Origin of the sequence: Vogesella alkaliphila, assembly GCF_014652475.1 — a bacterium.
Lineage (GTDB): Bacteria > Pseudomonadota > Gammaproteobacteria > Burkholderiales > Chromobacteriaceae > Vogesella > Vogesella alkaliphila.
In genome coordinates this window covers 276,413-319,049 of sequence record NZ_BMYW01000002.1, presented here as the reverse complement: position 1 = coordinate 319,049, position 42,637 = coordinate 276,413, and the positions used below count along the sequence as shown (strand labels likewise).

Here is a 42,637-nt window from a genome sequence, read left to right as displayed (position 1 = left end):
GCGGGGGTTTTTGCTTTGGCGGGGGGCATTCAGTGCGAGGGCTGGGCGGCCAGCCACCAGCGCCGCTGCCGGCCGGCGCCGCGGTCGGTGCGGAACTGGCGGTGCAGCAGCAGGCAGGTCAGGTAGCCGACGAGGCCGAGCACCAGCCACGGCAGGCCGGGCTGCTGCAACTGGCGCGCGATGTCCAGCAGCCAGCCGCCGCCGACATAGCCGCTGGCGCCGCCCAGCGCGAGCCCCATGCGGCTCATGCCCATATAGCTGGCGCGGGCCTCGGCCCTGGCGAAGCCGGCGATGCGCGCCTCGCGTGGCGGCTCGGTGATGATGGTGCCAAGATAGAACAGTCCCAGGACGACGAAGGCGGGTTGCCAGGACTGGATCTGGCTCATCAAGAGCAGGCTGCTGCTCATCAGCAGGATGCCGGCCAGAATGCGCGCCTCCAGCGACAGATAGCGTTCGCCGAGCCGCGCCAGCGGGTACAGCAGGCTCAGCGACAGCAGGGTTTCCAGCGTGTACATCCAGCCGACGGCGGCGGGGGTGCCGGCCAGCTGCTTCAGCGTCACCGGCACCAGCAGCATGATCTGCACGCCCAGTGCGTAGTAGCCGCTGAGGATCAGCACGAAGCGCATGTAGGCGCGATCGCGCAGCACGGTGCGCGCCGCGGCCAACGGTGGTGCGCGCTTGCTGGCCACGCGGTAGGGCGGCAGCAGCAGCGCGTTGACCAGTGCCGCCAGCAGGAAGATGGCACAGCCGCTCATGCCGACCCACCAGAAGTCGTAGTGCAGCAGCCAGGAGCCGAGCAGGGCGCCGATCACCGCGCCGGCGCTATCCTGCATCATCAGCAGGGTGTAGAAGCGGTTGCGCTCGTGCGGGCGGGTCAGCTTCACGATCAGCGCCGAGCGCGGCGGATCGAACAGCGTGCCGCCCAGCCCGGAGAACACGCAGGAGGCGATCAGCCACCACGGCGAGCTGGCGTTGGCCATCATCGCGAAGCCGGCGGCGCGCAGCAGCATGCCGCTGACGATCAGCGGCTTGGCACCGTAGCGGTCGGCCAGCGTGCCGCCGAGCAGGCCCAGCCCCTGTTGCAGCAGCTGGCGGATGGCCAGCGCCACGCCGACCAGCGTGGCGGCCCAGCCGAGCCGGTCGACGAAGTGCAGGCTGATCAGCGGAAAGACGATGAAGAAGCCCATCACCACCAGCAGGTTGTCGCTCATGATGAACCATCGGCCGTAACGGCGGGCTTGTTCCGGGTTGGACATGATAGGCTTTCCACAGGGTTGATAACGGCATTTTCCGCGCGCGTCAGTTATTATTGAAGCCATTAACTTGCAATATTTGCTATCGGATTTGCTTATGTCTATCGCGATGGATGACCTCTCTCTGCTGCTCGACATCGTGGCCTGCGGCAGCTTCAGCCAGGCGGCGGCACGGCGCGGCTGGTCGCAGCCGCAGGTGAGCCAGCGCGTGGCGCTGCTGGAGGCCGAGGTCGGCGCGCAGCTGTTTCGCCGCCACCGGCGCGGCGCCTTGCCGACGCCGGCGTGCGAGGCCTTCCTGCCGGCGGCACAGCAGGCGCTGGATGCGCTGCAACGCGGGCGCGAGGCGCTGCAGCGCGAGCCGGCGCTGCCACGGCTGACGCTGGCCAGCCTGCCGTCGCTGTCCTCGGTGATCTTCGGCCCGCTGCTGCTGGCGCTGGCCGATGCCGCGCTGGAGATCCGCTGCAGCACCGACCATTCGCCGGCGATCATGGAGCGCCTGCTGACCGGGCAGGCGCAGGTCGGCTTCGTGCTGCGCTGCCCGCCGATGGCCGGCATCCAGATGGAGCGCATCTGGCGCTCACCGATGGTGGCGGTGGTGCACCACCGTCACCCGCTGGCCGGCGCCGGCAGCCTGCAGCTGGCCGACATCGCCAACGAGCGGCTGGCGCCGCAGTACTGGGGCGAGGGCTGCGACGAGCTGCTGGCGCTGATCCGCGCCGCGCGGCGGGTGGCCGGCCCGATCCACGCGGTGCAGCCGGCGGTGGCGGCGCGCGAGCTGGCGCTGGAGCACGGCTTTCTGACCTTCATGCCGGAGGTGGCGGTGCGGCGCGACCTGCGCGACGGTCGGCTGGTGAAGCTGCAGATCGGCGACCTGCCGCTGTGGGAGTGGGAGGTGATGATGGCGTGGCGCACCGGCAAGCGCGCGGACGCGCCCTTGCAGCAGGTGCTGGACACCGTGCGCGCGCTGGCCGGCGAGTGGCGCTAGCGTTGCGGCCAACGTTGGCCGCAACGCAAAAGGCCCGCCGTGGCGGGCCTGGCCGGACGAGCGCCGGGGTTTACATGCGCGCGATCATCGCGTCGCCGAAGGCGGAGCACGACACCTCGGTGGCGCCGTCCATCAGGCGGGCGAAGTCGTAGGTCACCTGCTTGTCGGCGATGGCGGCCTCCATCGACTTGATCACCAGGTCGGCGGCTTCCTTCCAGCCCAGGTGACGCAGCATCATCTCGGCGGACAGGATCAGCGAGCCCGGGTTCACCTTGTCGAGGCCGGCGTACTTCGGCGCGGTGCCGTGGGTGGCCTCGAAGCAGGCGTAGTGGTCGGAGATGTTGGCGCCCGGCGCGATGCCGATGCCGCCGACCTGTGCCGCCAGCGCGTCGGAGATGTAGTCGCCGTTGAGGTTGGTGGTGACGATGGTGTCGTACTCGGCCGGGCGCAGCAGGATCTGCTGCAGGAAGGCGTCGGCGATGGCGTCCTTGACGATGATGTCGCGGCCGGTGTGCGGGTTCTGGAAGCGGCACCACGGGCCGCCGTCGATAGCCTGGGCGCCGAACTCTTCCTGCGCCACCTTGTAGGCGACGTCGCGGAACAGGCCCTCGGTGAACTTCATGATGTTGCCCTTGTGCACGATGGTCAGCGACTGGCGGTCGTTGGCGATCACGTACTTCAGCGCGGCGCGTACCAGGCGGGTGGTGCCCTCGACGGAGATTGGCTTGATGCCGATGCCGGAGCTGTCCGGGAAGCGGATCTTCCTGACGCCCATTTCCTGCTGCAGGAATTCGATCACCTTCCTCGCGCCTTCGGATTCGGCCGCCCACTCGATGCCGGCGTAGATGTCCTCGGTGTTCTCGCGGAAGATCACCATGTTGACCAGTTCCGGGTGCTTCAGCGGCGAGGGGACGCCTTGGAAGTACTGCACCGGGCGCACGCACTGGTACAGGTCCAGCTCCTGGCGCAGCGCCACGTTCAGCGAGCGGATGCCGCCGCCGACCGGCGTGGTCATCGGGCCCTTGATGGAGACCGAGTACTCCTTCAGCGCGTCGAAGGTTTCCTTCGGCAGCCACTCGTCCGGGCCGTACAGGCGGGTGGACTTCTCGCCGGCGTACACCTCCATCCAGTGGATTTTCTTGCTACCGCCGTAGGCCTTGTGCACCGCGGCGTCGATGACCTTGATCATCACCGGGGTGATGTCGATGCCGATGCCGTCGCCTTCGATGAAGGGAATGATCGGGTTGTCCGGGATGGCTTGGCCCGGAATGATTTTCTGTCCGTCGGCCGGTACCCGGATATGGGATGCGCTCATCACTATCTCTCCTTTGTGGACTCCATCTGTGTTGACCTGTGTCGTGGCAATCCGCGTTGCCTGTCGCCTCCAGCGTGACTGAGGGCTGCTGCTTGTTATTGTTAGCTCAAGGTTGGCCGCAGCGGTATCGGTGTTTTGACGGGCTGCCACGCCGCTCCATTGTAGTCGAGCAGGTGCTTGCTAGAACATGACCGACCGCAAGCGCTCATCGACGGCAAGAAAAAACGCCAGGGCTGGGCCCTGGCGTTGTCGGGTGCCGGCAGGGCGCTTGCCCCGCCGTCTGTTGCGGCTTAGCCGCGCGCTGCGGCCAGCGCGGCGTTGAAGGTGGCGCTCGGGCGCATTACCGCCTGGCACTTGGCGCGATCGGCCAGGTAGTAGCCGCCGATGTCTACCGGTTTGCCCTGCACGGCCTTCAGCTCGGCCACGATCTGCTGCTCGCTCTCGCTCAGCGTCTTGGCCAGCGGCGCGAACTGGGCCGCCAGTGCGGCGTCCTCGGTCTGCGCGGCCAGTTCCTGCGCCCAGTACATGGCGAGGTAGAACTGGCTGCCGCGGTTGTCCAGCTCACCGGTCTTCGGCGACGGACCCTTGCTGTTGTCCAGCAGCTTGCCGGTGGCGGCGTCCAGCGTCTTGGCCAGGATCTTGGCCTTGTCGTTGCCGGTCTTCAGGCCCAGGTCTTCCAGCGATACCGCCAGCGCCAGGAACTCGCCCAGCGAATCCCAGCGCAGGTGGTTCTCTTCCACCAGCTGCTGCACGTGCTTAGGCGCGGAGCCGCCGGCGCCGGTTTCGTACATGCCGCCACCGGCCATCAGCGGCACGATGGACAGCATCTTGGCCGAGGTGCCCAGTTCCATGATCGGGAACAGGTCGGTCAGGTAGTCGCGCAGGATGTTGCCGGTCACCGAGATGGTGTCCAGGCCGCGGATCACGCGTTCCAGCGTGTAGCGCATTGCGCGCACCTGCGACATGCACTCGATGTGCAGGCCGGTGGTGTCGTGATCCTTCAGGTACAGCTTCACCTTCTTGATCAGCTCGTTCTCGTGCGGACGGTACGGGTCCAGCCAGAAGATCGCCGGCATGCCGGAGTTGCGGGCGCGGGTCACCGCCAGCTTCACCCAGTCGCGGATCGGGGCGTCCTTCACCTGGCACATGCGCCAGATGTCGCCTTGCTCCACGTCCTGGCTCAGCAGCACTTCGCCGGTCGCCAGGTCAACGATGTTGGCCACGCCGTCTTCGGAGATCTCGAAGGTCTTGTCGTGCGAGCCGTACTCTTCGGCCTTCTGCGCCATCAGGCCGACGTTAGGCACGGTGCCCATGGTCTTCGGATCGAATGCGCCGTGCCATTTGCAGAAGTTGATCATCTCCTGGTAGATGCGGGCGAAGGTCGATTCCGGCATCACGGCCTTCACGTCCTTCAGGCGGCCGTCGGCGCCCCACATCTTGCCGCCGTTGCGGATCATGGCCGGCATGGAGGCGTCGACGATGATGTCGTTCGGCGAGTGGAAGTTGGTGATGCCCTTGGCGGAGTCCACCATCGCCAGTTCCGGACGGTGTTCGTGGCAGGCGTGCAGGTCGCGCTTGATCTCGTCCTGCTTCGATTGCGGCAGGGTGGCGATCTTGTCGTACAGGTTGGCCATGCCGTTGTTCACGTTCACGCCCAGCTCGTCGAACAGCGCGCCGTGCTTGGCGAACGCGTCCTTGTAGAAGATCTTCACGCAGTGGCCGAACACGATCGGGTGCGACACCTTCATCATGGTGGCCTTCACGTGCAGCGAGAACATCACGCCGGTCTTGTGCGCGTCTTCGATTTCCTTCTCGTAGAACTCGCACAGCGCCTTCTTGCTCATGAACATGCTGTCGATGATCTCGCCTTCCAGCAGCGATACCTTAGGCTTCAGCACGATGGTCTGGCCGCTCTTGGTCTCCAGCTCCATCTTCACGTCACGGGCGCGGTCCAGGGTCATGGATTTTTCGCCGTGGTAGAAGTCGCCGTGGTGCATGTGCGACACGTGGGTGCGCGATGCCTGGCTCCACTCGGCCATGCTGTGCGGGTGCTTGCGCGCGTATTCTTTTACCGCCTTCGGTGCGCGGCGGTCGGAGTTGCCTTCACGCAGCACCGGGTTGACGGCCGAGCCCAGGCACTTGCTGTAGCGGGTCTTGATCGCTTTTTCTTCGTCGCTGGTCGGGTTTTCCGGGTAGTCCGGCACCGCGTAGCCCTTGGCTTGCAGTTCCTTGATGCAGGCCTGCAGCTGGCCGACGGAGGCGCTGATGTTCGGCAGCTTGATGATGTTGGCGTTCGGGTCCTGCGTCAGGCGGCCCAGTTCGGCCAGGGTGTCCGGCACCTTCTGGGCGTCGGTCAGGTAGTCGGGGAATTCAGCCAGCACGCGCGCCGCAACCGAGATGTCGGCGGTGTCGATGGTGATGCCGGCGGCGCCGGTAAAGGTCTGGATGATGGGCAGGAAGGCGTTGGTTGCCAGCGCGGGCGCTTCGTCGGTGAGGGTGTAGATGATGGTCGGTTGTTCCGAAGGCATTACTCTATCTCCATGATTATTTTGGTGACGACTAACGATGGCACGGGGGCTTGCGGTGCTGGACGACAACCCGTGTCGACGCGGGGAAAGGCTGTGAAAGGCCGGCTCTTGGTTCGTCAGGTGCCAGCGGCGCCCGGAACGGTGATGCCCGGTGGCTCTCGGGCGACTTTTCAGAAGCGAATTATACTCCGTCCGCGCCCCGCTGTTCGACGCACATTCGAACTTTGGTGTCGTTTTTCCGGTGAACGCTTGTTCGAATATGAATTGTGTTGCGCCGCGGCTACGCCGGGCGCGGGCTATTCCGAAGCGCGATAGCGGCTAGGGTGCCGCCGTTTTCTGAAACGAATGTTTGAATTGTCGCGCAGGGCACGTCGCGCAGGGCACAAGGTTGGCCGCAGCCGCCGGCGGCAACGCGCATGTGACCGCAGGCGGGCAGCCTTGCTATCATCCGGATCATTACTTCCATACCGGCCGGCGCGGACATGTCCCAACTCTTCCTGCTCAACAAGCCCTACGGCGTGATTTGCCAGTTTTCCGAACACCCCCTGCATCCCACGCTCAAGTCCTGCGTCGCCCAGCCCGGTATCTACCCGGCCGGGCGGCTGGACACCGACAGCGAGGGCCTGCTGCTGCTGACCGGCGACGGCGAGCTGCAGCACCGCATCAGCGACCCGCGCTGGAAGCTGCCCAAGACCTACTGGGTGCAGGTGGAAGGGCGGCCGGACGAGGACAAGCTGGCGGCGCTGCGCGCCGGCGTCGATCTCGGCGACTTCGTCACCCGGCCGGCCGAGGTGCGCGTGCTGCCGGAGGCGCCGGCGCTGTGGGAGCGCAAGCCGCCGGTGCGCTTTCGCAAGACGGTGCCGGACTGCTGGCTGGAGATCATCATCAGCGAGGGCAAGAACCGCCAGGTGCGGCGCATGACCGCCAAGGTCGGCCTGCCCACCCTGCGCCTGGTGCGCGTCGCCATCGGCCCGTGGCGGCTGGACGGGCTGCAGCCGGGCATGCTGCGCAGCGTCGAGGTGTCGCTGGCCGACCTGCCGCGCATGCGACCGGCCAAGCCGACCGGGCCGGCGCCGGCGCGCAGGGAGCCCGCGGGCAAGGGCTTCGCGAACCAGAACCCCGCGGACAGGCACGCCGCGAACGGGAGCAGAACGCCGCCCGCCGCGCCCGCGCCGCGTTTCCGTTTCGCCAAGAAGAAGTAGGGCCACGGCAGTCATTCCTCTGCGCCGGGCAGCCGGCGCAAGCGAGGTGTCACGATGCAGATTCCCGAGTACTACAACCCGGTGGCGCGCGAGATCGCGCAGGCGCTGGTGGACGGCTTCGACCGCCACTACCGGCTGTTCCGCGCGGTCAGCCAGCAGGCCAAGCCGCTGTTCGAGGCGGCCGACTGGCAGGGGGTGCAGAACCTGGTGCGCGACCGCATCCAGTTCTACGACGAGCGCGTGCACGAGACGGTGCAGCGGCTGAAGCACCAGTTCCACGCCGACCTGCTGGACGACGAGATCTGGCAGCAGGCCAAGCTGTACTTCATCGGCCTGTTGACCAACCACAAGCAGCCGGAGCTGGCCGAAACCTTCTTCAACTCGGTGTTCACCCGCATCCTGCACCGCGACTACTTCAACAACGATTTCATCTTCATCCGCCCGGCGATCTCCACCGAGTACATCGAGTCCGACCCGCCGAGCTACCGCAGCTACTACCCGGCACAGCACGGCCTGCGCCGTACGCTGCGCCGGATCGTCGCGGACTTCGGCTGGCGGCGGCCGTTTGCCCGGCTGTCGCGCGACCTGGCGCGGGTGATCCGGGCGGTGGACGAATTCTGCGGCCAACGTTGGCCGCAGGCCGAGGCCAACCTGCAGATCCAGCTGCTGTCCAGCGCCTTCTACCGCAACAAGAGCGCCTACCTCTTCGGCAAGGTGATCAACGGCGGGCAGGTCTACCCGTTCGCGGTGCCGGTGCTGCACGACGCCGACGGCCGGCTGTACCTGGACACCATCCTGCTGGAGCCGTGGCGCATCGGCGTGCTGTTCTCCTTCAGCCGCGCCTACTTCATGGCCGACATGGAGGTGCCGTCCGGCTACGTGCAGTTCCTGCGCTCCATGCTGCCGACCAAGACCAAGGCCGAGCTGTACACCATGCTGGGGTTGCAGAAGCAGGGCAAGAACACCTTCTACCGCGACTTCATGCAGCACCTGCAGCACTCCGGCGACCAGTTCACCGTGGCGCCGGGCATCCGCGGCCTGGTGATGCTGGTGTTCACCCTGCCGTCCTACCCCTACGTGTTCAAGCTGATCAAGGACGTGTTTGGCGGGCCGAAGGAGGTGGACCGCGCCACGGTGAAGGCCAAGTACCAGCTGGTGAAGCGCCACGACCGGGTTGGCCGCATGGCCGACACGCTGGAGTTCTCCAACGTGGCGTTTCCCAAGGCGCGCTTCAGCGACGAGCTGCTGGACGAGTTGCGCCGCCTGGCCACCAGCAGCATCGAGGAGGGCGAGGACACGCTGGTGATCCGCCACCTGTACATCGAGCGGCGCATGAAGCCCCTTAACCTGTACCTGATGAACTGCGACGAACAGGAGAAGGAGCGGGTGGTGCGCGAATACGGCGACGCGATCCGCGATCTGGCGGCGGCCAACATCTTCCCCGGCGACATGCTGTTCAAGAATTTCGGCGTCACCCGCTACGGCCGGGTGATCTTCTACGACTACGACGAAATCGAGTACATGAGCGACTGCCACTTCCGCCGCATCCCGCCGGCGCCGAACCCGGAAATGGAGATGTCGGGCGAGGTGTGGTACCCGGTGGCGCGCGGCGACGTGTTCCCGGAGGAGTTCGGCACCTTCCTGCTGGGCGATCCGCTGGTGCGGCGGGTGTTCCTCAAGTACCACCGCGAGCTGCTGGACGCCGGCTTCTGGCAGCACAAGCAGCAGCGCATCCGCGACGGCTTCATCGAGGACTTCTATCCCTACCCGGTGGAGCTGCGCTTCTGCAACCGCTACGCCGCCCGGCCGCGGGCATAAAAAAACCGGGAGTTCAGCGCTCCCGGTGTGGTGGTGACCGCGTGCCTGGTGCCTATTGAGGCGTGCACTGCTGATCCTGGAAGTAGGCGATCGGGCCTGCGCTGGTCAGGCCGATGTGAAAACAGCTGTCCTCCGCAAAAGTGACACCCAGGTTTTCGGTGGCGCGTACCACCTCGAACAACACTTCGACTTCCTTGAAATACTTGGCAACACGGTCATTGCCGTCCAGCCACGCCAGAATGCGGTCCCGCTGCGGGTGTTCGCTTTCCAGGGTGAGCTGGCAATCGGAACAGCTGACCAGGCTGATTGCCGGTGGGATGGAAATATTCAGGCTGGCAAGCTCTTCACGCACAATGGCGGAGAATTGCGACAACTCCCGCATCGCGCGCTCGCGGATGCCTGAAAGAGGGAGGGCTTCGCCACCGTTGGCCGTACCGAACAGGCGGGCCAGAGCGGATGTCACGGCGTAACCTTCTGCATGCATGATATGGGGTTCCTCCAGTGGGACAGCGTTGATCGGTTGCTCACTTATCTGCACTGTGTTTGCGGCAGATTCGTGTTTGTATTGTAGGCAACCGTATGCAGAACGCCTGTCTTTATTTTGTCATTTTTTGCAATTCGTACAGCAGCTCCAGCGCCTGCCGTGGCGTCAAGCTGTCGCTGTCGATATCGCGCAGCCGCTCCAACGCCGGGTGCGGCTCGGCCTCCACCTCCACCACGCGCGGCGTGCTGAACAGGTCCGGCTGCTGGCTGGCGGCGGACTGGTTTTCCAGCTCGGCGAGATAGCGTTTCGCCTCGCGGATCACCTTGGGCGGCACGCCGGCCAGCTGCGCCACCGCGAGGCCGTAGCTCTGGCTGGCCGGGCCGTCCTCGACGTGGTGCAGGAACACGATGCGGTCCTTGTGCTCCACCGCCGACAGGTGCACGTTGGCCACCGTGTTGTAGCTGGCGGCGAGGCTGGTCAGCTCGAAGTAGTGGGTGGCGAACAGCGTGTAGGCGCGGTTCTTCTCGATCAGCGCCTTGGCAATCGCCCACGCCAGCGCCAGGCCGTCGAAGGTGGACGTGCCGCGGCCAACCTCGTCCATCAGCACCAGCGACTTGTCGGTCGCGTTGTTGAGGATGTTGGCGGTCTCGGTCATCTCCACCATGAAGGTGGAGCGCCCGCCGGCCAGGTCGTCGCTGGCGCCGATGCGGGTGAAGATGCGGTCGATCTGGCCGATGGTGGCGGCGTCGGCCGGCACGAAGCTGCCGATGTGCGCCATCAGCGTGATCAGCGCGTTCTGGCGCATATAGGTGGACTTACCGCCCATGTTCGGGCCGGTGATCAGCAGCAGCTTGCGCTCTGCGGCCAAGCTGGTGTCGTTGGCGATGAAGCGCTCGACCTCGGCCTCCACCACCGGGTGGCGGCCGGCGACGATGTCCAGCCGCGTCTCCGGCACGAACCGCGGCTCCACGTAGTTGTGGGTCTCGGCGCGCTCGGCAAACGCCGCCAGCACGTCCAGCCCGGCCACCGCCTGCGCGATCAGCTTCAGCTCGCTGATGTGCGGCGCCAGCTGGTCCAGCACCAGCTCGTACAGCTGCTTTTCCAGCGCCAGCGACTTGTCCTGCGCCGACAGCGCCTTGTCCTCGAAGGTTTTCAGCTCCGGCGTGATGTAGCGCTCGGCGTTCTTCAGCGTCTGGCGGCGGCGGTAGTCTTCCGGCACGTTCACCGACTGCGCCTTCGACACCTCGATGTAGAAGCCGTGCACGCGGTTGAATTCCACCTTCAGCGTGCTGATGCCGGTGCGCTCCCGCTCACGCGCCTCCAGCGCCAAGAGGAAGTCGCCGCAGTCGTTCTGGATCGCGCGCAGCTCGTCGAGGTCGGCATTGAGGCCGTGGTTGATCACGCCGCCGTCGCGCAGGAAGGTGGCCGGCTCCGGCAGGATGGCGGCGCGCAGCAGGCTTTCCACCGGCGAATTGTCCGGCAGCAGCGTCGCCAGCTCGGCCAAGAGCGGCGCGTCCAGGCTTGCGGCCAGGGTCTTGGCGCCGCTGAGCGCCGCCAGCGAGTCGCGCAGCGCGGCCAGGTCGCGCGGGCGCGCCGAGCGCAGCGCCACGCGCGCGGTGATGCGCTCGATGTCGGCCACCTCGCGCAGTTGCGCGTGGATGTCTGTGTGTACCGGCAGCAGCGCGCGCACCGCCTGCAGGCGGCGCGCCAGCTTGTCGTGACGGCGGATCGGGTGGTGCAGCCAGTGGCGCAGCAGGCGGCTGCCCATGCTGGTGGCGCAGCTGTCCAGCAAGGACGCCAGCGTCGGCGACGGCTCGCCGCGGATGGTTTCGGTCAGCTCCAGATTGCGGCGGGTGGCGGCGTCCATGCGGATCAGCTCGCCGGCGTCTTCCACCGCCAGCTGCGCGATGTGCGCCGGGTTCACCCCCTGCGTCGACTTCACGTACTCCAGCAAGGCGCCGGCGGCGCCCACCGCCACCGGCAGGGTGTCGGCGCCGAAGCCGGCCAGGTCGCGGGTGCCGAAGTGGCGGGTCAGCGCCAGCGTGGACGACTCGCTGTCGAACTGCCACGGCGGCAGCTTTTTCTTGGGCACCGCGATGGCGTCGAAGGCCGCGAGGCCGGTGTCGTCGGGAATCACCAGCTCGGCCGGCTTCAGCCGCTCCAGCTCGCTGGACAGCTCCTCCACGCCGGTCTGCATCACCTTGAACTCGCCGCTGGCCAGCGACAGCCAGGCCAGGCCCAGCACGCCCTTGTGCATATTGACGGCCAGCACCAGGTTGTCGCGCTTGTCGTCCAGCAGCGCGGCATCGGTGAGCGTGCCGGGGGTGACGATGCGCACCACCTTGCGCTCCACCGGGCCCTTGCTCAGGGCCGGGTCGCCGATCTGCTCGGCGATGGCCACCGACTCGCCCATTTTCACCAGTCTCGCGAGATAGCCTTCCGCCGCGTGGTAGGGAATGCCGGCCATGCGGATCGGGTTGCCGCCGCTGGCGCCGCGCGCGGTGAGGGTGATGTCCAGCAGCCGCGACGCCTTCTCGGCGTCGTCGTAGAACAGCTCGTAGAAGTCGCCCATGCGGTAGAACAGCAGCTTGTCGGCGTGTTCGCGTTTCAGGGCGAGGTACTGCTGCATCATCGGAGTGTGTTCTGATTTTGTCATGAAGATAAATTATTAATTTATATGCAAAATATAATTAAGTTGCTGATTTTGCTTGATTATTTTTATGTGGGTGTCGCCATTGATATGGTGGCGACACTTGTCAGCTAGTGGGCGCACTTGACTGTTTGGTGTAGGTTTTTGCTATGCCGGAGCATGAAACCTATAGCGCTGGCATTTGATGATCAAGCACCTATACCAGCTGCTATGTTTGATGCCCGCTCTATGAAATTGCTCGCGCCGGGGCAATATCTTATCAGTCCAGACTATCCAGGGCTTCGTTTCGAAGCCACCAACTCGACTCGCACATGGATTTACCGTTATCGCCGCATGGCGGACAGTCGCCTATGGCAAGTCAAGATCGGCAATTGACCGGCGATGTCGTTGCAAGCCGTGGTAGTGACGTGGGAGGGGCTGCGCAAGGTGCATGATGCTGGTGGCGACCCGGCGGAGGATCGTAAGCTCCAGCGCACGTCAGTCAAAGAGGCGGCATTGGCTCGACGCCCCCCTGTATTGAGTAGCTGGCGGAGCAAATTTGGCGGAATTGAGTGTCTCGGATGCCAAGCGGCTCAGGAGCTTGATGCCAAGAACACTCGGTTGAAGAAACGCCTGGCTGAGTCGCTGCTGGAGAACAAAATTGCCAAGGACGACGTCGGGGGAACGTCGCCCACAGGCTGCGTATTTCCTAAGATTGTTTAGTCTGAGGTTTTTGCTCCCTGAGCCACTCGCTTATACATGCCTATGTCGCTGATTTCGCGGGCAGCGAACTCTGTTAGATTGTTTCGTGCCACGCTGCCTGGCCTTATGTCGAGCGACTCCAGCAGCTCTAGTATTTCTTTTCTGGAAGCCTTAATGCTCAGAAAATACGCCTTGAGGGATTCGGCGTCCATGGCCATCAACTCTTCTGGGCTCTTGGTCAGCTTTTGGCGCGTTCGTTTGATCAATGCCCGAATCAAGTCATTTCGCTTCAGCTTTGAGTATCCAGTTGGCTTCCACTCCGGCATCAGTTCACTGATTTCTGCAGCGGTAAGTTCGCTTTCTTCAAGACCGGCGATTGCGCCTTCAACACCTAGCCATTCGATGAGTTTCACTAGATCAATCATGGACACACCTTCATGAATTCGTTAGTTAATGCTCTGAATTGATCTGCTTGTTTTGCTGCGTTTGCACCACTTACATCAAAGACTGGTTGTCGGTTTGCTGCAGCAAGTCTTAACCCGTCTCCTTCAGTTACATAGTTCACGAAGATCTCACCAGATCTTCGCAGGCGGTTGTATTCCAATTGTTCGCTTTGCTTCAATGATTCGGCGTATTCCCGTGCCATCATGCCCATCGCACCGGAAAAAATAGTATCTCTATACCCGTCCTCAACACCTAGCGAACGTCTGATCATTGAGATGTCGCTGTTGACGTTAGCAATCTCCCCGATCACAGTGGCTACTCCGATGGAAGACTGTCTGTCCAATTTGACAGGTGAAACACAATAGTCAGATGCGTAAATGATTGATCTCATCACGTCAGAAACTTCTGGATGGGAGTCAATCAAGATGTAGTCATAGTGATCTTGCAGACTGTCTAGAACGAGGCAAATCGTTTTCAAATGCGCAAGCAACAACATGTTGTTTTCTCTAATGTTGTTTGTGCTGGGGAGTTTGTCGACAGAGACAGTTGCTAGTCTTGGATCCGCGGGAACTAGATCGATATTATACCCCATCCCATTCCAGGTGTAGATGTCTACCTCCGGTGTCTGAGACATCGCACTGTAGAGTTGCTGGAACTTGTTGAATAGCGTTGTTCCAGACGGAATTTTCGTCCCAAATCCTTCGATCAGCTCTGGGAAGAAGCGCCCTGATATACCACCTCGTTGATAGTCCGCATCAATGACTAGAACTCGCTTCTTTTTGAAACGGCTAAGTGCTACAGCGATGTGGTAACAAGCCGTTGTCTTGCCCACACCACCCTTTTCGCTGATGAATCCCACGACTGTTGCCATCAAGAATCCCCTTCCTCTTTTTCATATGCCCATTGGTCACTGTTGATGTTAACACGGCAAGTTCTGCACGCTTCTCCCTTAGATCATCAGGTCAAGGCGGCTGCTTCACTGAAGCCGGGACAGTCCAGTTGTCATTCAAAATGAGTATGAAAAGCAGGGCAAGCTAGGTTGGGAAGTAGAGTAGAACATGTCGATGGTGGTTACTTTGTTCCGAGTTGTAGAGTGCTCCCTTGGCGTTTTTCTTGTATGAAATTTAGTGTTGCTTTGTAGTTGAAAACTAATTTGATTAATAAAATCAAATACATGAAGCCGTTGCATCATCGGCGTGCGTTGGGGGCATCAGGCTGTCCGTCGGAGGTAAAAGGTTGGCCGCAATAGGCAACGCCCCGACAGGCGGGGCGTGGCAAGGCATTTTACGGGATGTGACCGGCGTCGTCACGGCGGGTCGGCGCTGAGCGCGACGGCGCGGTGGCGGCCGGCGGCCTTGGCCGCGTACAGCGCGCTGTCGGCGCGGGCGAGCAGGGTGCGGCTGTCGTCGCCGGCCTGCAGGCAGGCGACGCCGATGGAGCAGGTGATGGCGAGGATGTGGTGCCCGCTCTGGATGCGCAGCTCGCTGATGTCGTCGATGATGCGCTCGGCCAGGTCCAGCGCCTCGTGCAGCCCCAGTCCCGGCAGCAGCAGGCAGAACTCCTCGCCGCCGATGCGCCCGGCGACGTCGCTTTCGCGCAGCACTTCTTCCAGCGCGTCGCCCAGCGCGGCCAGCACCAGGTCGCCGGCGTGGTGGCCGTGGTGGTCGTTGATCTGCTTGAAGTGGTCGAGGTCCAGCATCAGCACCGACAGCGGCGCGTGCTGCACCTGCGCCAGCTGCAGCTGCGTTTCCAGCCGCGCCAGCAGCGTCGGGCGGTTGAACAGCCCGGTCAGCGCGTCGATGGTGGCCTGCTGCTCCAGGATGCGCTGCAGCGCCTTGCGCTGGCTGATGTCGCGCGCCGAGCCCCAGATCACCGGCTGGCCGTCCAGCATCAGGCGGCGGGCGCTGACCTCGACATCAAGCAGCGTGCCGTCCTTGGTGCGGTTGACGCTTTCGAAGGTCTCGCCGTCCTCGCCGGTGGCGGCCAGGCGCTCGCGGATGCTCTGCGGCGTGCTGCCGGGCACCACCTGCCACAGGTGCATGCGCAGCAGCTCGTCCAGGTCGTAGCCCAGCATCTGGCACAGGCTGTCGCTGGCCTCCAGGAAGCGGCCGTTCATGTCGATCACGGACAGGCCGTCGGCGGCGTTCTGCAGGATGGCGCGGTACCACTGGCTGCGGCTGTCCAGCTGGCGGTGGATGGTCTGGTTTTCCAGCAGCAGCGCCAGCAGGCGCGCGGTGTCCTCGAGGATGGTGATCGCCTGCGGCGTCGGTGCCAGCGGCGTGCGGTGGTAGACGGCGAAGGTGCCGTGCACGGTGCCCTTGCTGTCGATCAGCGGCTCCGACCAGCAGCTGCCCAGTTCGAAGCGTGCCGCCAGTTCGCGGTACGGCGCCCAGTTCGGGTGCAGCTGCAGGTTCTCCGCCACCACCCGCTTCGCGTGCCACACCGCGGCGCCACAGCTGCCGACCATCGGGCCGGGGGCGAGGCCGACCAGGCGCTGCTGGTAGGCGCCGGGCAGCGACGGCCCGGCCACCGGCTGCAGGCGGCCGCGCGAATCCAGCAGCAGGATGGAACAGCGCCACTCCGGCAGCGCCAGCTCGATCTGCTGCACCACGGTGCGCAGCAGGGCGTCCAGCGGCGCGCCCTGCGCGTTCTGGCGCAGGATGTCGCTGTGCAGCAGCTGCCAGTGCTGACGCCGGGCCTGTTTCTCGCGCTGTTGCAGCTGTGCGAGCTCGGCGCCGGCGCGCTCGACGAAGGGCTGCAGCAGCGCCGTCAGTTCCGGCGCGAAGAAGTCGGGGCGCGCATCCAGTAACGCCAGGTGGCCCAGGCAATGCGCCTCTTCGTCCAGCAGCGGCCAGGCGAGGCAGCTCTGCCACGCCTGCTGGCCGGCCTCGGGCTGGCACTGGCGCAGGCCGCGGCCGAGCAGCAGTGGCTGGCGGTTGTCGAACTGGCAGTTGCAGGGCAGCGCGTGCGGCGCAGCGCCGGCGTCGTTGGCAAACAGCACCTGCAGCTGGCGGTGCGGGCCGCTGCTGCGCTGCGACAGCAGCACGCGCTCGGCGCCGGTCAGGCAGGCGAGCTGGCTGACCAGTTGTTGCAGGTACTTTTTGCCGATGCAGCTGGCGCTGTGCAGCAGCAGGGCATCGCGGATGCGGTCGGGATCGGGCATGGCAGGCGCGCTCGGTGCGTATCCGTTTCAGTATGCGACTTAGTGCCGGCTTGCGGAAGCAATGAATGGCGGCCGCCGCGTCATGGTGGCGGCGTGTGGTTTGACAAGCATTATTTCTCGCGTCTATGATCCATATCAAACTTTCAGAAATTACTGAAAACTGGAAAACGACATGAACCTGCCACCCCTGATTCAATCCTTCGTGCTGCATTTCGGCGAGATGGGCAGCCACTGGGGCATCAACCGCACCGTGGGCCAGATCTACGCCTTGCTGTACGTGTCCGACAAGCCGCTGAACGCCGACGACATTGTCGAGGCCATCGGCTGTTCACGCTCCAATACCAGCATGGCGCTGAAGGAGCTGCAGGCCTGGCGGCTGGTCAAGCTGCAGCACCTGCCGGGCGACCGCCGCGAGTACTTCTCCACCCCGGACGACGTGTGGGCGATCTTCAAGACCCTGGCCGAGGAGCGGCAGAAGCGCGAGGTGGAGCCGACGCTGACCATGCTGCGCGGCGCGATCATGGAAACGCCGTCCGGCGACGCCGAACGCCACGCGCAGGCGCGCATGAACGAGATGTACCAGCTGATCGAGCTGGTGACCAAGTGGTTCGCCGACATCCGCGACATGGACGTGGACACGCTGCAGAAGCTGATGAAGCTGGGCAGCCAGGTGCAGAAGGTGCTGCAGTTCACGCAGAGCATCGGCCGCCTCACCGGCCGCGACAGCAACCGTAACGCCGACGCGGAGGCCTGACCATGGACAGCTTCGACCCGCTGACGCTGGCGCGCATCCAGTTTGCGGCCAACATCAGCTTTCACATCCTGTTTCCCACCATCAGCATCGCCATGGGCTGGGTGCTGCTGTACTTCAAGACCCGTTTCGACCGCAGCGGCGACGCGGCCTGGCTGGATGCCTACGGCTTCTGGGTGAAGATCTTCGCGCTGACCTTTGCGCTGGGCGTGGTGTCCGGCATCACCATGAGCTTCCAGTTCGGCACCAACTGGCCAGGCTATATGCAGAAGGTCGGCAACGTGGCCGGGCCGCTGCTGGCCTACGAGGTGCTGACCGCGTTTTTCCTGGAGGCCACCTTCCTCGGCATCATGCTGTTCGGCCGCTCGCGGGTGAGCAACCGCGTGCACACGCTGGCCACCTTCCTGGTGGCCTTCGGCACCACGGTGTCGGCGTTCTGGATCATCGCGCTGAATTCCTGGATGCAGACGCCGGCCGGCGTCAGCATGCTGGACGGCAAGGTGCACGTCGAGAGCTGGCTGGCGGTGATCTTCAATCCGTCCATGCCCTACCGCCTGACCCACATGCTGCTGGCTTCCGGCCTGACCGTCGCCTTCCTGGTGGCCGGGGTGTCGGCCTACCGCTGGCTGCGCGGCGACCGTGCCGCCGGCGTGCGCCACGCGCTGACCACCGGGGTAACGTTGGCCGCAGTGCTGATTCCGCTGCAGATCCTGGTCGGCGACGCGCACGGGCTGAACACCTTCCACCACCAGCCGGCCAAGCTGGCCGCCATTGAAGGCGTGTGGCACACCGAGCGCGGCGCGCCGCTGCTGCTGTTCGCGCTGCCGGACGAGGCGACGCAGTCCAACCGCTACGCCGTGGGCATTCCCAAGCTGGCCAGCCTGATCATCACCCACCAGCCGGACGGCGAGATCCGCGGCCTCAACGAGTTTGCCGGCGCGCATCCGCCGGTGGCCAAGGTGTTCTGGAGCTTCCGCGTGATGGTGGCGGTGGGTGTGGCGATGCTGCTGGCCAGCTGGCTGGCGGCGTGGCAGCTGCGCCGCCGTGGCGAACCGGCGCCGTGGCTGAGTCGCGTGCTGGTAGCGATGACCTTCTCCGGCTGGGTGGCGACGCTGGCCGGCTGGTTCGTCACCGAGATCGGCCGCCAGCCGTGGCTGGTGACCGGCATCCTGCGCACCGCCGATACCGCCTCGACGGTGGGCGGCGGCATGATCCTGTCCACGCTGCTGATGTATCTCGCGCTGTACGCGGTGCTGCTGGCGAGCTATGTGTCGGTGGTGTTCTACCTGGCACGCAAGGCCGGCGCACCGGCTGCGGCCAACCTTGAAGGAGTATCGGCATGACTGCGGAACTGGTATTGCCGGTGATCTTCGCCGGCCTGATGGCCGTCTCGCTGCTGGCCTACGTGATCCTCGATGGCTACGACCTGGGCGTCGGCATGCTGCTGCCGCTGGGCAGCGACCGCCAGCGCGACACCATGATCGCCAGCATCGGCCCGTTCTGGGACGCCAACGAGACCTGGCTGGTGCTGGGCGTCGGCCTGCTGCTGGTGGCGTTTCCGCTGGCGCACGGCATCATCCTCGGCGAGCTGTACCTGCCGGTGGCGCTGATGCTGCTGGGGCTGATCCTGCGCGGCGTGGCCTTCGACTTCCGCGTCAAGGCGCAGGCGCAGCACCAGCCGGCGTGGAACGCCGCCTTCGCTGCCGGTTCGCTGTTGGCCGCCTTGAGCCAGGGGGTGATGCTGGGGCGCTACCTCACCGGCTTTGCGCCCGGCGCGGCGGCCTGGGGCTTCGCGCTGCTGGCCGGGGCCGGGCTGGCCGCCGGCTACGTGCTGCTGGGGGCCGGCTGGCTGATCATGAAAACCGAGGGCGAGCTGCAGCAGCGCGCCACGCGCTGGGCGCAGCGCGCGCTGCTGGGCACCGGTCTCGCGGTACTGCTGGTGTCCATCGCCACGCCGCTGGCAAGCAGCCGCATCGCCGCCAAGTGGTTCGTGCTGCCGGACTTCCTGCTGCTGTTGCCGCTGCCCTTGATCACGCTGGCGCTGTTCGCGCTGCTGGCCGTCAGCCTGCCAAGGTTGGCCGCAAGGCAGGCGGCGGGCAACGACCACTTCTGCTGGCTGCCGTTCGCCGCCAGCGTCGGCATCGTGCTGCTGTCGTTCTGGGGCCTGGCCTACAGCGTGTTCCCGGAGATCGTCATCGGCCGGCTGGACATCTGGCAGGCGGCCAGCGACGCGGAGGCGCTGTGGGTGATCCTGATCGGTGCCGCGGTGGTGCTGCCGGCCATCATCGGCTACACCGTGTTCGCCTACCGCGTGTTCTGGGGCAAGGCGCGTGGACTGAGCTATTCCTGAGGGGGGAGGGTGGCGGGCCGTTGCTTTCCCGCGGGTGCCTCGCGGCGGATTGACCTGTATCAAAGTCCCTGTCAAGGGTAGGGGTAAGATCGAATTTATCCTGATTAGATACCGGAAACCACCGGGAGGAGCTTGAAATGGAACTGTGGAAACAACTGCTCTCCGACGACGTCGGCCTGCTGAGCGTCATCACCATCGGCGTGACGTCGGTGATCGTCACCACCATCATCGTGATGTTCATCAAGAAGGTGAAAAACAGCGACCGCAAGTAAGCGCGACGCCGATTTCCGCAAGAAGGGTACGACCGGGGTCGTGCCCTTTTTCATGGGCGCGCGCGGCGGCAGGGGGCGTTAAACGGCAAAAGCCGGAAATGCTGGGCAGCACTTCCGGCTTTCTGATCCTGGTCGGGGTGAGAGGATTCGAACCTCCGGCCTCTACGTCCCGAACGTAGCGCTCTACCAGGCTAAGCTACACCCCGAATGCTGCGCATTTTAACCGGCTTGGCGGCCAAAGAAAAGCCCCTGCGGTGGTGTGGCTTAAGCCCAAGCGCCTTTGCCGGCGGCGCAGCTAGCGATTCTTGCGGTAAAACAAGGTCTTAGCGGCGGCTGCGTGACGAGGCTCAGGGCGCGGTTTTTTTCCTGCGTCCGCGCGGGCTTTTCTGCTGGCTCTCCTGCGCGCGATACCACGCCTCCAGCGCTTCCTCCGCGTTCATCACGTGCTGGCGCAGGAAGGCCGCCGCGCTGATGGCGTCCTTCTGCTTGCACAGCTCCAGCAGCCGGGTGTGCTCGTGGTGGGCGCGGTCGTTGAAGCCGGTGAGCAGGATCTGCATCCGCGTGTAGCGGTCGGTGCGGTTGTGCAGCTGCTCGATGATGGCCAGCGTTTGCGGCCGGCCAGCTGCCCGGTACAGCGCCATGTGGAACTGCGCGTTGAGGATGCCCCAGGCGCTGATGTCCTTGTCGCGCAGCGCGATCTCGAACTTGGCCAGCAGCGCCTCGGCTTCGGCGATGTCGGCGCTGGTCTGGCGCGGGATCGCCTCCAGCAGCACGTCGCACTCCAGCAGCACGCGCACGCGCAGCAGCTCGACGATTTCCGGCAGCGACAGCTGCGACACCACCGCGCCCTTGTTGTCCTCGATATTGACCAGCCCTTCCGCTTCCAGCTGGCGCAGCGCCTCGCGGACCGGGACCCGGCTCATGCCCAGCTCGCGCGACAGCGCTTCCTGGCGCAGCTGGCTGCCATCCGCCCATTCGCCGGCCAGGATGCGCTGGCGGATGGCGTCGGTGGCGACGGTGGTGAGTGACAGCGGTGCGCTGTCCTTGCTTTCCTGACTCATGGTGACCTCTTTCATGCAGGCGCTACCTTACCATAGCTGGCCGGCCGGCCACGCGCTTGTCATTGCTGGCGGCGACAAAAAAGCGCCCCGCAGGGCGCAAGGTGCAGCCAGGCATGGTTGCACGCAGAGCAAGCATTACAGGCCGAGATAGGCGGTTTTCACCGTGGTGTAGAACTCCGCCGCGTAGCGACCCTGCTCGCGCGGGCCGTGGCTGGAGCCTTTGCGGCCGCCGAACGGCACGTGGTAGTCCACCCCGGCGGTGGGCAGGTTCACCATCACCATGCCGGCCTCGCTGTGGCGGCGGAAGTGCGTGGCCAGCGCCAGCGACTGGGTGCAGATGCCGGAGGCCAGGCCGAACGGCGTGTCGTTGGCAAGCTGCAGCGCGTGCTCGTAGTCATCGGCACGCAGCACCGCCGCCACCGGGCCGAAGATTTCCTCGCGGCTGATGGCCATTTCCGGCGTGCAGCCGGCAAACAGCGCCGGCGACTGGTAATAGCCGCGCGACGCCAGCTGCAGGCGCTCGCCGCCGCACAGCAGGCTGGCGCCCGCCGCCAGGCCTTGTTCCACGTAAGCGAGGTTGCCGGCCAGCTGCGCTTCGCTGGCCACCGGGCCGATCTGCGTTTCCGCCGCCAGCGCATTGCCCACCCGCAGTGCCGCGGTGCGTTCGGCCAACCTGGCGACGAAGGCATCGTGAATGCCGCTGCACACGATCAGCCGGCTGCTGGCGGTGCAGCGCTGGCCGGTGGAATAGAACGCGCCGTTGATCGCGCATTCCACCGCCTGTTCCAGCCTGGCGTCGTCGGCAATCAGCAGCGGGTTCTTGCCGCCCATCTCCAGCTGCACCTTGATGCCGCGTACCGCGCAATCTGCGGCCAACCTTTCACCGGTAGCCTGCGAGCCGGTAAAGCTCAGCGCGTTGATGCCGGCATCCAGCAACGCCGGCCCCAGTACGCGGCCGCTCCCCATCACCAGGTTGAACACCCCGGCCGGCAGGCCGGCTCGCTGCAGGATGTCGGCCAGCGCCCAGGCCGAACCCGGCACCAGCTCGGCCGGCTTCATCACCACGCAGTTGCCGAAGGCCAGCGCCGGCGCGGCCTTCCAGGCCGGAATGGCGATAGGGAAGTTCCACGGCGTAATCAGGCCCACCACGCCCACCGGCTCGCGGCTGATCAGCACTTCCACGCCGGGACGCACCGAATCCACCATCTCGCCATGCGCGCGCAGCGCTTCGCCGGCAAAGAATTTGAAGATATGCCCGGCGCGGGTCACCTCGCCGATGGCCTCCGGCAGGGTCTTGCCTTCCTCGCGTGCCAGCAGCGTGCCCAGCTCCTGCTTGCGTGCCAGGATTTCGTTACCGGCGGTATCCAGAATGTCGGCGCGCTGTTGCGGCGTGGTACGCGACCAGGCCGGAAAGGCGGCACGGGCTGCAGCCACCGCCTCGCGCATGTCGTCGGCACTGGCACTGGCGTATTCGCCCACTACGTCATCGAGGTCGGAAGGGTTGCGGTTGACGATGGCCGGCTGCCCGCCGCGCCATTCGCCATTGATCAGATTGCAATGCATAGAGACTCCTGCTGGCTGCCGCGGGCACCCGCCTGTCGCGCAGCCGAAAAAAATGGCCCTCCCGCCGCGGGGGCGGGGCGGGAAGGCATCGAGTGCGGTCAAGGTTGGCCGCAAGATCGGGGAGAGTACTGCGGTGATGCTTACACCGCCGGTAGTGCTGGACGGCTGGCGAGACCGGCCTTGACCACTGCGGCCACGCGCTCGCGCTCAGCGCCGGCCAGCGGCAGACGCGGGGCGCGCACATGCTCGGTGCCCACGCCCACCATGGCTTCGCACAGCTTCAGGTTCTGTACCAGCTTCATCGATACGTCCAGGTGCAGCAGCGGTGCAAACCAGCGGTAGATGGCGCGGGCCTCTTCCAGGCGGCCGGCCTTGGCCAGCTTGTAAATGGCCACGGTCTCTTTCGGGAACGCCACCACCAGGCCGGCTACCCAGCCGTCGGCGCCCATCACGATGCTTTCCAGCGCCAGGTCATCCACACCGCTGAAGATGGCGTAGCGGTTGCCCACGGCGTTGATCACGTTGGTCAGGGTGCGGATGTCGCCGCTGGATTCCTTGATCGCCACGTATTTCGGCTCCTTCGCCATCTCTATGTACATTTCCGGAGTGATGTTCACGCCGTAAGCGATCGGGTTGTTGTAGATCATGATCGGCAGCGGGCTGGCATCGGCCACGCGCTGGTAGTGATTGATGGTCTCGCGCTCGTCGGACACGTAGCGCATGGCCGGCAGCAGCATGATGCCGTCGGCGCCGGCGGCGTGCGCGGCCTGGGCCAGCGCGGCTGCGGCGCGGGTGCTGTCTTCGGCCACGGTCAGCAGTACCGGCTTGCTGCCGGCCACTTCCTTGGCGGCCTTCAGGATGGCGATTTTCTCGTCCGCGGTGAGGGTGGAGGCTTCGCCCAGCGAACCGCAGACGATGATGCCGTCAGCGCCGCATTCCAGCTGCCACTCGATGTGGTTCACGGTGCCGGCGATGTCCAGCGATTCGTCAGCGTTGAACTTGGTGGTGACAGCGGGGAAAACGCCAGTCCAGAGATGTGCCATGGTGTTGCTCCTTCAGGGGGTAGGGTGCAGCGGCTGTGCTGCGGTCCATTCCATGCTAGGACTTTTTGAATACAAAACTCAACAATTTTTGCATTCAAAATCCACATCGCAGTGCAGCATGCACTTATCCAAAATTGACGGTGGTTTTTTACAACACCAGCAGAAAAGCTTGATTTAACAGCCTTTCATACGCATACGCAGTAGATACAAGAGCGTATACACCGTGTGGTGTTTTAGCAAAATTGCATCCAATTATTGTATTCAATGTAGCAAAATACTACAGTGAAGCCAACGCAAGCCAAGGAGCACAGCGATGGCAGTAAGCGAATTTGAATGCATTGATGGCCACACCTGCGGCAACCCGGTGCGGCTGGTCGCCAAGGGCGCCCCGCTACTTACCGGTAACACCCAGGCCGAACGCCGGCTGGATTTCCTGGAACGCTACGACTGGATGCGCACCGGCCTGATGTACGAGCCGCGCGGCCATGCGCAGATGTCCGGCGCCTTTCTGTATCCGCCCACCCGCGACGATTGCGACGTGGCGGTGCTGTATATCGAGACCAGCGGCTGCCTGCCGATGTGCGGCCACGGCACCATCGGCGTGGTCACCATGGCCATCGAGCACGGCATCGTTACCCCGAAAACCCCGGGCGTGCTGAACCTGGACACCCCGGCCGGCAAGGTAGTCGCCGAGTACACGCAGGTTGGCCGCAAGGTGAAATCGGTGAAGCTCACCAATGTGCCGTCCTTCCTGCTGCTGCAGGACGTGGAGGTGGAGATTGCCGCGCTGGGCAAGCTGAAAGTGGACATCGCCTACGGCGGCAACTTCTACCCCATCGTGGAAGCGCAGCAGAACTACCGCGACATGGCCGACTACACCCCGGCGCAGCTGGTGGCGATGGGCAATGAAATGCGCGACTACATCAACGCGCACTATGAAATCGTGCACCCGCTGGATGCCAATATCCGCGGCGTGCGCCACGTACAGTGGACCGGCGCACCGAAAACCCCCGGCTCGCATGCGGCCAACGCCGTGCTGTACGGTGCGGCGGCACTGGACCGCTCACCATGCGGCACCGGCACCTCGGCGCGGCTGGCGCAGCGCTACGGCCGTGGGCTGATGAAGAAGGGCGACGTGCTGGTGCACGAGAGCATCATCGGCAGCCAGTTCACCGGCACCATCGAGGCGGAAACCGAGGTAGCCGGCATTCCGGCCATCATCCCCGGCATCGAAGGCTGGGCGATCACCACCGGCTACAACCGCATCCTGCTGGACGATGCCGATCCGTATGTACACGGCTTCGTGGTGGGTTGAATGGAAACCATCACCAAGCCTGCTGCGCGGGCCGATTGCCGCGTTGCGCGGTGCTCGCTCCCTCGCTGTACCACTCGTACTATCTCGGTCGCTGTGCTCCGGGCGCCTTGCACTCGGCCCGCTCGCGACGGCTTTGCGAGGTTCCCATGAGCAAACACGTCATCGTGGTCGGCGCCGGCGTGGTGGGCATCGCCACCGCGTTGCAGCTACGGCTGGCTGGCTGCCGCGTCACCCTGCTGGACCGCGGCGAACCGGCGATGGAAACCAGCTACGGCAATGCCGGCGCCTTTGCGGTAAGCGACATCATTCCGCTGGCCGAGCCGGGCGTGCTGCGCAAGGTACCGGGCTGGATGTTCGACCCGCTGGGGCCGCTGGCACTGCGCTGGCGCTACCTGCCCAGCCTCACGCCGTGGCTGCTGCGCTTCCTGGCGGCCAGCCGCCCGAGCAAGGTGGCCGAGCTGACCACGCAGCTGAACGCGCTGCTGTCACGGGTAAATGCCGACTACGCGCCGCTGATCGAACGTGCCGGGCTGGAGCCCATGTGGCGCCGCCACGGCAACCTCACCCTGTACCGCAGCGAAGCGGAATTCCGCGCCGCCGAAGCCGCCTGGCACAGCAAGCGCGCCCACGGTGTGGCGTGGCGCAAGCTCGACCGCGCCCAGCTGGCCGCAGCAGCGCCGCAGATCGCCGACGAATGGCAGGTGGCAGTGGAAGTACCGCAGTGGTCGCACGTGGACGACCCGTACACCTTCAGCTGCGGCCTGTTCGATGCCTTCATCCGCGAGGGTGGCAGCTTCATCCAGGACGAGGTGCTGGCCACCGCCAGCGAGGCTGGCCGCATCGTCGGCGTGGACACCGAGCACAGCGGCCGGCTGGCAGCCGACTGCGTGGTGATTGCCTGCGGCGTGTGGAGCGACCGCTTCAGCCGGCAGCACCGCTGCCGCATGCCGCTGGAAAGCGAGCGCGGCTACCACGTCACCCTGCCGCATGCCGGCGTGGCGCTGCATCACTTCATCCAGTGCGCCAGCGAAAGCTTCGTGATCCTGCCGATGGCGAACGGCGGCCTGCGCCTGGCCGGCACCGTGGAGCTGGCCCACCGCGACGCGGCGCCGAACTGGCAGCGCGCCCACATCCTGGTGGAGCGGGCTCGGCGCATCGTCGGCGACTTCGACACCCGCGACATGACGGTATGGATGGGCAACCGCCCGTCGCTGCCGGACACCGTGCCGGTGATCGGCCCGGCGCCGGATACCGCCGGCCTGTATTTCGCCACCGGCCACGGCCACCTGGGCCTGACGCTGGCGGCCACCACCGGCGCGCTGTTGACCGAGCAGATTTGCGCGCTGGCGCCCAGCATGGATACCGCCGCCTATCGGCCGAACCGTTTTTGAAGCATTTCCCGGTGCATGTCGTACCGGGGGTTTTACCCGCACGCGGCAACAAGACCGCAACACAGCTCTTAGGCAACAAACAGCCGCCCTGCGGCCAACCTTCCAGTAGTGAACACAAAGGAGAAACAGCATGAAAGCTTCCATCGCACCGCGTACGCTGCACCTGGTTCTGGCCCTGGGCGGCATGATGGCCCCGTTCGCCATCAGCGCGGCACAGGCCGATACCGTGGTGAAACTCGGCTTTGCCTCGCCGCTGTCCGGCCCGCAGGCGCACTACGGCAAGGACAACGAGAACGCCACCCGACTGGCAATCGACGACCTGAACGCCAAGCCGATCACCATCGGTGGCCAGAAGGTGAAGTTCGAACTGGTGTCCGAGGACGACCAGGCCGACCCGCGCGTCGGCACCCAGGTGGCGCAGCGGCTGGTGGACGCCGGCGTGAAAGCGGTGATCGGCCACTTCAACTCCGGCGTGTCCATCCCCGCCTCGCGCATCTACTCCGATGCCGGCATTCCGCAACTGTCGGTCTCCACCAACCCCGCCTACACCGCCGCCGGCTACAAGACCACCTTCCGCCTGGTAGGCAGCGACAGCCAGGTGGGCGGCTCGCTGGGCCGCTACGCGGTGATGCAGCTCAAGGCGCAGCGCATCGCGGTCATCGATGACCGCTCCGCCTACGGCCAGGGCATTGCCGACGAATTCATCAAGTCGCTGCAGGGCCTGGGCAAGAAGCCGATCAAGCGTGAGTACACCAACGACAAGGCCACCGACTTCACCGCCATCCTCACCGCGCTGAAGGCGCAGAATCCGGACGTGGTGTTCTACGGCGGCGCCGATGCGCAGGCCGCGCCGATGGCACGCCAGATGAAGCGCCTCGGCATCAACGCCAAGCTGATGGGCGGCGACATGCTGAGCACCCCGACCTTCATCAAGCTGGCCGGCAGCGACTCCGCCGGTCACTTCTCGGCGGTACCGGGCGGCGAACTGGGCGCCCGCCCGGCCGGCAAGGACTTCGAAACCCGCTACAAGGCTCGCTTCAAGCAGGACGTGGTGCTGCTTGGGCCGCAGTTCTACGACGGCGTGATGATCGTGGCCGACGCCATGAAGCGCGCCAACTCCACCGAGCCGGCCAAGTTCCTGCCGCTGATCGCCAAGACCGGCTACAAGGGCGTGACCGCCGATTTCAGCTTCGACGCCAACGGCAACCTGAAAAACGCACCGGTGACCATTTCCGCGGTGGAAGGCAATGACTGGAAGGTGAAATCCGTGGTGCAGTAAACGGTGCAGTAAACGAAGTCAGCGCAGTAGGCGCCGAGGTCACTTGATCGTTGCATTTGCGGCCGGCAGCAGCCGGCCGTTTTCTTGATGGAGCAGCAGCATGAACTGGCAGACCCGCAGCTTCGACACCGTCGACATGCACACCGGCGGCGAGCCGGTGCGCATCATCCCCGGCCTGTATGACGACATCCACGGCGCCGACATCCTGGCCAAGCGCCGCGACATGCGCGAGCGGCTGGACGGCGTGCGCAAATTATTGATGTTCGAGCCGCGCGGCCACGACGACATGTACGGCGCGGTACTGGTAAGCCCCAGCCTGCCCGGCGCGGACCTCGCGGTGCTGTTCATCCACAACGAGGGCTACAGCACCATGTGCGGCCACGCGGTGATCGCGCTGGCGCGCTACGCGGTGGATCAGGGCCTGGTGGCGCGCACCGCGCCGTTGACGCGGGTAGGCATCGAATGCCCGTGCGGGCTGGTGACCGCCTGGCTGGCGGAAGACGGCCGCGTGAGCTTCGACAGCGTGCCGGCCTTCGCCTTCGCGCTGGATCACGAGCTGCACGTGCCTGGGGTTGGCCGCATCCGCGTCGACATCGGCTACGGCGGCGCCTTCTACGCCGTCGCCCCGGCAGCCCGGCTGGGCGTATCGCTGGATGGCCGCCTGCGCGACCTGGTGGACGCCGCCACCACGCTGAGCGAGGCGGTGCGCCACAGCATCCGCGTGCGCCACCCCGAGGCCGAGGACCTGGGCTTTCTGTACGGCAGCATCCTCACCGACGGCTTTGAGCGCGCCGCCGACGGCCCCAGCCGCAACGTGTGCGTGTTCGCCGACGCCGAAGTGGACCGCAGCCCCACCGGCTCCGGCGTCACCACCCGCATGGCGCTGCGCCACGCCCGCGGCCTGGTGGCAGCGGGAGAAAGCTGCCAGTTCGAGAGCCTCACCGGCGCGCGTTTCACCGCCAGCGTGAACGGCCCGGCCAGCCTGCCCGGCCACGACGCGGTAACGGTGCGCGTGTCCGGTCGCGCCCACTACAGCGGCAAAGCCAGCTGGACGCTGGAGGCGGACGACGAGATTGGGCGGGGGTTTCTGCTGCGCTAGGCGGGGCGGCGCCACAAGGCAAAACACCCCCGGCCGTGAGGCGCGGGGGTGTTTGTCTGTTGCGGCCAGGGTTGGCCGCAACGGGGATTACTTGACGTGCTTGCCGATGATGGGCAGCAGCTGGCCCAGCACCTTCGGCGGCGCGGCCACGATGTCGCCGCTTTCCAGCCAGGTCTGCTCGCCGTGCATGTCGGTGACGATGCCGCCTGCCTCTTGCACGATCAGGCTGCCGGCGGCGATGTCCCACGGCTTGAGGTTGAACTCGAAGAAACCGTCAACGCGGCCGATGGCGACGTTGCACAGGTCCAGCGCGGCCGAGCCTTCGCGGCGTGCGCCGGCGGTCTTCTTCAGCACGTCCTTCAGGATGTCCAGATGGGTGTCCAGCATGCTCTGGTCCACCACCGGGAAGCCGGTGGCGATCAGGCATTCGTTCATGTTGATGCGCTTGGAGACGCGGATGCGGCGGTCGTTCATGAACGAGCCGACGCCGCGGCTGGCGGAGTACAGTTCGTTACGGTTCGGGTCGTAGACCACCGCCTGCTGGATCTGGCCGCGATGCGCCATCGCGATGGAGATGCAGTACTGCGGGTGGCCGTGCAGGAAGTTGGTGGTACCGTCCAGTGGGTCGATGATCCATTCGTATTCGGACTCGCCGATGCCTTTGGCGCCGGACTCTTCTGCTAGAATCGCGTGCTTCGGATAGGCCTCCATGATCACATCGATGATCGCCTGTTCGGCGGCACGGTCTACGTCGGAAACAAAGTCGTTGTGCTTCTTGTTTTCGACACGCACGGATTCCATGTTCAGCGATGCTCGCTGGATGATGTTGCCCGCACGGCGTGCTGCTTTGATGGCGATGGTGAGAATTGGATGCATGGATAGCCTCTGAATGAATCATCTGGGCAGGCGCGCGGGCGGGGTCGCCACGGCGCGGCTGCCATATCACTGGTCGATGTTAAGGAACAAAAAAACCCCGCGCGGTGCGGAGTTTTTGAATAAACCGCGATTCTACGCAAAAGTAGCCAATGAATAAACCCCAAGTACCTGATTTTTTGAAGAACATTCGCGTCGTGCTGGCGCGTCCCAGCCATCCGGGCAATATCGGCTCGGCGGCGCGGGCGATGAAAACCATGGGCCTGACCCGGCTGTACCTGGTCGAGCCTAAGGCCTTCCCGCACGAGGAGGCCAATGTGCTGGCCTCCGGCGCGGTGGACGTGGTGGAAAACGCCACCGTGGTGTCCAGCCTGGCCGAGGCGCTGGCCGATGTCAGCGTCGCCTGCGCGCTGACCAGCCGCCGCCGCGAGCTGTCCACGCCGCTGTCCACGCCGCGCGAAACGGCGCCGGAGCTGATGGCGCGGGCGCGCGACGGCGAGCAGGTGGCGCTGGTGTTCGGCAACGAGACCTTCGGCCTGTCCATCGACGAGGTGGAGCAGTGCAACCGGCTGGTGACGGTACCGGGCAACCCGGACTACTTCTCGCTGAACCTGGCGATGGCGGTGCAGGTGATGACCTACGAGCTGTTCAGCCACAGCGGCGTCAACGTCGACTACCTGAAGCCGGAAGACCGCACCGCGACGCTGGGCGAGGTCGACAGCTTCTGCGGCCACCTGGAAGCGGCGATGGCCGACGTCGGCTATCTGGAGCACCGCAACAGCGAGCGCCTGCTGCGCCGCATGCGCACGCTGTTCCACCGCGCCGCGCTGCAGCGCGAGGAGATCGACATCCTGCGCGGCTTCTTCAAGCAGGCGCAGCGCTTTGCCGACGGCACGCTGCCGCCGCGCAAGAAACGCGAAGACTGAGATGCTTGCGGCGCTGCACACGCCGGCGGTGCGCGACCTGGCCTGGCTGCTGACGTCGCCGTCGCCGTGGCAGGATGCCGCCGACATCGACCCGGCGCGGCTGCTGGGCGCGCAAGGTTGGCCGCAATTGCTGGCGCTGGACGCGGCGCCGCAGCCCTTGCTGGCCTATCTGGCCGCGCACCCGGCGCGGCGGCTGGGTTTCTACGCCGAGCGGCTGCTGGCGTTCTGGTTCGGCCTCGCGCCGCACATCGAGCTGGTGGCGGCCAACCTGGCGGTGCGCGACGGCGGCAAGACCGTCGGCGAGTTCGACTTCCTGCTGCGCGTCGACGGTGCGCCGCTGCACCTGGAGGCGGCCAGCAAGTTCTACCTGCAACTGGAGGACGGCGCCTGGGTCGGCGCCAGCCTGCGCGACGCGCTGCGGCTGAAGGCCGGCAAGACGCGGCAGCAGCTGCAGCTGTCGCGCCATCCGGCGGCCTGCCTGCCGGACAGTTTCGCCGGCTGCGAGGCGGCGGCGCGCACCAGCGGCTGGCTGTTCTCGCCGCCCGCGGCACTGGCGACAAGCTTGGCCGCACCGCTGAACCCGCTGGCCAATCGCGGCTGGTGGATCGCGTGCGATGAGGTCTGGCCGCAGCAGGCGGTGGGCAGCCGCTGGTGCCAGCTGCCGCGCCTGCGCTGGCTGGCGCCGGCCTTGCTCGATGCCGACGACACGTTGTCGTTGGCCGAGCTGCAAGGCGCCAGCCGGCAGTTTGCCGCGCCGCAGCTGGTGGCGGAGCTGCAGCCGCGCGGCGACGGCCGCTGGCAGGAAGTGGCGCGCGGCTTTGTCACGCCGCAGGGCTGGCCGCAGCCGGCGCTGCTGGCTCCGTTGCTGGCCCGGCTGGAGAGAGCATGAAGACGCTGCTGCTGGTGTACGCCAGCCAGAGCGGCCACACCCTGCAGCTGGCGGACGCCGCCGCGCGCGGCATCGCCCAGCTGGCGGAGGAGGTCAGCCTGCGCCAGCTGCCGGCGCTGCAGGCCGGCATCGACGACCTGCTGCAGGCCGACGCCTTGCTGCTGGCGACGCCGGAAAACTTCGGCTACATGGCCGGCGCGCTGAAGGATTTTTTCGACCGCACCTTTTATCCGGCGCAGGGGCGGGTCGACGGCCTGCCCTACGCGTTGCTGGTGTCGGCCGGCAACGACGGCCGCGGCGCGGTGCAGGCGGTGGAGCGCATCGCGCGCGGCTATCCGTTGCAGCAGGTGCTGCCGCCGCTGATCGTGCGCGGCGAGGCGACGGCGGCGGATCTGGCAGCGGCGGAGGAACTGGGCGCCACGCTGGCGGCGGGGCTGTCGATCGGCATGTACTGAGCGTTGCGGCCAACCCTGGCGCCGCTAGCCGCACGACCGCCAGGCCGAGGCAAAGAAAAAGCCACCACAGGGGTGGCTTGGTTCGTAGCAGGTTGCCGGCTCAGGGCGCGCTGGCGTCTTTTGCCTCTGGGGCGCTGGCGTCGTTCGTCACCGGGGCGCTGGCGTCCGCGTCGTCGACCAGATCGTCGATGTTCAGGTCTTCTTCCTGTTGCTGCTTGCCCTGCGGCAGGCCCAGCTGGTGGGCGCGCATCTGCAGGAAACCGTCACGCACGTAGCTGTAGTTGTCCAGCGCCGCGCCGTCGACCACTTCTTCCAGCCCCAGCAGCTTTTCGCGGGTGTTGACCGCATTCAGCACCCGCGCCGCGGTGGCCTGGGTGTGGGTCTGGAACACGCCGGTGGCCGGCTCCAGCGAGTTGCTGATCAGCATGCCGCTGCCGTCGCGCACGGTGGACGGCCCCAGCAGCGGCAGCACCAGGTAGCTGCTGTCCTGCCAGCCGTAGTGGGCGAAGGTGTCGCCCAGCGTCGCCTTGCTGCTCTTCAGCCCCATCGGCGTGGCGATGTCGATCAGGCCGAACAGGCCGAAGGTGCTGTTGAACGACACGCGCAGCACGTCGGTGAGCGCCAGCTCCGCCTTGCCCTGCAGGGTGTGATTGGCGGCGCTGTACACGTCGCGCAGGTTGTCGAAGAAGTTGCCGACCCCGGTGCGCACCGGCTGCGGCGTCACCTTCTGGTAGGCCTGCGCCACCGGTTTCAGCACCGCCTTGTCCGCGGCGTCGTTGAAGCGGTAAACGGCGCGGTTCAGCGGCTCCAGCGGGTCCTGCGGATGGCTGGGGGTACTGGCACAGGCGGCCAGCAACAGGCAGCCGCCGACGACAAGCAGACGTTTCATGATCAGTTTTCCGGGGGCAGTTCCAGCAGCGGGGTCAGTTCGTAGAGCCGGGCGAGGCCGTACAGGCTGGCCGGGATGTGGCTCAGCTTGATGTTGCGCGCGTCCTTGCGCCGGCGCAATGCCAACAGCAAGGCCAGTGCCGCGGAGTCGCAGTGGCTGACGCCGCCGAAATCCAGCGTCATGGCACCGTTGACCAGCATCCTGTCCAGCTGCAACTGGGTGTCGGCGACGCTGTCCATGGTCAGCGCGCCGTCCAGGCGCACCACGCCGCTCTGGGTTTCGGTCAGTTTCATGTCGCCTTGGCGCCGCTGTTCTTGTCCTGCAGCGACTTGATCAGGCCGTCGATGCCGCTCTTGCGCACCTGTTCGCCGAACTGGTTGCGGTAGATGGTGACCAGGCTGCCGCCTTCAACGGTGACGTTGAATACCTTCCAGCCCTGTGGCGTCTTGTACAGGGTGTAGTCGACGTTGATCGGCTTCTTCTCGGCCGAGCCCGGCAGCGTCACTTCCGACTTCACCACCGCCTCGCGGCCTTCGTTGTTGAGCAGCGCGTTCGGCTTGATCTCGATCTGTGCGTTCTTGAAGCGGGTCATGGTGGCGGAGTAGGTGCCGACCAGCAGGGTCTCGAATTCCTTGGCCAGTTGCTGTTTCTGGGCCGGGGTGGCGGCGCGCCAGTCCTTGCCCACCGCCAGCGCGGTCATGCGCTGGAAGTCGAACTTCGGCGTCACCATGCTGATCAGCTGCTCGCGGACCTTGGCACTGTTCTTGCCATTGTCCTTGCTCAGCATTTCCAGCGCCTGGCGCGAGGTGTCACGTACCAGGTCCACCGGGGTATCGGCGGCGTGGGCCACGCTGCTCAGGCCGAACAGCAGGGCAAAACAGGCAAACAGCTTTTTCATGATGGTTTTCCGTATCTCGGGTAACAAGGTCTTGGAGGGTTTTTTCAGGGGGCAGTTTCCGCTGCAGCGGCATCGGCCGCGGCGGCTTTGTTGTTGCCTTCGGCAAAACTGGTCATGAACTTGCCGATCAGCTGTTCCAGCACCAGTGCCGACGAGGTCAGCTGCACGCGGTCGCCGGGCTTCAGGTTTTCTTCCTCGCCGCCCTGTACCAGGCCGACGTACTGTTCGCCGAGCAGGCCGGCGGTGAGGATTTCGGCACTGGTGTCGCGGCTGAAGTGGTACTGGTCGTTCAGGGTCAGCGTGGCGCGGGCGACGTAGCGCTGGGTGTCCAGCTCGATATTGCTGACGCGGCCGACCACCACGCCGGACGACTTCACCGGCGCCTTCACCTTCAGGCCGCCGATATTGTCGAATTCGGCGATCAGGGTGTAGCTGTTGTTGTCGCCTTGCGGCGTCAGGTTGGCCACTTTCAGCGCGAGGAAGGTCACCGAGGCGAGACCGATGGCGACGAAGATGCCGACCCACAAATCAATGATGGAGCGTTTCATGATGACGTATTCCTAAAACATGAAGGCGGTCAGGACAAAGTCCAGCGCCAGGATAACCAGGGCCGAGGTCACCACGGTACGGGTGGTGGCGGAAGACACGCCGGCGGCGGTCGGGGTGGCGTCAAAGCCTTCGAACACCGCGATCAGCGTCACCGCGATGCCGAAGAACAGGCTCTTGATCAGGCCGTTGATCACGTCGGAGTGCAGGTCCACGTTGTTCTGCATCTGCGACCAGAAGGTGCCTTCGTCCAGGCCGATCATCACCACGCCGACCAGGTAGCCGCCGAAGATGCCCATCACGTTGAACAGCGCGGCGAGGATGGGCATCGAGATCACGCCGGCCCAGAAGCGCGGCGCCACCACGCGGGCGACCGGATCGACCGCCATCACGCTCATCGCTTCCAGCTGCTCGGTGGCCTTCATCAGGCCGATCTCGGCAGTCATCGCGCTGCCGGAGCGGCTGGCGAACAGCAATGCGGCCAGCACCGGGCCCAGTTCGCGCAGCAGCGACAGCGCCACCAGCGCGCCCAGCGCGTCGGCGGAACCGAAGCGCGACAGCGTGTTGTAGCCCTGCAGCCCCAGCACCATGCCGACGAACAGGCCGGACACCACGATGATGATCAGCGACAGCACGCCGGCAAAGTACACCTCGCGGATGGTGAGCTGGAAGCGCAGCAGGCTTTGCCCGGAGTGGGCGAGGATGGCCAGCAGGAAGCGGCTCATCATGCCCAGCTTCCAGATGGCGTTGATGCTGCTGTGGCCGAGGTGGCGCAGCGGGGCGAGCAGGTTGTCCAGCATCATGCGCCCTCCAGACCGAAGCTGCCGGCCAGACTCTGCTGCGCCGGGTAGGCGAAGTGCACCGGGCCGTCGGCCTCGCCGTGGATGAACTGGTGTACCCACGGCGAATCGGAGGCGCGTACCTCGTCCGGGGTCCCGGCGGCGGCGATCTTGCCGCCGGCGATGAAGTAGACGTAGTCGACGATTTCCAGCGACTTGTGCACGTCGTGGGTGACCATCACCGCCGAGGTGCCCAGCGCGTCGCTCAGCTTCTTGATCAAGAGCGCGATGGTGGCCAGCGAGATCGGGTCCAGGCCGGTGAACGGTTCGTCGTAGAGCATGATCTGCGGGTCGAGCGCGATGGCGCGCGCCAGCGCGATGCGGCGCGACATGCCGCCGGACAGCTCGGCCGGCATCAGCGACTCGGTGCCGCGCAGGCCGACGGCGTGCAGCTTCATCAGCACCAGGTCGCGCACCATGGCCGGGCTCAGCGAGGTGTGCTCGCGGATCGGGAAGGCGACGTTGTCGAATACCGGCAGGTCGGTGAACAGCGCGCCGAACTGGAACAGCATGCCCATGCGGCGGCGGTGCTGGTACAGCTCGCGCTGGTTCATGCGGCCAACGTCGCGGCCGTCGACCAGCACCTGGCCCTGCTGGGCGCGGATCTGGCCGGAGATCAGCCGCAGGAGCGTGGTCTTGCCGCTGCCGCTGCCGCCCATGATGGCGACCAGCTGGCCACGGCCGATTTTCAGCGAGATGTCCTGCAGGATGAGACGGTCGCCATAGCCGAAGCTGACGTGTTTGAATTCGATGAAACTGTCGTTTTGCACGATGTGGTGGCGAGTCCTTGGGGGGAACAGGTAAGGGGATCGTATTCACGATCCCCTCCGCTTTGTTCCTTATTCTACCTGCCTATGCTGCATGGCGCAAAAAGGCGGCGCCATGACGGGTGCAATTGTGGCAGGGCGGTGCACAGTGTGGCACCGGCGCCGGCTTAGAGCCTGCGCACGATCTGCTGCGGCTTGATCTCAGTGGGGCGATACGGCGTTGAAAACGGCTTCGGAATGCTCATTTACTACTTGTAAATTCCGCTTCCTCAGCCGTTTTCGCCTTGTCTCGCTCTAGCTCGCGAGATCGTGAATACGCTCTCTTACACGCCGCGCAGTAGTTCGTTGATGCTGGTCTTGCTGCGGGTCTGCGCGTCGACTTTCTTCACGATCACCGCGCAGTACAGGCTGTGGCTGCCGTCTTTCGATGGCAGGTTGCCGGACACCACCACCGAGCCCGGCGGGATGCGACCGTAGCTGACTTCGCCGGTTTCGCGGTCGTAGATCTTGGTCGACTGGCCGATGTACACGCCCATCGAGATCACCGAGCCTTCGCCGACGATCACACCTTCCACCACTTCGGAGCGCGCGCCGATGAAGCAGTTGTCCTCGATGATGGTCGGGTTGGCCTGCAGCGGCTCCAGCACGCCGCCGATGCCGACGCCGCCGGACAGGTGCACGTTCTTGCCGATCTGCGCGCAGCTGCCGACGGTGGCCCAGGTGTCGACCATGGTGCCTTCGTCGACGTAGGCGCCGATGTTCACGTAGGACGGCATCAGCACGGTGTTCTTGGCGATGAAGCTGCCCTTGCGCGCCACGGCGCCCGGTACCACGCGGAAGCCGGCGTCGGCGAAGCGCTGCTGGTTCCAGTCGTGGAACTTGGTGTCGACCTTGTCGAAGTAGCGCGACACGCCGTCGTCCAGCACTTCGTTGTCGCGGATGCGGAAGGACAGCAGCACGGCCTTCTTCACCCACTGGTTGACCACCCAGTCGCTACCGTTCTTCTCGGCGACGCGCAGGGTGCCGGCATCCAGCTCGTTGATGACCTGTTCGATCGCCGACTTCAGCTCGACGGAGACGGTGGCCGGAGTGATCTCGGCGCGTTTTTCAAAAGCTTCTTCGATGAGGGCTTGAATCGGGTGCATTTGGCTCAGTCCTTTGGCAAGGTGGATTTCTACAGACATGATGGGTCTTCTGCTGGTTTGGTTGTTCGGTTGTGTGATTGCTTTTAGCGGTAGTGCTGCAAAAACTGTTCGATGCGCGCGGCGGCGGCGACGCATTCCGCCAGCGGCGCCACCAGCGCCAGGCGCACACGGCCGGCGCCGGGGTTGACGCCGTGCGCGTCGCGGGCGAGGAAGCTGCCGGGCAGCACGGTGATGTGCTGCTGCGCGAACAGCTCGCGGGCGAAGCGGGCATCGTCACCGCCGGGCACCGCCGCCCACAGGTAGAAGCCGGCGTCCGGCCGCGTGACGTCCAGCACTCGCGACAGGCGCGGGGTAACGGCGTCGAATTTGGCAGTATACGCGTCACGGTTGGCCGCAACATGCTCTTCGTCGTTCCAGGCGGCGATGCTGGCCTGCTGGATGGTGACGCTCATCGCGCTGCCATGATAGGTACGATACAGAAGGAATTTTTCCAGCACTTTGGCATCGCCGGCGACGAAGCCGGAGCGCAGGCCGGGGGCGTTGGAGCGCTTGGACAGGCTGGTGAACATCACCAGCCGCTCGAAGCTGCGGCCGAGCTGTTGCGCCGCCTGCAGCCCGCCCAGCGGCGGGGTGCCGAAGTGGATCTCGGAGTAGCACTCGTCGCTGGCGATGATGAAGCCGTAACGGTCGGACAGCGAGAACAGTGTGTTCCAGTCGGCAAGCGACATTACCGCCCCGGTCGGGTTGCCCGGACTGCATACTACGACGACCTGCGTGCGCTGCCAGACGGCCTCCGGCACCGCCGCCCAGTCCGGCTGGTAGCGGTTGGCGGCCAGGCAGTTGACGTAGTAGGGCTCGGCGCCGGCCAGCAGCGCGGCGCCTTCGTAGATCTGGTAGAACGGGTTGGGCGAGATCAGCACCGGCTTCTGTTCTCCGCGCGGATCGATCACCGCCTGCACGAAGGAAAACAGCGCCTCGCGGCTGCCGCACACCGGCAGCACTTCGCGGGCGGCGTCCACCGCGACGCCGTAGCGGCGCTGCAGCCAGCCGGCGCAGGTGGTGCGCAGCGCGTCGCTGCCCAGGGTCGCCGGGTAGGCGGCCAGGCCGTCGAGGTTGGCGACGAGCGCCTGCTTCACCACCTCCGGCGTCGGGTGTTTCGGCTCGCCGATCGACAGGTTGATGTGCGGCAGGTCGACGGGGGGCGTCACGCCGGCCAGCAGGCCGCGCAAACGCTGGAACGGGTAGGGCTGCAACAGTTCGAGGTGGGGATTCAACGCCGCTTCCTTGCAATGCAACAAAACGACAAGTGTAAGAAAAGACTATGAATCTGGCAAAACAAAAGCTGCTGGCGGTGACGTGCGCACTGACCACGGCACTGGTGTGGGGGCTGATGTGGTTCCCGTTTCGCGCGCTGCACGAGGCCGGCTTTTCCACCGCCGCCACCTCGCTGACGGTGTACTTGGTCGCCGCCGCGCTGGGCGTGGTGCTGTTCCGCGAGGTGTTCCGCCGCGAGGCGCGTTTCGAGTTCATCCTGCTGCCGCTGGCCCTGCTCTATGGCTGGTGCAACTTCAGCTACACCTGGGCGGTGTCGGAAGGGCAGGTGATGCGCGTGCTGCTGCTGTTCTACCTGTCGCCGCTGTGGAGCGCGCTGTTTTCCTGGCTGCTGCTGCACGAGCGCCTGAGCCGCATCGGCTGGCTGGTGATCGCCATGTCGCTGGGCGGCATGATGGTGATCCTGTACCGGCCGGGGCTGTTTGCCGGCGACTTCTTCTCCAGCCGCGCCGACTGGCTGGCGCTGTCCGGCGGCATCAGCTTCGCGCTGGGCAATGTGCTGTCCAAGAGGGCGCACGCGCTGCCGGTGGCGCTGAAGTCGGCGATGGTGTGGCTGGGCGTGGCCGCCTGCGGCCTGGCCTCGCTGCTGTGGCGCGGCCAGCTGGGTGCTGAACTGGGGCTGCTGCACGGCGAGGTGTTGCTGATCGTGCTGGTGCTGGGCGTCACGCTGCTGGCGACCAGCATCATCTCCATGCACGGCCTGTCCATCCTGCCGGCGACGCAGGTGATGACGCTGATGCTGATGGAGCTGCTGTTCGCCGCCATCTCCGCCTATCTGCTCGCCGGCGAGCGCATGCAGCTGCAGGAGTGGATAGGCGGCACGCTGATCGCCAGCGCCAGCCTGCTGTCCGGGCATATCGTGCAGAAAAAGCCGGCTACCGCTGCCAAGCTGGCCGTGATCACCGAGCATTGATCAGGAGGCGATATGCGGTTGCGGATGATGACAGAGGGAGACTTTCGGCGTTTCTGGCCGGTGTTTCAGGGGGTGATCGCGGCGCAGGACAGCTATGCCTATGCGCCAGACATGACGCCGAAGCAGGGCTGGCAGCTGTGGGGCGAACTGCCGCTGCAGACCTGGGTGGCAGAAGAAGACGGCGAGCTGTTGGGCAGCTATTTCCTGAAAGCCAATGCGGCAGGACCCGGCGGCCATGTGGCCAACTGCGGCTATATGGTGGCGCCGGCAGCGCGCGGGCGCGGCATTGCCGCGGCCATGTGCGAGCACTCGCAGCGGCAAGCGCGCGAGGCCGGTTTTCTGGCCATGCAGTTCAACAGTGTGGTGGCCTGCAACGAGGTGGCGGTAGCGCTGTGGCAGAAGCTGGGTTTTGCGATTGTTGGCCGCGTGCCGCTGGCTTACCGCCATCGTGAGCTTGGCCTGGTGGATATCCTGGTGATGCATAAGCCGCTGGCCTAGCCGGATCGTCTTGACGGCAGGTGTTGAGTGCAGGCAAAATCGCTTCAATATTTCAACGATTGTAAAAATATGGAAACGAAATCCGCCGTCAGGATGCTGGCCGCGCTGGCGCAGGAGACCCGCCTCGCGGTGTTCCGCCAGCTGGTGGAGGCCGGCCCCGCCGGTCGCGCCGCCGGCGAGCTGGCCGAAGCGCTGGGCTGCGCGCCGGCCACGCTGTCCTTCCACCTGAAAGAGCTGTCCAACGCGGCGCTGATCGAGGGGCGCCAGGACGGCCGCTTCGTGATCTACGCCGCCAACTTCGCCAGCATGAACGCGCTGCTGGCGTTCATGACCGAAAACTGCTGCCGCGCCTCCAGTGCCGACGGCTGCGGCTGCTGAAACAGGAGAATTGCCATGAAACGTCTGCATATCCACGTGTCGGTGGACGAGCTGGCCACCAGCGTCCGCTTCTACAACGCGCTGTTCGGCGCCGAGCCGACGGTACTGAAACACGACTACGCCAAGTGGATGCTGGACGACCCGCGCGTCAACTTCGCGATCAGCCAGCGCGGCGCCCCGGCCGGGCTGGATCACCTGGGCATCCAGGCCGAGAACGGCGACGAGCTGGCCGAGCTGAAGCAGCGCATCGACGCCGCCGGCATGGCGGCGCTGACGGAAGCGGGCACCACCTGCTGCTACGCCAGATCGGACAAGCACTGGGTGCAGGACCCGTCCGGCATCGCGTGGGAGACCTACCACACGCTGGACAGCGCGCCGACCTATAACGACGCGCCGCAGGCGGTGGCGGCCAACCCGGACAGCTGCTGTGCCCCGGCACCGGCCGCGCTGGCGGCCGCCGACGCCTGCTGCACCCCGGCCGCCAGCAGCGCGGATAGCGGCAGCTGCTGCGCGCCGGCCCCGCAGAAGGTCCAGCTGATCGCGCGCAAGAACATCGAAGCCATCGTTTCCAAGGAAAGGAAGTCCCGTGACTGACAAGGTCTACAACGTACTGATCCTGTGCACCGGCAACTCGGCGCGCAGCATACTCGGCGAAGCGCTGATCAATCACCTCGGCCAGGGCCGCTTCAGGGGCTACAGCGCCGGCAGCCAGCCTGCCGGCAAGGTCAACCCCTACGCGCTGAAGACCCTGGAAAAGCACGGCATCGACAGCAGCGGCTACCGCAGCAAGAGCTGGGACGAGTTCGGCGCACCGGATGCGCCGCAGATGGACTTCGTGTTCACCGTCTGCGGCAGCGCCGCCGGCGAGACCTGCCCGCTGTGGCCGGGCACGCCGCTGCGCGCGCACTGGGGGCTGGAGGATCCGGCCGGCGTCGGCAGCAACGACGACGAGGCGATGGCGGCGTTCGCGACGGCGTACCAGATCATCCATCGCCGCGTCAGCCGCTTCGTGGCGCTGGACATCGCCGTCATGGGCGAGGACGAACTGAAGGCCGAGCTGGCCGCCATCGGGAAGGCATAAACGATGCGGGCACTGGTTGCAGAAGCCATCGGCAGTGCGCTGCTGCTGGCGGTGGTGGTCGGCTCCGGCATCATGGGGCAGACGTTGGCCGCAGGAAACGACGCGGTCGCGCTGCTGGCCAATGCGCTGGCCACCGGCGCCGGCCTGCTGGTGCTGATCACGCTGTTCGCGCCGCTGTCGGGCGCGCACTTCAATCCGGCGGTCAGCCTGGTGATGGCGGCGCGCGGCGAGCTGCCGTGGCCGCGCCTGCTGCCGTATCTGGCGGCGCAAGTGGCCGGCGCCGTCGCCGGCGTGCTGCTGGCGCACGCGATGTTCGGCCTGCCCCTGCTGCAGGCGTCGCAGCACGTGCGCAGCGGCTGGCCGCAATGGCTGGCCGAGGTCACCGCGACCGCCGGCCTGCTGCTGACCATCCTTGGCGGCGTGCGTCACGCCCGCGACAAGGTGGCGTTGCTGGTGGCGCTGTACATCGTGGCGGCGTACTGGTTTACCGCCTCGACCTCGTTCGCCAACCCGGCGGTGACGCTGGCGCGCAGCCTGACCGATACCTTTGCCGGCATCGCGCCGGCCGATGTCGGCGGCTTTGTGCTGGCGCAGCTGGCAGGGGCGGCCATCGGTGGCGCGCTGGGCGGCTGGCTGTTCGGCGCGGACAAGGACGCGGCCGGCGCCTGATCCTGCTGATTGATCGGTTTTGGGCCGCAGCGTGCTGCGGCCCTTTTTGCATCCAAAAAAAAAAACGGCCCGCAGGCCGTATCAAGAGAAGCAACAACGCAGTATTCAGACGAAGATCACCAGCGCCGCCATCGCGCCGTGCGCGCCCATCACCAGGCTCTGTTCGATGTCGGCGGTGCGCGAGCTGCCGCTGATGAAGCCGCCGAAGCCGTGCTCGCGGATACTGACGCGGGCGTAGGCGTCGCGCATGGTGTCGACGATGGCGTCTTTCGGCACCACCAGCACCAGTTTCTGGGTCAGGAAGTACAGCGCGCGCTGGCTGTTGCCGGCGTGGCTGACCCACACCGCGGCGCTTTCCGCCACCGCCAGCTCGCCGGGCACGATGGCGATGTCCACGTCGTGCCAGTCGTGCGGCGCGGTCACCCGTTCCGGGTTGGCGGCGGTGACATCGGCCACGCGGCCGTGTTGCGGCCAACGTTGCGCCACGATGTCCTGCACCGTTTCGCCCGGCTGCAGCTGTACCGCGTCGCCGCCGAGGTTGCGCACCAGCGTGCGAAAGGCGTCGAACTTGTCGGCAAAGGTGATGAAGGGCACCGCGTCGATGTCCGGCAGCGCCGGGCCTTGCGGGCGGTTCTGCCGCAGGCGGGCGAGGATGGTTTCGCGGCTGCTCATTGCTTGTTTTCCTTTCTGGCCTGCCACATTTCCTTGAAGCTCTGCGCCGGCATCGGCGGCAGCTCGCGCCCCGGCCGGCTCCACGCGCTGTGCTGCGTCAGTGCCTGCGGCACGATGGGTACCACCTTGCGCATCAGCTTGCCGCCGGCGTCCATCAGGCTGGGGTGCTGGGTCAGGAAGCGCATCGCCAGCAGCCCCATCTTCTTCGCCGGCTTCAGCG

The 42,637-nt window shown here is 65.6% G+C and carries 42 protein-coding genes, 1 tRNA gene and 1 pseudogene (1 of these 44 only partly in view); 21 read left to right on the top strand and 23 right to left on the bottom strand.

From position 1 onward, the window contains the following. Positions 1-29: 29 nt before the first annotated feature. Positions 30-1,256 carry a multidrug efflux MFS transporter MdtH gene (gene mdtH, locus IE100_RS04755; RefSeq protein ID WP_189372973.1) on the bottom strand — a complete coding sequence of 409 codons (1,227 nt, stop codon included), beginning with the start codon at positions 1,254-1,256 and terminating at the stop codon, positions 30-32. Positions 1,257-1,350: 94 nt separating this feature from the next. Between mdtH and IE100_RS04750 the strand changes: the two genes are divergently transcribed. Next, positions 1,351-2,238 carry a LysR family transcriptional regulator gene (locus IE100_RS04750; RefSeq protein ID WP_189372972.1) on the top strand — a complete coding sequence of 296 codons (888 nt, stop codon included), beginning with the start codon at positions 1,351-1,353 and terminating at the stop codon, positions 2,236-2,238. Between the two features lie 70 nt (positions 2,239-2,308). On the opposite strand, the gene icd is transcribed toward IE100_RS04750, so the two are convergent. Then, the gene (gene icd / locus IE100_RS04745) at positions 2,309-3,553 is read right to left on the bottom strand and encodes an NADP-dependent isocitrate dehydrogenase (protein ID WP_189372971.1); all 1,245 of its coding nucleotides are present in this window, start codon (positions 3,551-3,553) and stop codon (positions 2,309-2,311) included. Between the two features lie 290 nt (positions 3,554-3,843). Next, positions 3,844-6,081, bottom strand: coding sequence for an NADP-dependent isocitrate dehydrogenase (locus tag IE100_RS04740; protein WP_189372970.1), 2,238 nt, complete (start codon positions 6,079-6,081; stop codon positions 3,844-3,846). A gap of 482 nt (positions 6,082-6,563) precedes the next feature. Between IE100_RS04740 and IE100_RS04735 the strand changes: the two are divergent. Together IE100_RS04735 and aceK are read left to right on the top strand one after the other, a co-directional pair. Continuing rightward, positions 6,564-7,082 (top strand): annotated as a pseudogene (locus IE100_RS04735) (pseudouridine synthase); the annotation flags it as partial. Between the two features lie 255 nt (positions 7,083-7,337). Beyond that, positions 7,338-9,101 carry a bifunctional isocitrate dehydrogenase kinase/phosphatase gene (gene aceK, locus IE100_RS04730; protein WP_189372968.1) on the top strand — a complete coding sequence of 588 codons (1,764 nt, stop codon included), beginning with the start codon at positions 7,338-7,340 and terminating at the stop codon, positions 9,099-9,101. 52 nt (positions 9,102-9,153) lie between these two features. Here aceK and IE100_RS04725 read toward each other — a convergent pair whose 3' ends face one another. Further along, the gene (locus IE100_RS04725; RefSeq protein ID WP_189372967.1) at positions 9,154-9,585 is read right to left on the bottom strand and encodes a hypothetical protein; all 432 of its coding nucleotides are present in this window, start codon (positions 9,583-9,585) and stop codon (positions 9,154-9,156) included. A 112-nt stretch (positions 9,586-9,697) separates the two neighbouring features. Beyond that, entirely contained in the window at positions 9,698-12,241 is a 2,544-nt protein-coding gene (gene mutS, locus IE100_RS04720; RefSeq protein ID WP_229800222.1) for a DNA mismatch repair protein MutS, read from the bottom strand. A 375-nt stretch (positions 12,242-12,616) separates the two neighbouring features. On the opposite strand from mutS, the gene IE100_RS04715 reads away from it, so the two are divergent. Continuing rightward, positions 12,617-12,937, top strand: coding sequence for a hypothetical protein (locus IE100_RS04715; RefSeq protein ID WP_189372966.1), 321 nt, complete (start codon positions 12,617-12,619; stop codon positions 12,935-12,937). On the opposite strand, the gene IE100_RS04710 is transcribed toward IE100_RS04715, so the two are convergent. The 3 genes from IE100_RS04710 to IE100_RS04700 all read right to left on the bottom strand — a co-directional run bounded on the left by IE100_RS04710 (position 12,934) and on the right by IE100_RS04700 (position 16,523). After that, complete coding sequence (locus IE100_RS04710) at positions 12,934-13,341, bottom strand: hypothetical protein (protein ID WP_189372965.1); 408 nt, start codon at positions 13,339-13,341, stop codon at positions 12,934-12,936. The genes IE100_RS04715 and IE100_RS04710 overlap by 4 nt on opposite strands. Further along, positions 13,338-14,231, bottom strand: a complete 894-nt coding sequence (locus tag IE100_RS04705) for a ParA family protein (RefSeq protein ID WP_189372964.1) — start codon at positions 14,229-14,231, stop codon at positions 13,338-13,340. The genes IE100_RS04710 and IE100_RS04705 overlap by 4 nt, the downstream gene beginning before the upstream one ends. Before the next feature lie 435 nt (positions 14,232-14,666). Beyond that, a complete protein-coding gene (locus IE100_RS04700; RefSeq protein ID WP_189372963.1) occupies positions 14,667-16,523 on the bottom strand; it encodes a sensor domain-containing diguanylate cyclase in 1,857 nt (618 codons plus the stop codon). 172 nt (positions 16,524-16,695) lie between these two features. On the opposite strand from IE100_RS04700, the gene IE100_RS04695 reads away from it, so the two are divergent. The 4 genes from IE100_RS04695 (at position 16,696) to IE100_RS04680 (ending at position 19,896) form a co-directional block, all read left to right on the top strand. Next, positions 16,696-17,277: a GbsR/MarR family transcriptional regulator gene (locus tag IE100_RS04695; RefSeq protein WP_047966785.1), complete on the top strand. Its 582-nt coding sequence runs from the start codon at positions 16,696-16,698 to the stop codon at positions 17,275-17,277. Between the two features lie 2 nt (positions 17,278-17,279). Then, positions 17,280-18,617 carry a cytochrome ubiquinol oxidase subunit I gene (locus IE100_RS04690; protein ID WP_189372962.1) on the top strand — a complete coding sequence of 446 codons (1,338 nt, stop codon included), beginning with the start codon at positions 17,280-17,282 and terminating at the stop codon, positions 18,615-18,617. Next, a complete protein-coding gene (gene cydB / locus IE100_RS04685; protein WP_189372961.1) occupies positions 18,614-19,624 on the top strand; it encodes a cytochrome d ubiquinol oxidase subunit II in 1,011 nt (336 codons plus the stop codon). The genes IE100_RS04690 and cydB overlap by 4 nt, the downstream gene beginning before the upstream one ends. 137 nt (positions 19,625-19,761) lie before the next feature. Continuing rightward, positions 19,762-19,896, top strand: coding sequence for a DUF3149 domain-containing protein (locus IE100_RS04680; protein ID WP_082133684.1), 135 nt, complete (start codon positions 19,762-19,764; stop codon positions 19,894-19,896). A 129-nt stretch (positions 19,897-20,025) separates the two neighbouring features. On the opposite strand, the gene IE100_RS04675 is transcribed toward IE100_RS04680, so the two are convergent. The 4 genes from IE100_RS04675 to IE100_RS04660 all read right to left on the bottom strand — a co-directional run bounded on the left by IE100_RS04675 (position 20,026) and on the right by IE100_RS04660 (position 23,563). Beyond that, positions 20,026-20,102: transfer RNA gene (locus tag IE100_RS04675), tRNA-Pro, on the bottom strand. A 141-nt stretch (positions 20,103-20,243) separates the two neighbouring features. Next, a complete protein-coding gene (locus IE100_RS04670) occupies positions 20,244-20,957 on the bottom strand; it encodes a GntR family transcriptional regulator (RefSeq protein WP_189372960.1) in 714 nt (237 codons plus the stop codon). A gap of 135 nt (positions 20,958-21,092) precedes the next feature. Then, positions 21,093-22,520: an aldehyde dehydrogenase family protein gene (locus IE100_RS04665; RefSeq protein ID WP_189372959.1), complete on the bottom strand. Its 1,428-nt coding sequence runs from the start codon at positions 22,518-22,520 to the stop codon at positions 21,093-21,095. Positions 22,521-22,660: 140 nt separating this feature from the next. Next, the gene (locus IE100_RS04660) at positions 22,661-23,563 is read right to left on the bottom strand and encodes a dihydrodipicolinate synthase family protein (RefSeq protein WP_189372958.1); all 903 of its coding nucleotides are present in this window, start codon (positions 23,561-23,563) and stop codon (positions 22,661-22,663) included. Between the two features lie 313 nt (positions 23,564-23,876). Here IE100_RS04660 and IE100_RS04655 point away from each other — a divergent pair, with 313 nt between their 5' ends. From IE100_RS04655 to IE100_RS04640, 4 genes are all read left to right on the top strand, one after another. Beyond that, the gene (locus IE100_RS04655) at positions 23,877-24,878 is read left to right on the top strand and encodes a 4-hydroxyproline epimerase (protein ID WP_189372957.1); all 1,002 of its coding nucleotides are present in this window, start codon (positions 23,877-23,879) and stop codon (positions 24,876-24,878) included. A 146-nt stretch (positions 24,879-25,024) separates the two neighbouring features. Next, entirely contained in the window at positions 25,025-26,269 is a 1,245-nt protein-coding gene (locus IE100_RS04650) for an NAD(P)/FAD-dependent oxidoreductase (RefSeq protein ID WP_189372956.1), read from the top strand. A 130-nt stretch (positions 26,270-26,399) separates the two neighbouring features. Then, positions 26,400-27,548 (top strand): branched-chain amino acid ABC transporter substrate-binding protein, encoded by a 1,149-nt coding sequence (locus tag IE100_RS04645; protein ID WP_189372955.1) that lies wholly within the window; start codon positions 26,400-26,402, stop codon positions 27,546-27,548. 100 nt (positions 27,549-27,648) lie between these two features. Next, positions 27,649-28,647, top strand: a complete 999-nt coding sequence (locus IE100_RS04640) for a proline racemase family protein (protein WP_189372954.1) — start codon at positions 27,649-27,651, stop codon at positions 28,645-28,647. Between the two features lie 87 nt (positions 28,648-28,734). On the opposite strand, the gene IE100_RS04635 is transcribed toward IE100_RS04640, so the two are convergent. After that, on the bottom strand, positions 28,735-29,523 hold the full coding sequence (locus tag IE100_RS04635) for an inositol monophosphatase family protein (RefSeq protein ID WP_189372953.1): 789 nt from the start codon (positions 29,521-29,523) through the stop codon (positions 28,735-28,737). Between the two features lie 149 nt (positions 29,524-29,672). On the opposite strand from IE100_RS04635, the gene IE100_RS04630 reads away from it, so the two are divergent. From IE100_RS04630 to IE100_RS04620, 3 genes are read left to right on the top strand one after another with little or no spacing between them, the layout of a single operon-like run. Beyond that, the gene (locus tag IE100_RS04630) at positions 29,673-30,446 is read left to right on the top strand and encodes an RNA methyltransferase (protein ID WP_189372952.1); all 774 of its coding nucleotides are present in this window, start codon (positions 29,673-29,675) and stop codon (positions 30,444-30,446) included. 1 nt (position 30,447) lies between these two features. Beyond that, positions 30,448-31,335: a DUF1853 family protein gene (locus IE100_RS04625; RefSeq protein ID WP_189372951.1), complete on the top strand. Its 888-nt coding sequence runs from the start codon at positions 30,448-30,450 to the stop codon at positions 31,333-31,335. Then, entirely contained in the window at positions 31,332-31,790 is a 459-nt protein-coding gene (locus tag IE100_RS04620) for a flavodoxin family protein (RefSeq protein WP_189372950.1), read from the top strand. The genes IE100_RS04625 and IE100_RS04620 overlap by 4 nt, the downstream gene beginning before the upstream one ends. Positions 31,791-31,890: 100 nt before the next feature. Here IE100_RS04620 and IE100_RS04615 read toward each other — a convergent pair whose 3' ends face one another. The 8 genes from IE100_RS04615 to dapC form a co-directional block, all read right to left on the bottom strand. After that, a complete protein-coding gene (locus IE100_RS04615) occupies positions 31,891-32,679 on the bottom strand; it encodes an MlaA family lipoprotein (RefSeq protein WP_189372949.1) in 789 nt (262 codons plus the stop codon). Positions 32,680-32,681: 2 nt separating this feature from the next. After that, positions 32,682-32,972, bottom strand: a complete 291-nt coding sequence (locus tag IE100_RS04610; RefSeq protein WP_189372948.1) for an STAS domain-containing protein — start codon at positions 32,970-32,972, stop codon at positions 32,682-32,684. After that, the gene (locus IE100_RS04605) at positions 32,969-33,577 is read right to left on the bottom strand and encodes an MlaC/ttg2D family ABC transporter substrate-binding protein (protein WP_189372947.1); all 609 of its coding nucleotides are present in this window, start codon (positions 33,575-33,577) and stop codon (positions 32,969-32,971) included. The genes IE100_RS04610 and IE100_RS04605 overlap by 4 nt, the downstream gene beginning before the upstream one ends. 44 nt (positions 33,578-33,621) lie before the next feature. After that, a complete protein-coding gene (gene mlaD / locus IE100_RS04600) occupies positions 33,622-34,125 on the bottom strand; it encodes an outer membrane lipid asymmetry maintenance protein MlaD (RefSeq protein WP_189372946.1) in 504 nt (167 codons plus the stop codon). Between the two features lie 12 nt (positions 34,126-34,137). Further along, positions 34,138-34,923, bottom strand: coding sequence for a lipid asymmetry maintenance ABC transporter permease subunit MlaE (gene mlaE, locus IE100_RS04595; RefSeq protein WP_189373112.1), 786 nt, complete (start codon positions 34,921-34,923; stop codon positions 34,138-34,140). Beyond that, on the bottom strand, positions 34,923-35,735 hold the full coding sequence (locus IE100_RS04590) for an ABC transporter ATP-binding protein (RefSeq protein ID WP_229800238.1): 813 nt from the start codon (positions 35,733-35,735) through the stop codon (positions 34,923-34,925). Before IE100_RS04590 ends, mlaE begins: the two co-directional genes overlap by 1 nt. 317 nt (positions 35,736-36,052) lie before the next feature. Beyond that, positions 36,053-36,874, bottom strand: a complete 822-nt coding sequence (gene dapD / locus IE100_RS04585) for a 2,3,4,5-tetrahydropyridine-2,6-dicarboxylate N-succinyltransferase (RefSeq protein WP_189372944.1) — start codon at positions 36,872-36,874, stop codon at positions 36,053-36,055. 83 nt (positions 36,875-36,957) lie between these two features. Then, positions 36,958-38,148, bottom strand: coding sequence for a succinyldiaminopimelate transaminase (dapC, locus tag IE100_RS04580; protein ID WP_189372943.1), 1,191 nt, complete (start codon positions 38,146-38,148; stop codon positions 36,958-36,960). Between the two features lie 47 nt (positions 38,149-38,195). On the opposite strand from dapC, the gene IE100_RS04575 reads away from it, so the two are divergent. The 6 genes from IE100_RS04575 (at position 38,196) to IE100_RS04550 (ending at position 41,745) form a co-directional block, all read left to right on the top strand. Then, positions 38,196-39,119: a DMT family transporter gene (locus IE100_RS04575; RefSeq protein ID WP_189372942.1), complete on the top strand. Its 924-nt coding sequence runs from the start codon at positions 38,196-38,198 to the stop codon at positions 39,117-39,119. 24 nt (positions 39,120-39,143) lie between these two features. Next, positions 39,144-39,617 (top strand): GNAT family N-acetyltransferase, encoded by a 474-nt coding sequence (locus tag IE100_RS04570; RefSeq protein WP_229800221.1) that lies wholly within the window; start codon positions 39,144-39,146, stop codon positions 39,615-39,617. Between the two features lie 69 nt (positions 39,618-39,686). Beyond that, on the top strand, positions 39,687-39,995 hold the full coding sequence (locus IE100_RS04565; protein ID WP_189372941.1) for an ArsR/SmtB family transcription factor: 309 nt from the start codon (positions 39,687-39,689) through the stop codon (positions 39,993-39,995). Positions 39,996-40,010: 15 nt separating this feature from the next. Next, positions 40,011-40,589, top strand: coding sequence for an ArsI/CadI family heavy metal resistance metalloenzyme (locus IE100_RS04560; protein WP_189372940.1), 579 nt, complete (start codon positions 40,011-40,013; stop codon positions 40,587-40,589). Then, entirely contained in the window at positions 40,582-41,076 is a 495-nt protein-coding gene (locus IE100_RS04555; protein ID WP_189372939.1) for an arsenate reductase ArsC, read from the top strand. Before IE100_RS04560 ends, IE100_RS04555 begins: the two co-directional genes overlap by 8 nt. Positions 41,077-41,079: 3 nt before the next feature. After that, positions 41,080-41,745, top strand: a complete 666-nt coding sequence (locus tag IE100_RS04550) for an aquaporin (RefSeq protein ID WP_189372938.1) — start codon at positions 41,080-41,082, stop codon at positions 41,743-41,745. A gap of 105 nt (positions 41,746-41,850) precedes the next feature. On the opposite strand, the gene IE100_RS04545 is transcribed toward IE100_RS04550, so the two are convergent. Then, positions 41,851-42,417 carry a LutC/YkgG family protein gene (locus IE100_RS04545; protein ID WP_189372937.1) on the bottom strand — a complete coding sequence of 189 codons (567 nt, stop codon included), beginning with the start codon at positions 42,415-42,417 and terminating at the stop codon, positions 41,851-41,853. Continuing rightward, positions 42,414-42,637 carry the end of a lactate utilization protein B gene (locus tag IE100_RS04540; protein WP_189372936.1) on the bottom strand. The gene runs 1,159 nt beyond the window's last position, so the window shows 224 of its 1,383 coding nt (coding positions 1,160-1,383); its start codon lies off the right edge, out of view; it ends in the stop codon at positions 42,414-42,416. The genes IE100_RS04545 and IE100_RS04540 overlap by 4 nt, the downstream gene beginning before the upstream one ends.

What these genes read in the sequence shown, in the direction of transcription:
- mdtH (WP_189372973.1), bottom strand. Translation starts at nt 1,256, where the DNA reads ATGTCCAACCCGGAACAAGCCCGCCGTTACGGCCGATGGTTCATCATG.
- IE100_RS04750 (WP_189372972.1), top strand. Translation starts at nt 1,351, where the DNA reads ATGTCTATCGCGATGGATGACCTCTCTCTGCTGCTCGACATCGTGGCC.
- icd (WP_189372971.1), bottom strand. Translation starts at nt 3,553, where the DNA reads ATGAGCGCATCCCATATCCGGGTACCGGCCGACGGACAGAAAATCATT.
- IE100_RS04740 (WP_189372970.1), bottom strand. Translation starts at nt 6,081, where the DNA reads ATGCCTTCGGAACAACCGACCATCATCTACACCCTCACCGACGAAGCG.
- aceK (WP_189372968.1), top strand. Translation starts at nt 7,338, where the DNA reads ATGCAGATTCCCGAGTACTACAACCCGGTGGCGCGCGAGATCGCGCAG.
- IE100_RS04725 (WP_189372967.1), bottom strand. Translation starts at nt 9,585, where the DNA reads ATGCATGCAGAAGGTTACGCCGTGACATCCGCTCTGGCCCGCCTGTTC.
- mutS (WP_229800222.1), bottom strand. Translation starts at nt 12,241, where the DNA reads ATGACAAAATCAGAACACACTCCGATGATGCAGCAGTACCTCGCCCTG.
- IE100_RS04715 (WP_189372966.1), top strand. Translation starts at nt 12,617, where the DNA reads ATGTCGTTGCAAGCCGTGGTAGTGACGTGGGAGGGGCTGCGCAAGGTG.
- IE100_RS04710 (WP_189372965.1), bottom strand. Translation starts at nt 13,341, where the DNA reads ATGATTGATCTAGTGAAACTCATCGAATGGCTAGGTGTTGAAGGCGCA.
- IE100_RS04705 (WP_189372964.1), bottom strand. Translation starts at nt 14,231, where the DNA reads ATGGCAACAGTCGTGGGATTCATCAGCGAAAAGGGTGGTGTGGGCAAG.
- IE100_RS04700 (WP_189372963.1), bottom strand. Translation starts at nt 16,523, where the DNA reads ATGCCCGATCCCGACCGCATCCGCGATGCCCTGCTGCTGCACAGCGCC.
- IE100_RS04695 (WP_047966785.1), top strand. Translation starts at nt 16,696, where the DNA reads ATGAACCTGCCACCCCTGATTCAATCCTTCGTGCTGCATTTCGGCGAG.
- IE100_RS04690 (WP_189372962.1), top strand. Translation starts at nt 17,280, where the DNA reads ATGGACAGCTTCGACCCGCTGACGCTGGCGCGCATCCAGTTTGCGGCC.
- cydB (WP_189372961.1), top strand. Translation starts at nt 18,614, where the DNA reads ATGACTGCGGAACTGGTATTGCCGGTGATCTTCGCCGGCCTGATGGCC.
- IE100_RS04680 (WP_082133684.1), top strand. Translation starts at nt 19,762, where the DNA reads ATGGAACTGTGGAAACAACTGCTCTCCGACGACGTCGGCCTGCTGAGC.
- IE100_RS04670 (WP_189372960.1), bottom strand. Translation starts at nt 20,957, where the DNA reads ATGAGTCAGGAAAGCAAGGACAGCGCACCGCTGTCACTCACCACCGTC.
- IE100_RS04665 (WP_189372959.1), bottom strand. Translation starts at nt 22,520, where the DNA reads ATGCATTGCAATCTGATCAATGGCGAATGGCGCGGCGGGCAGCCGGCC.
- IE100_RS04660 (WP_189372958.1), bottom strand. Translation starts at nt 23,563, where the DNA reads ATGGCACATCTCTGGACTGGCGTTTTCCCCGCTGTCACCACCAAGTTC.
- IE100_RS04655 (WP_189372957.1), top strand. Translation starts at nt 23,877, where the DNA reads ATGGCAGTAAGCGAATTTGAATGCATTGATGGCCACACCTGCGGCAAC.
- IE100_RS04650 (WP_189372956.1), top strand. Translation starts at nt 25,025, where the DNA reads ATGAGCAAACACGTCATCGTGGTCGGCGCCGGCGTGGTGGGCATCGCC.
- IE100_RS04645 (WP_189372955.1), top strand. Translation starts at nt 26,400, where the DNA reads ATGAAAGCTTCCATCGCACCGCGTACGCTGCACCTGGTTCTGGCCCTG.
- IE100_RS04640 (WP_189372954.1), top strand. Translation starts at nt 27,649, where the DNA reads ATGAACTGGCAGACCCGCAGCTTCGACACCGTCGACATGCACACCGGC.
- IE100_RS04635 (WP_189372953.1), bottom strand. Translation starts at nt 29,523, where the DNA reads ATGCATCCAATTCTCACCATCGCCATCAAAGCAGCACGCCGTGCGGGC.
- IE100_RS04630 (WP_189372952.1), top strand. Translation starts at nt 29,673, where the DNA reads ATGAATAAACCCCAAGTACCTGATTTTTTGAAGAACATTCGCGTCGTG.
- IE100_RS04625 (WP_189372951.1), top strand. Translation starts at nt 30,448, where the DNA reads ATGCTTGCGGCGCTGCACACGCCGGCGGTGCGCGACCTGGCCTGGCTG.
- IE100_RS04620 (WP_189372950.1), top strand. Translation starts at nt 31,332, where the DNA reads ATGAAGACGCTGCTGCTGGTGTACGCCAGCCAGAGCGGCCACACCCTG.
- IE100_RS04615 (WP_189372949.1), bottom strand. Translation starts at nt 32,679, where the DNA reads ATGAAACGTCTGCTTGTCGTCGGCGGCTGCCTGTTGCTGGCCGCCTGT.
- IE100_RS04610 (WP_189372948.1), bottom strand. Translation starts at nt 32,972, where the DNA reads ATGAAACTGACCGAAACCCAGAGCGGCGTGGTGCGCCTGGACGGCGCG.
- IE100_RS04605 (WP_189372947.1), bottom strand. Translation starts at nt 33,577, where the DNA reads ATGAAAAAGCTGTTTGCCTGTTTTGCCCTGCTGTTCGGCCTGAGCAGC.
- mlaD (WP_189372946.1), bottom strand. Translation starts at nt 34,125, where the DNA reads ATGAAACGCTCCATCATTGATTTGTGGGTCGGCATCTTCGTCGCCATC.
- mlaE (WP_189373112.1), bottom strand. Translation starts at nt 34,923, where the DNA reads ATGCTGGACAACCTGCTCGCCCCGCTGCGCCACCTCGGCCACAGCAGC.
- dapD (WP_189372944.1), bottom strand. Translation starts at nt 36,874, where the DNA reads ATGCACCCGATTCAAGCCCTCATCGAAGAAGCTTTTGAAAAACGCGCC.
- IE100_RS04575 (WP_189372942.1), top strand. Translation starts at nt 38,196, where the DNA reads ATGAATCTGGCAAAACAAAAGCTGCTGGCGGTGACGTGCGCACTGACC.
- IE100_RS04570 (WP_229800221.1), top strand. Translation starts at nt 39,144, where the DNA reads ATGATGACAGAGGGAGACTTTCGGCGTTTCTGGCCGGTGTTTCAGGGG.
- IE100_RS04565 (WP_189372941.1), top strand. Translation starts at nt 39,687, where the DNA reads ATGGAAACGAAATCCGCCGTCAGGATGCTGGCCGCGCTGGCGCAGGAG.
- IE100_RS04560 (WP_189372940.1), top strand. Translation starts at nt 40,011, where the DNA reads ATGAAACGTCTGCATATCCACGTGTCGGTGGACGAGCTGGCCACCAGC.
- IE100_RS04550 (WP_189372938.1), top strand. Translation starts at nt 41,080, where the DNA reads ATGCGGGCACTGGTTGCAGAAGCCATCGGCAGTGCGCTGCTGCTGGCG.
- IE100_RS04545 (WP_189372937.1), bottom strand. Translation starts at nt 42,417, where the DNA reads ATGAGCAGCCGCGAAACCATCCTCGCCCGCCTGCGGCAGAACCGCCCG.